This is a genomic window from Modestobacter sp. DSM 44400 (genome assembly GCF_900107175.1).
Classification (GTDB): domain Bacteria; phylum Actinomycetota; class Actinomycetes; order Mycobacteriales; family Geodermatophilaceae; genus Modestobacter.
On sequence record NZ_FNOZ01000001.1, the window covers coordinates 228,808 to 285,091 of the forward strand.

Consider the following 56,284-nt stretch of genomic DNA (forward strand, 5'->3'; position numbering starts at 1 on the left):
GTGCCATCCGGGGCGGCAGCCAGCTGACCGCCACCCCGGCCGCGGTGGCCGCCGCGGCGGAGTTCTGGGAAGCCGTCGGCATCCTGCCGGTCGAGCTGGTGGTCCCGGAGGGCTCCGGGGTGACGTTGCGCTGCTACGTCGAGGACCGGGCCCGCTTCCTCGGCCGCGACGGCGAGCTCTTCCTCTTCCCCGACCCGGTGGCGCTGGCCCGCTTCTGCGCCGGCGACGAGGCACACGACCTGACCGAGATCGCGTCCTGGGCCGAGGTGGCCGACACGGACACGATGCCGCTGCCGGCCGACCAGGACCGCTACGACCTCAGCGGGCTGGGCGAGGTGCTCGGCGAGGTGGCCGACGGCGCCGGTGGGCTGATCGAGCACCGGGCGCTGCTCCAGCCGGTGGAGGGTGCCCGCGACGTCGCCGAGTACGCCGGGCTGACCCGGGTGGAGCAGCTGCTGACCGGCACCACCCCGCTGGGCCGGGCGATCGCCCGAAGCGAGGCTGAACCCGGCACGACGCTGCGCGCCGAGGACGCTGCCGTCCTGGCCGGCGCCTGGGACGAGGTCGTCACCGAGGTGGGGACGGCGCTGGTCTTCCGCGACTGAGAAAGGACCCCGCTGCCCCCACGCCTCGCGAGCTCGCGGTGGGACCCTGCAGCGGGCCGGCTGCCCCCACCCCCCACGAGCCCCGGTGGGACCCGGCAGCGGGGCCGGACACGCCGAACGGCCACCCCGGGAACGGCCAATGGCCGGCCCCCGCAGTGCGGGAGCCGGCCATTGCCGGTTCAGGCCCCGTCCCGAGTCCCACCCCGGGCTTGCGAGTGGAAGGACCCGCTCCACCCCACTCTCCTCGCAAGCTCGGAGCGGGACCGGGAGCAGGCCTGAGACGGGATCCTTTTCAGTAAGAGCGGGCGGGACGCGCAGGGCGACCGCCGGGGCGGTGCCCTTCGGCCTGGCCCCCGCGATAGCCGCCGGGGCGGCGGTCGCGGGAGTCCCCACCCGGGGTGCGATCCCGGTCGCCGTAGGAGCGCTCACCCTGCGGGCGGCCTCCGTACGAGCGATCGCGGTCGCCGAACGAGCGGTCACCGGCCGGACGATCCCGGTCGCCGTAGGAGCGCTCGCCCGAGGGGCGGTCTCCATACGTGCGATCGCGGTCGCCGGTCGGACGGCGCGGGCCACCGAACCCACCGGGACGGTCGCCGTCCCGGCGGGGACGTCGGCCACCGGGGCCACCTGATGAGGCCGGACGCCGGGACTCGCGCACGGGACGCTCGACCGGCTCGACGTGGACGCCACGGGCGACCAGCTCACCGATCGGGGCGTCACCGGGACGGATCCGGGTGACGGGGGTGTCGATGGCGGCCTGGCGGAACCGGCGCTTGGCCTGTCCCACCTGGTCGGGCAGCAGCAGGGAGACCACCACGCCACCGGCGCCGGCGCGGGCCGTGCGGCCCGAGCGGTGCAGGTAGGTCTTGTGGTCTGCCGGCGGGTCGTAGTGCAGGACCAGCGAGACGTCGTCGACGTGGATACCGCGGGCCGCGACGTCGGTGGCCACGAGCACCGGGCTGCGGGCGTCGGTGAACGCCTCCAGCGCGCGGCGGCGGGCCGCCTGCGGCAGACCGCCGTGGATCGGCTCGGCCTTGATGCCGACGGCCTGCAGGTTGTCGGCCAGCCGGTCGGCGCCGTGCTGGGTGCGCACGAAGATGAGCGTGCGGCCCGGGCGGGCGGCCAGCTGCTCGGTGACCTTCAGCCGGTCCGGGAAGGACACGCTGTAGGCCAGGTGCTCGGCCGGCGGGGCGGAGTCGGCGGCGGTGACCACCGAGTGCCGGGCCGGGTCCTTGAGGTAGCGGCGGACCAGGGAGTCGACCTCGCCGTCCAGCGTGGCCGAGAACAGCAGGCGCTGGCCGTCGGTTCGCGTCTGGTCGAGCAGCTCCTTGACCACCGGCAGGAAGCCGAGGTCGGACATGAAGTCGGCCTCGTCGATGACCGAGAGGCTGACCTCGGCCAGCGAGCACTCCCGCTGGTTGATCAGGTCCTGCAGCCGGCCGGGGGTGGCGATGACGACGTCGACGCCGCGCCGGAGCTGCTGGATCTGGCGGTACATCGAGGCGCCGCCGTAGACGGCGGCCAGCTGGACGCCGATCGACTGGCCGAGGGGGGCCAGGGCGTCGTGCACCTGCTGAGCGAGCTCGCGGGTCGGCACGAGGACCAGTCCGCGGGGGGCGCGGCGGCCGTGCTGCGGCTCGGCACCGAGGCGGGCCAGCAGCGGCAGGCCGAAGGCCAGGGTCTTGCCCGACCCGGTGGCCGCCTTGCCCAGCACGTCACGCCCGGCGAGGGCGTCGGGCAGCGCGACGGTCTGGATGGCGAACGGGTGGCTGATGCCCTTGCGCTCGAGCGCGGTGACCAGTGGCTGGGGCAGGCCCAGCTGGGCGAAGGAGGGGCCGGTCGGTGCTGCTGGCTCCGTGGGCAGCTCCGGAGCTGCGGTCTCCGGTGCGGTGGTCTCCGGGGTGAGAAGCTCCGCGACCGGGGTCTCGGGAGTGGTGTTCGAGGTGGTGCTGACGTCGACAGAGTCGAACGAGAAAGGGTCGATCAAGGGCATGCGGGGAAGATCTCCGATACAGATCGGCGCGCGTCCCGTGGTGATGCTGGTCGCCGGGTGCCCGGCGCCCTCACTGGTGATCGGCGGCGTCTGCAGTGACGCGTGATCTGCACGGATGCGCATGTACCCGGACAGGACCGCCCGGGAGGACGGCCGGCACTCGCCGGCACGATCAGGTTAGCAGCGCCGGGCCCCGATTGATTCCCGAGCCTGGGTGACCTGGCCCGCTCCGCGCTCGTCGGCCACCTCCCGGGGCCCGCCCCGAGCCTGCGAGGGGTGGGAGGAGTGGCTCCCTGCAGGGCCCCACCGCGAGCCTGCGAGCGGCGGGGGGCAGGGGGTCCTTGATCAATCGGCCTCCTCGTCGACGTCCGCCGCGGTGACCGCCAGCACCCCGTCGACGTCGGCCAGCCACGCGGCGAGGTCGGTGGCAGCCCCTCGGCCCTCCACGGTCAGCAGCACCGCCACCTGCCGCGGTCCGGTCGCGGCGTCGTCCTGCCGGCCCCGGTCCTGCTCCGGTGCGGCGGTCGACAGCTGCCGGACGGCGAAGCCCCGGCTGGTGCACACCGACAGCGCCCGGCGCAGCACGCCCTCGCCGTCCCGGTAGGTGAGCTGTACCTGGTGGATGCCCGGCAGCCGCTGCGACAGCCGGCGGGCCAGCGGGGTGAACAGGAACAAGATGACGAAGTGCCCGGCGGTGACCAGACCGGCCAGCAGCGGCAGGCCCGCACCGGCGGCCATGCCGACGGCGGCAGTCAGCCAGACGACCGCGGCGGTGGTCAGCCCGCGCACCGCGTCCCGCCGGACGAAGACCAGGCCACCGCCGATGAAGCCCAGCCCGGACACCACCTGCGCGGCCACCCGGGACGGGTCCTGACTGACGCCCGGGCCGGTCACGTCCGAGAAGCCGTACTTGCTGATCAGCATGAACAGCGCGGAGGCGAAGCCGACGATGGTCAGCGTGCGCAGCCCCGCGGCCTTCTGGCGGATCTCCCGCTCCAGGCCGATGAGGGCGGAGAGCGCGAAGGCCAGACCCAACTCGCCAACCTGGACCCAGCCCTGCCCGTAGGCGCCCGAGCCGAGCAGGTCCATGGCGGTCAGTCCCGCAGCGCGGCGAAGCCGGGGCGGACGACGTCGGCCAGCAGCCGGGCCCGGACGGCGTCCTCGGCGAACGCGCCGGCCAGGGCCCGCTCGGTGACCGTCTGCACGTCGTTCCAGCCCCAGCCGTGGGCAGCGGCGACGGCGGCGAGCTCGCTGGACGCCGACACCCCGCTCATCAGCCGGTTGTCGGTGTTGACGGTGACCGCGAAGCCCAGCCGGTGCAGCCGGCCGACCGGGTGCGCGGCCAGTGACGGGTAGGCGCCGGTCTGCACGTTGGACGACGGGGCGACCTCCAGCGTCACCTGCTCGTCGCGCACCCGTCGGGCGAGGTCGCCCAGCGGACCCTCCGGCGGCACCTCGTCGGCGATCCGGACGCCGTGCCCGAACCGCTCTGCGCGGGCGCCGTCCAGGGCTGCCCGGATCGACGCGATCCCGGCGGCCTCACCCGCGTGGACCGTGCGGTGCGCCCCGGTCCGGTCCAGCACGGCGATGGCCTCCGGGATGCGGTCGGGCGGGAAGCCGTCCTCGGGGCCGGCCAGGTCGAAGCCGACCACCCCGGCGTCGCGGTGCCGGACGACGGCCTCGGCCACCTCGACCCACCGGTCGGCCTGGCGCATGGCGCACAGCAGCGTGCCGACGACGATCGGCCGGCCGGCGGCCGCGGCCTCGGCGCTGCCGGCGGCGAACCCGTCAAGCATCGCCTCGATCGCGGTGTCCAGGGGCATGCTCGTGAGCAGCTCCGGGGCCATCCGGACCTCGGCGTAGACCACCCCGTCGGCCGCCAGGTCCAGCGCCGCCTCCCGGGCGACCCGCTGCACCGCCTCCGGGCGCTGCATCACCGCGACGCTGTGGGCAAAGGTCATCAGGTAACGCTCCAGCGACCCGGAGTCCGCGGCCTCCCGGAACCAGCGGCCGAGCCCGTCGGGGTCGCTGGTAGGCAGCCCCCGGTAGCCGACCTCGTCGGCCAGCTCGAGGACTGTCTGCGGCCGCAGCCCCCCGTCCAGGTGGTCGTGCAACAGCACCTTCGGGGCGCGGGCGAGGGTCTCGCGGGTCAACGGTGCGGCGGGCATTGAGCCATTACATCGCGACGCTCCCCACGGCCGCCCGCCAGGGCGTCCGGGTCCGAATCGCGGGGCCGGAGGCTCCCGACCTGGACCCGGGCAACGGCTCAACGCGTCAGGAGGGCGGCCTGGCCGCGGCGCGGCCCGGAGGGTCGCGATGTCATCGGTTCCCTCTGTCCTGCCAGGTGAACGTGCGCACGCAGAGCGCCAGGCCGACGACGCACCAGATGCCGAGCACCAGTGCCACCCGGCCGAGCTCCCAGCTGCCGGCCGGCTCGGAGGCGGCCAGGGCGTCGGGCAGGAAGACCGAGCGCAGGCCCTGCGCCATCCACTTGAGCGGGAAGATCGAGGCGACCGTCTGCAGCCAGGTCGGCACCTGGCTGAACTGGAAGAAGACCCCGGAGATGAACTGCAGGACCAGGGCCACCGGGGTGACCGTCGCCGACGCCGAGCGGCCGTTGCGGGCCAGGCTGGAGACCGCGATGCCCAGCAGCGTGGAGGCCGCCGAACCGAGCGCGGCCACCCAGGCGAAGGTGAGCCAGTCGGTGCCCGAGGGCAGGTCGATGCCGTAGAAGGCCACCCCGATCACCAGCAGGATCGCCACGAGCGCCACCGTGACGACGAAGACCTGCACGACCTTGCCGACGAAGTAGGCGCTCTTGGGCATCGGCGTGCCGGCCAGCCCCTTGAGGGTGCCGTCACTGCGCTCGGTGGCGATACCGATCGCCATGTTCTGCAGGCTGGCGCCCAGGATGCCGGCGGCGATGACCCCGGCCATGAAGTACTGGGTGAAGGAGACGCCGCTGCCCAGGTCGTAGTCGAGGACCGCGCCGAAGACCAGCAGCAGGATCACCGGGAACATCAGCGTGAAGACCACGGACTCCCGCTGCCGGAAGAACTCCTTGAGCTCCACCCCCGCCCGGGTGCGGCAGACGGCGGCGATCGAGGGCAGCGTCCGCCGGGGAGCGTCCACAACGGTCACCATGACATGCTCCCTCGCTCCGCTCGGCCGTTCGCTCCGCTCCTCGCTCGCCGGCGCTCGCCGGCGCTCGCTGCGATGCTCGCTCACTCCCGTGACTCGCCGATCATCCGCAGGTACACGTCTTCCAGGGTCGGGCGGGCGACCGCCAGGTCGGGCACCTCGCCGGGGAACCGGCCGGCCAGCTCCCGGACGAACGCCGTCGGGGTGGCCGTCTCCGCCGTCCGGCGGACGCCGTCCTCGGTCCACTGGACGACGGCCGGCGCTTGGCCGCGGCCACCGAGCTCTGCCGGGACGGCGACCTCCACCAGTCGGCCGCGGGCGATGACGCCGACCCGGTCGGCCAGCTCCTCGGCCTCGTCGAGGTAGTGGGTGGTCAGCAGCATCGTCGTTCCGAGGTCACGCAGGGAGCGGATCAGCGACCAGAACTGGCGGCGCGCCTCGGGGTCGAAGCCGGTGGTCGGCTCGTCGAGGAACAGCAGCCGGGGGCGGCCGACGATGCCCAGCGCCACGTCGAGGCGGCGGCGCTGGCCACCGGACAGCGTCCGGCCGCGGGACCCGGCCTTCTCGGTCAGCCCGACCAGTTCGAGGACCTCGGCGGGGTCCCGGGGGTCGGGGAAATAGGCGGCCTGGGCGCGCAGCAGCTCCAGGCAGGTCAGCTGGCTGTCGCCGGCGCCGGACTGCAGCACGATGCCCAGGTCGGCCTTCCACTGCCGGCCGCCGGTGGCCGGGTCGACGCCCAGCACCCGGACGTCCCCGCCGTCCCGGTCGCGGTAACCCTCCAGGACCTCCACGGTGGTGGTCTTGCCCGCGCCGTTGGGGCCCAGCAGGGCGAAGATCTCGCCGCGGCGGATGTCCAGGTCGAGGCCGGCGACGGCGGTGCTCTCGCCGTAGCGCTTCACCAGCCCGCGGATCGAGATCGCGGCGTCGGGATCCAGCGGGGTCGCGGGTCGCACGTCTCCGGGCGCGGTCGCGGCGGGCGTTCGGGTCACGGACGGATAGTGTGCTCCATGACCCTGTGACGAGGTGCGAGTGGAGTGCCACGGCGCCAGATGGCCCCCTCCAGGGCGTGCCCGAAGCCCCGATGGCCCCTCCAGGGCGTCCCCGAGCCTGCGAGGGGATCCAGAAGGGCGGCCTTCCTCCAGGAAGGGGTCCTTCCTCAGCCGGTGATGCGGTCCAGCACCAGCGGCAGCGGCGTGTCGCCGGTGTCCACGCCGATCGCCCCCTCCAGCGCCTCCAGGGCGCGCGGGATGCGGCCGGCGTCGTCGGTCTGCAACTCCAGCAGCGGCTGACCGGCGGTGACCTGCTCCCCCACTCCGGCGGTCCACACCACCCCGGCCGCGGCCGACACCGGGTCCTCCTTGCGCGCCCGCCCCGCGCCCAGCCGCCAGGCAGCCACGCCCAGGGCGTAGGCGTCCAGGCGGGTAAGGGTGCCGCTGGCCGGGGCGGTGACCACGTGCCGCTCGGCCGGCTGCGGGAGCGCGGCGTCGGGGTCGCCGCCCTGCGCCGCGATCATGCGCCGCCAGACGTCCATGGCGCGGCCGTCGGCGAGCGCGTCGGCCGGGTCGACGTCCTCGCGCCCGGCGCCGGCGAGCATCTCCCGGGCCAGCGCGAGGGTCAGCTCCACCACGTCGGCGGGCCCCCCGCCGGCGAGCACCTCGACGGACTCGGCGACCTCGACGGCGTTGCCCGCGGCCCGGCCCAGCGGGCGGTCCATGGCGGTGACCAGGGCGACGGTGCGGACGCCGGCCGCCCGGCCGAGACCGACCATGGTGCGGGCCAGGGTGCGGGCGTCGTCCGGGTCGCGCATGAACGCCCCCGACCCGGTCTTGACGTCCAGCACCAGGGCGTCGGCGCCCTCGGCGATCTTCTTGCTCATGATCGAGCTGGCGATCAGCGGGATCGACTCGACGGTGCCGGTGACGTCGCGCAGCGCGTAGAGCGCCTTGTCCGCCGGGGCCAGATCGTTGCCGGCCGCGCAGATGACCGCGCCGACATCCCGCAGCTGCGCCAGGTACTCGGCGTCGGACACGTCGGCCAGCCAGCCGGGGACCGACTCCAGCTTGTCCAGCGTGCCGCCGGTGTGGCCCAGCCCCCGGCCGGACAGCTGCGGGACCGCGACGCCGCAGGCGGCGACCAGCGGCGCGAGCGGCAGCGTGATCTTGTCGCCGACACCGCCGGTAGAGTGCTTGTCGGCGGTCGGCCGGCCCAGCGCCGAGAGGTCCTTACGGACGCCGGAGTCGATCATCGCCTGGGTCCAGACGGCCAGCTCGTCGTCGTCCATGCCGCGGAAGAAGACCGCCATGAGCAGCGCGCTCATCTGCTCGTCGGGCACCACCCGGTCGGTGTATGCGCCGATCACCCAGCGGATCTGGTCGGCGGTCAGCCGGGCGCCGTCCCGCTTGGCCCGGATGACGTCGATCGCGTCGAACCGGCTGCTCATGAGCGGGCCGCCGCGGCGACCAGGTCGTCGGGGCCGAAGGCATCGGGCAGCACCTCGCGCATCGGCACGATGCCCAGCGACACGGTCTCGATCAGCATCTCCGCGCCGCCGTGCTCCCAGAGCAGCTGCCGGCACCGTCCGCAGGGCATCAGCGGCTGGCCGTCACTGCCGACGCAGGCGACCGCGACCAGCCGGCCCCCGCCGCTGCGCACCAGGTCGCTGACCATGCCGCACTCGGCGCACAGAGCCAGCCCGTAGGAGGCGTTCTCCACGTTGCAGCCGGTGACGACCCGGCCGTCGTCCACGAGCCCGGCCACGCCCACCGGGAAATGCGAGTACGGCGCATAGGCGTGCGTCATCGCTTTCCGAGCGGCCGCCCGCAGGGCGTCCCAGTCCAGGTCGGGAACCGGCATCTCAGTGCTCTCCTCGTCGGTACACGAGCCCGTCGGCCTTCGGCATCCGCAACCGCTGGGAGGCCAGCGACAGCACCAGCAGCGTGGTGATGTGCGGGGTGAAGGACACGATGCCGTCGGGCAGTTCGTCGATGGTCAGGAAGCCGGCCAGCGCCGCCGCGGCGAACACCGCGGCCAGCACGGCCTGCAGCTGCTTGCCCTGCAGGCCCTGGACGACCGATACCGCCGCCAGCAGCAACGCCACCAGCAGCAACAGCGCGACGACCGCGGTCTGGCTGCGCAGCTGCAGGGCGTCGGCGTAGCCGAACAGGCCGGCGCCCGCGGCCAGCCCGCCGGGCCGCCAGTTGCCGAAGATCAGCGCCGCCAGGCCGATGAAGCCGCGGCCGTTGGTCTGGCCCTCGCGGTAGATGTTGGCGATGAAGACCAGGAAGACCCCGCCCAGGCCGGCCAGGGCGCCGGAGACGACCACGGCGATGTATTTGAGCCGGTAGACCGGGACGCCGAGGGAGTCCGCCGCCGCCGGGTTCTCCCCGCAGGAACGCAGCCGCAGGCCGAACGCCGTCCGCCACAGCACCAGGTAGGACGCCGGGATCAACAACACCGCCACGACGGTGAGCACGCCGACGTCGCTGGTCACCCCACGCAGCAGTCCGGCCAGGTCCGACAGTAGGAACCAGTGCTTGGCCTCGAGGTCGCCGAGCAGGTCCGGGCCGGAGGACAGCACCGGCAGTGAGAAGCTCGGTGGACTGGAGGACACCGGTGGTGACTGCGTCACCCCACCACCGGCCGGGTTGTCGGCGTACAGCGTCTCGGACAGGAAGCGCACGGCCCCGCCGGCCAGAATGTTGATCGCCACGCCGGAGACCACGTGATCGACGCCGAAGGTGACCGTGGCGATCGCGTGCAGCAGGCCGCCGAGGGCGCCCATGACCAGCCCGCCGACCACCGCACCGACCCAGCCCCACTGGTAGCCGGCCCAGCCCGCGCCCCAGGTGCCCAGGATCATCATCCCGTCCAGGCCGATGTTCACCACGCCTGCGCGCTCGGAGAACAGGCCACCGAGGGCCGCCAGCGCCAGCGGCACGGCCAGCAGCAGCGCCGCCGACAGCGTCGAGGACGACGTCAGCGCCTGCTCACCGCTGACCACCCGGACCACCGAGAACAGCACCACCAGGCCCACGAACAGCCAGGTCAGCCGGCGCGCGCGGCCGCCGCCGGTGAACAACTCGGTGACCGCTCCGCGTCTCGTGCGGGCCGGCGCCGTCTGCGTCGCGGTGCTCATGACTCGACTCCGAACTCGTTCCGCTCCTCGGTCGCTGACGCTGCCTGCGATGCTCGCTCGCCCGTCGCCTTCGCGGTGCTCATGCGGGGGTCCCCCGCCGTTCGTCACTGGGCTCGCCGGCGCCGATGCCGGCGTGCAGCGCCGGGCCGGTGCCGCCGTCACCGGTCGGAGGCGCGGCCACCACCGAACCGCGCTCGGCCTGCCGGCGGGTCAGCCGGCGGGCGACCTCATTGGCGATGACGACGGCGAGCACGATCGTGCCCTGGATGATCGTGACCACCGAGGACGGGATCTGGGCGATCTGCAGCGGCACCGCGGCCCGGTCGAGGAAGGCGAACAGCAGCGCCCCCAGGGCGATGCCGACCGGGGAGTTACGGCCGAGCAACGCCACGGCGATGCCGAGGAACCCCAGCCCCGAGGTGAACTCGGTGCCGTAGCTGTGGTCGCGGCCCAACAGGTCGGGCAGCCCGATGAGGCCGGCTACTGCTCCGGACAGCAGCATCGTCTTGACCACCATGCCCCGGGCGTCGACGCCGCTGGCCGAGGCCGCCGACGGGGACAGGCCGCTGGCGCGCAGGTCGAAGCCGAACCGGGTCCGCTTGAGCAGCACCGAGACCAGCAGGCCGACGACGAGCGCCACGATCAGGAACCCGTAGAGCTGCCGCGGCGGGTTGGCCAGGCCCAGGAGGTCGAAGATCCCGTTCAGCGACGGCATCCAGCCCGACTCCGGGATGTCCGAGGTGGTGATGATCGACGCGCCGGGCTCACTCCCCCGCAGCGGGCCGGTGAGCAGATAGGACGCCGTCCCCAGGGCGATGAAGTTGAGCATGATCGAGCTGATGACCTCGCTCACGCCGCGGGTCACCTTGAGCACCGCCACGATGCCGGCCCACAGCGCGCCCACCGCCATGGCGACCACGACGATGAGCAGCACGTGCAGCGGCCCCGGCAGGACGACCGCGGCGCCCACGCCGGCAGCCAGCACCGTGGCCATCCGGTACTGGCCCTCGACGCCGATGTTGAACAGGCCGGCACGGAAGGCGATGGCCACGGCGATTCCGGCCAGGAACAGCGGCACGGCGCGATCGAGCACGACCACCAGGGCGGTGATCTGCTGGGATGGGCTGTCACCGAAGTCGACCATCACCCGCAGCGCGTCCAGCGGGTTGACCCCGATGGCCAGCATGACCACCGCGGAGATGATCAGCGCGATGACCACCGCGACGACGGGGGCCAGCGCCGACTGCGCGACGCGCCGGGCCACGCTCATGCGGCACCAGCCGGTTGCGCGGCGCCGGTCATGTGGCTGCCGAGCTCCTCCGGGGTCAGCCGAGCCGGGTCCAGTGCGGCGACCACCCGGCCGCGCAGCATGACCCGGAGGGTGTCCGACAGCCCGATCAGCTCGTCCAGGTCCGCCGAGATCAGCACGATCCCCAACCCCCCCGCCCGCGCGTCCTTGAGCAGTTCCCAGATGGCCGACTGGGCGCCGACGTCGACCCCGCGGGTCGGGTGCGCGGCGAGCAGCAGCCGTGGCGACGCGCTCATCTCCCGGCCCACGATCAGCTTCTGCTGGTTGCCGCCGGACAGCGCCACGGCCAGCGTGTCCGGACCCGGGGCACGGACGTCGTACTCCCGCATGATCCGCTCGGTGTCGGCCCGGGCGCCCTTCCGGTCGATGAACGCACCCTTGGCCGACGGCGGGCGCGTCTGGTGCCCCAGGATCCGGTTCTCCCACAGCGGCGCGTCCAGCAGCATCCCCTGGCGGTGCCGGTCCTCGGGGATGAACCCGATGCCGCCGTCGCGGCGCTGTCGGGTGCTCCAGCGCGTCACGTCGTCCGTGCCGAGCACGAGGGTGCCGCCGACCAGCGGGCGCAGCCCCATGATGGCGTCGACGAGCTCGGCCTGACCGTTGCCCTCAACGCCGGCGATGCCCACGACCTCGCCCTCGTGCACCGTGAAGGAAACGTCGTCGACGACCCGGCGGCCGTCCAGCGAGGCGACGGTCACGCCGGTCAGCTGCAGCACTGGGGCCTCGCGCACGGTGGACGTGCGGGTCGCCGGGGTCGGCAGCTCCGCGCCGACCATCATCTCGGCCAGCTGCTTCGCCGTCGTCGTCCGGGGGTCGGCGGTACCGACGGTGGTGCCGCGACGGATGACGGTGATCGAGTCGGCGACCTTGCGCACCTCGTCCAGCTTGTGGGAGATGAAGATGACGGTGAGGCCCTCGCGCTTGAGCTCGGCGAGGTTGCCGAACAGCTCGTCGACCTCCTGCGGCACCAGGACGGCGGTGGGCTCGTCCAGGATCAGCGTCCGTGCGCCGCGGTAGAGCACCTTGGCGATCTCCACCCGCTGACGGTCGCCGACCCCGAGATCCTCGACCAGGGTGTCGGGATCGAGCCCCAGGGCGTAGCTGTCGGAGATCTCCCGGATGCGGCGGCGAGCCTCGGCCCGGTCCAGCCGGACGCCCTTGGTGGGCCCGCTGCCCAGCACGACGTTCTCCAGCACGGTGAAGTTGTCGGCGAGCATGAAGTGCTGGTGGACCATCCCGACCCCGGCGGCGATCGCGTCGGCGGGACTGCGGAAGGTGACCGGCGTGCCGTCGAGCAGGATCTCGCCCTCGTCGGGGCGGTGCATGCCGTACAGGGTCTTCATCAGCGTCGACTTGCCGGCGCCGTTCTCCCCCACGATGGCGTGCACCTCACCCCGGCGGACCCGCAGCTCGATGTCCTTGTTCGCCACCACGCCCGGGAAGCGCTTGGTGATGCCGCGCAGCTCGACCGCCAGGGGTGCGGACTCGTCCATCGGCGTCTCCTCCGGGATGGGTGCGATGGGACGTCCGGACCGCAAGCGCTCCGGTCCGGGTGGCGGACGACGACGTCGTCGTCCGCCGCCGCCGCCGAGACGGTACACACGGAAAACGGCGGGCCCGGGGGCGTGACGTACGCCCGGGCCCGCCGTGTCCAGTGCTGCTCAGGACGGGGGCATCACGGGGTCTCGGGAACCGTGATCTCGCCGTCGATGATCTTCTGCTTGTACTCGTCGACCTGGTCCTGGATGTCGTCGATGAAGCCGCCGGAGGCCGCCAGGCCGACGCCATCGGTGGACAGGTCACTGACGATGTCCGTGCCGCCCTTGACGTTGCCGTCGACGAAGTCGCCGATGAAGGCCTCGACCGCGTTGTCCACGCGCTTGAGCACCGAGGTCATGATCACCGGCTGGAGGGCCGGGTCGCCGACCGTCTGGTACTGGTCGGAGTCCACGCCGATCGCGCGCTTGCCCGACGCCGCGGCAGCCTGGAAGACACCGATGCCCGAGCCGCCGGCGGCGGCGTAGACGATGTCGGCGCCCTTGTCGTACATGCCCTGGGCGACGATCTTGCCCTTCGCCGGGTCGCTGAAGCCGGAGAAGTCACCGGCCGGCGAGATGTAGCTCACGTCGACGACGATGTCGGGGTTGACCGCTTTAGCCCCGGCGACGTAGCCGGCCTCGAAGCTCTGGATCAGCGGGGTCTCGACGCCACCGACGAAGCCGACGTGGTCGGTCTCGGACTTCAGCGCCGCTGCGACGCCCCCCAGAAAGGACCCCTCGTTGGCGGCGAACTGCAGACCGGTGACGTTGCCGGTTCCCAGGTCCACGCCGGTGGAGTCGACGACGGCGAAGGTGGTCTCCGGGTACTGCTTCGCCACGTCGCCGATGACGTCGCCGTAGGCGAAGCCCACCGCGATGATCGGGTTGTAGCCGCCGTCGGCCAGCTGGGTGAGCAGGTCGGCCCGGTTGGAGGCGTCGCTGTTGGGCGAGAGCTCCTGTACCTCGCCGCCGTTGGTCTTGATGGCCGCCTCGACGCCGGCGTAGGCCGAGTCGTTGAACGACTTGTCGCCACGGCCGCCGGTGTCGTAGGCGAGACCGATCTTCAGGTCGCCGGCGCTGGCGCTGCTGCCGCTGCCCCCGGCCGTGCTGTCGGTCTCGTCGCTGGCGCAGGCCGCAAGGGCCATGCTGCCGGCCAGCAGCAGAGCCGCGGCCTTCATCCCACGCACGTGGCGCAAGACGGTCTCCTCTCTCGGAGGGCGCCGGCCGAGGTTGGTCGGCCACGCCCCGGTGGGGTGGATCGAGCTGATCGCATCCGCCTTCCGGCCGGCCACAGGAAGCAGCCTCACCTGGCGACGGCGATCCGGGCACGCTAACCGCGGGGTCGCCTCGCGGACCCCCTCGCGGAGAGGACCGATGCCGGATCGTTGCCAACCGGCACGGTCGGCCATTCCCCTGGGCCACCGTGGGTGAGGCAGGCCACACGCCTGGCGCGGCGGCGCACCGGCTAACGTCGCTGCCCATGCGCTGCCTGCCGTTCGCGGCCACGGTGGGCGGCCGGTTGCCGGGCGCGCTGGCCGGGTTGCTGACGGCCGTGGTGCTGGTGCTGGGCCCCGGCGGCCCAGCCCTGGCAGAGAGTTCCCGGCCCACCGTCGACCCCGTCGCTCCCACCCCGACCTCACCGTCGGCGGGCGCGCCTCCGCAGGGCACCGCCCCGGACGGCAGCACGGTAGGCGGCGAGCTGCTGGACACCCGGGGCCTGGTCACCGTGCCCGGTGCTCCCCCGGTGCCCGAGGGCATCGACGCCCACGGCTGGCTGGTGGCCGACGCCACCACCGGCGCCGTCCTCGGCGCCCGCGACCCGCACGGCCGCTACTACCCCGCCAGCACCCTCAAGACGCTGACCCTGCTGACCCTGTCGCCCCTGCTGGACCCCGCACTCGTCGTGGCGGGCACGGTGGAGGACGAGGCCATCGAGGGCAGTCGGGTGGGACTGGTGCAGGGTGGCCACTACCCGGTCTCGCTGCTGTTCCGCGCCCTGGTGATGCAATCGGGCAACGACGCGGCCAACGCGCTGGCCCGGGCCGCGGGTGGGGTGGCGCCCACGGTCGCGGCGATGAACACCACGGCGGAGCGGATCGGCGCCTACGACACCGTTGCCGGCACGCCCTCGGGCCTGGACGTCGCGGGTCAATCCTCCTCGCCCTACGACCTGGCCCTGATCATGCGGCAGCTGGTCGCCGACCCGGCCATCCTGGCGGTGCTGCAGACCCGCACCGCCCAGATGCCCGCCGTCGCGGGGCGGAGTCCCGGGTACGAGATCCAGACGCAGGACACCCTGCTCGCCGACTACCCGGGCGCCCTCGGTGGCAAGACCGGCTTCACCGACGCCGCCCGTCACACGTTCGTGGCCGCCGCCGAGCGCGACGGCCGCCGACTGGTGGTCAGCCTCATGCAGGCCGAGCGACGCCCGGTGCACGAGCTCGAGCAGGCCGAGCGCCTGCTGGACTGGGGCTTCACCACCGCACCCGGGACCGGCGGGGTGGGCCGGCTGGTCGATCCGGGCGAGGCCACCGCAGCCCCGGTCGCGATGACGTCCGCCGCCGCGGCCAGCCCGGCTCCGATGACGACTGCGACCACCACGGCCGCCGCGCCGGGCACCCGGGCGTCCTCGTCGGGACGACCGGCCGGGGAGTCACCACTGCTACCCCTCGGCCTCGGCGCCGGGGCGGTGGCCATCGTGGCGGCCACGGTGGTGGGCCGGCGACGCGCCGTCCGCCCGGTGGCCTTCCCGGGCGAGGGCGGCGTGCCGGCGGTCAGCGAGCGGAGCCGGTGAGCGGGTACTCGCGGGCGACGGCCCAGGCGCCGCCGGGCAGCTGCTCGAACTCGGTGAAGGAGTCGACCCGGAACTCGGCCTGCAGCTCGGCCAGGCCGGTGTAGGCGGTGTCGAGCATGTCGGTGGGCACGTCGTGGGCGACGGTGACGTGCGGGTGGTACGGGAAGCTCAGCGGCCGGGCCAGCGGACCGGTGCACACGTCGGTGGCGATCAGCTCGCAGTCGGCGATGCCCCGGGCGACGGCCACGAAGACCACCTCGGAGATGGGGCGGAACGTGCCGGTGCCCGACAGGTGCACGTCGAAGGGGGGATGCCGGCGGGCAATCTCCGCCAGGTGGCCGCTGATCGCCGGCCGGTCGGCCGCGGCGACCTCGGTGGGCGGCAGCAGCGTCACGTGCGGCGGCACCAGGGCGGCCTGCGGGTCGCCCACCTTGCCGCGCCACTCGACCAGCAGCTGGGCCCAGGGCTCGGGCACCGAGACGACCACGCCCAGCACCGTGGTGTCCCGCTGGGTGCGGACCGGGGTGCGGCGGAAGGCGAAGGTGTCCTCGTTCGTCCGCCGGGGTGCCTCGGTCATGGGGCCGCCGGGGACAGGAAACCGACCCGGTCGTACACGGTGGACAGCGTCCGGCCGGCGACCTCCCGGGCGCGCGCGGCACCGTCGGTGAGCACCCGCTGCAGCTCCGCCGGGTCGACGAGCAGCTCCGCCGTCCGCTGCTGGACCGGGGCCAGCGCGTCGGTGACGACCTCGGCGAGCTCCTTCTTCAGGTCGCCGTAGCCACGCCCGGCGAAGTGCTCCTCGAGCTGGGCCACCGTCTGCCCGGACAACGCCGAGTGGATGGCCAGCAGGTTCGTCACCCCGGGTTTGGCGACCGGGTCGGCGACCACCTCGCGGCCTGTGTCGGTGACCGCCGAACGGATCTTCTTGGCGGTCACCGTGGGGTCGTCGAGCAGGTTGATGCATCCAGCCGGCGGCAGGCTCTTGCTCATCTTCTTGTCCGGGGACTGCAGGTCGAGCACCTTGGCAGCCCCCGGCGGGATGAAGGCCTCCGGAACGGTGAACGTGTCGCCGTACCGGCCGTTGAACCGGGTCGCCAGGTCGCGGGTGAGCTCCAGGTGCTGCCGTTGGTCCTCGCCGACCGGCACCCGGTGCGCCTGGTAGAGCAGGATGTCGGCGGCCTGCAGCACCGGGTAGGTGAACAGCCCGACCGACGTCGTCCCGGCGCCCTCGCGGCTGCTCTTGTCCTTGAACTGGGTCATCCGGCCGGCCTCGCCGAACCCGGTGAGGCACTGCAGCACCCAGGCCAGCTGGGCGTGCTCGGGCACGTGGCTCTGCACGAACAGCGTGCTGCGGGCCGGGTCGACGCCGAGGGCGAGCAGCTGAGCGGCGGAGACCAGGGTGCGCCGCCGGAGCACCTCGGGGTCGGGCTGCTCGACGGTGATGGCGTGCAGGTCGACGACGCAGTAGAAGGCGTCGTGGTCGTCCTGCAGGCTCACCCACTGCCGCAGCGCACCCAGGAGGTTGCCGAGGTGGAAGGAGTCCGCCGTCGGCTGGATGCCGGACAGCACGCGGGGAGCAGGCACGCCCATCATCGAACCACGCGCCTCAGGAGTCCACGCTCAGGCTCCCGGGCCGCCCGGAGCCGCGCTGGTCAGGACGGCGTTCAGCGCGGCGCAGCCGCTCCGCTCCTACACCGCAGGTGCGTTGGTCAGCTCGGTGTCCCGCACGTCGTCGAGCGCGGTGATGAAGACGTCGTCCTCCTCGGGGGTGCCCACGGTGACCCGCAGCCCCTCCCCGGCGAACGGTCGGGTGATGACCGCCCGCGCCTCCAGGGCCGCGGCGGTCGCGGCGGTCGCCTCGCCCAGCGGCAGCCAGAGGAAGTTGGCCTGGCTGTCGGCCACCGCGCGGCCGCGCTCGCGCAGGGCCGCGGTGAGCCGGGTGCGCTCGACGACGACGGCGGCGCAGCGCTCCCGCACCTCGTCCTCGCTGGCCAGCGCGGCGACCGCGGCCGCCTGGGCGAGGGTGGAGACGCTGAACGGGACGTGGGTCTTGCGCACCGCCTCAGCCACCGCCGGGTCCTCCGCGAGGAGATAGCCGACCCGGAGCCCGGCCAGGCCCCACGCCTTGGAGAACGTCCGCAGCACGGCCACGTTGGCCCGGCCCCGCATCAGCTCCACGCCGTCGGGTACCTCCGGGTCGGTGACGAACTCGCGGTAGGCCTCGTCGAGCACCACGAGGGTCTCGGCGGGCACCGCGTCCAGGAAGCGTTCGAGCTCGGCCCGGCGCACCGCCGTCCCGGTGGGGTTGTTCGGGTTGCAGACGAAGACCAGCCGGGTGGTCTCGTCGGCCGCGGCCAGCAGGCCGTCCAGGTCGTGGGTGTCGGCCGGCCCGCCAGGCGTGCCGGGCACGAGCGGCACCCGGACGGCGCGGGCACCGGCGACCTCGGCCAGCAGCGGGTACATCTCGAAGGACCGCCAGGCGAAGACGATGCTGGTGCCCGGGTCGTTGAACGCCTGGGCCAACTGCTGGCAGACCGTCACCGCGCCGCAGCCGGTGGCCACCTGCGCGGGCTCCACGCCGTACCGCTCGGCCAGGGCGGCAGTCAGGACCGTCGCCCCGTTGTCGGGGTACCGGTTGGTCTCCCCCGCGGTCGCGGCGATCGCCTGCACGACCGCCGGCAGCGGGGGGAACGCCACCTCGTTGCTGGCCAGCTTCACCGCCCGCTCGACGCCGATCTCGCGGGCGAGGTCGGCGGGGTTGCGGCCGGGCCGGTAGGCCGGCAGGGCGGCGACCGCGGGACGTGCGCTGACCACGACTGTTCCTCCTGCACCTGCCGCCCCGGGGCACGCACCGTTGTGCGACCCCGGGCCGGCGACGTCTCTAGGGTGGGCCCATGCGCGTACTCGTCGCCGGCGGTGCCGGCTACATCGGCAGCGTAGTCACCGCGGCCCTGCTGGAGTCCGGTCACGAGGTGACCGTGCTCGACGACCTGTCCACCGGGCACGCCGACGCGGTCCCGGAGGGCGCGACGCTGGTCCGCGCCTCGCTGCACGACTCGGCCCCGGTGCTGGCCGACGTGCGACCCGAGGCGGTGCTGCATTTCGCGGCCAAGAGCCTGGTAGGGGCCAGCCAGGTGACACCGGAGGACTACTGGCACACCAACGTCGGTGGCTCCCTGGCGCTGCTCGAGGCGATGCGCGCGGCCGACTGCCGGCGGATCGTGTTCTCCTCGACCGCGGCCACCTACGGCGAGCCCGATGTGGTCCCCATCCCCGAGGACGCGCCCACCCGCCCGACCAACACCTACGGGGCCAGCAAGCTGGCGGTCGACCACATGCTGACCTCGTACGCGGTGGCGCACTCCTTCGCCGCGGTCAGCCTCCGGTACTTCAACGTCGGGGGCGCCGCCTACGGGTGCGGTGAGCGGCACGCCACCGAGACCCACCTTATCCCGATCGCCCTGCAGGTTGCCGCGGGCACCCGCGACGCGCTCACCGTCTTCGGCGAGGACTACCCCACACCCGACGGCACCTGCATCCGTGACTACGTGCACGTCACGGACCTGGCCGCCGCGCACCTGCTGGCGCTGCCGGCGCCGGCGCCGGCTGAGCACCGCATCTACAACCTGGGCAGCGGCACCGGCTTCTCGGTCCAGCAGATGGTCGACGCGGTCCGCACCGTCACCGGGCACCCGGTGCCGGTGGTCGTGGGGGCCCGGCGGACCGGCGACCCGGCCCGGCTGGTGGCCAGCTCCGCGCGCATCCACCGGGACCTCGGCTGGGCGCCCGAGTACACCGAACTCACCGAGATCGTCGCTGACGCCTGGGAGTTCGCGCAGCAGCGCACCGCCTGAAAGAGCACCCGGCCCCTCTGCAGGGTCCCGCTCGCGAGCCTGCGAGCGGCGGCGGGCAGGGGGTCCTTTCTCAGCCGGAGGCCGGCTCCGCGGAGACGCCGTCGGCGCCGGCCTCGGGCTGGGGCGCCGGGGACACCGAGATCCGGGCGATGCGCCGGCCGTCGAGCTCCTGCACGGTCAGCCCCCGACCCTCGACGCTCACCGAGTCGCCGATCACCGGCAGGCGACCGAGGTCGGCCAGCACGTAGCCGGCCACGGTCTCGTAGGGGCCGTCGGGCAGCTGGAGGCCGGTGGCGACGGCGAAGTCGTCGAGGTTGAGCAGCCCGTCGACCTCGTGCGGACCGCCCGCCGGGTCGTCGGTCTGCGGGGCGACCTCCTCGTCGTACTCGTCGTAGATCTCCCCGATGACCTCCTCGATGAGGTCCTCGAGGGTGACGATGCCGTCGGTGCCGCCGTACTCGTCCACGACGATCGCGAAGTGCCGGTTCTCCTTGCGCATCTCCGACAGGGCAGTGAGGACGCCGGCGGTGCCGGGCAGCTGTTTCACCTCGCGGGCCAGGTCACCGACGGTCGCCGCACGCCCGGCCGGGTGGTTGGGCAGGAACAGGTCCCGGACGTGCACGAAGCCCACGACGTCGTCCTCGCTGCGCCCGACGACGGGGTAGCGCGACCAACTGGAGTCGGCGACCTGCTTGGCCGCGCGGCTGGCGGTCATCGACGCGTCGAGGAAGTCGACCTCGGTGCGCGGGGTCATCACCTCGCGCACCTCGCGGTCACCGGCCCGGAAGACGTCGTCGATCAGCCGGCGCTCGTCGCTGGTCAGCGACTCGTGGGCGGCGACCAGGTCGCGCAGTTCCTCCTGGCCGATCGCCTCGCCGCTGGCCCTGGGGTCACCGCCGAGCAGCCGGACCAGCAGGTCGGTCGAGCGGGACAGCAGCCAGATGATCGGGCGGAAGACCACGGCGATGCCGTTGAGCGGGGCGGCGACCAGCAGTGAGAAGCCCTCGGCGCGCTGCAGCGCCAGCCGCTTGGGGGTCAGCTCGCCGACCACCAGCGACAGGTAGCTGATCGCAATGGTCACCAGCACGAAGGCCAGCGGCTCGGCCAGGCCGGGCTGCACGCCCCGGCCCATCAACCAGTCGCCCAGCGGCCCGGAGAGCGTGCTCGCGCCGAACGCTGCGGAGAAGAAGCCGGCCAGTGTGACGCCGACCTGGACCGCGGCCAGGAACCGGTTGGGCTCCGCGAGCAGCTTGGTCAGCGCCTTGCCGCGGCGGCCGCCGGACTCGCCCAGCGAACGGACCTGGGAGTCCCGCAGCGACACCAGGGCGATCTCGGCGCCGGAGAAGGCGCCTCCGATCAGCACGAAGGCGAAGACCATGACGATGTTGAGCCATACGTCGCTCACCGGCGGCGTGCTCCTCCGGGGATGTCGTGCGCGACGGGGCTGTCCCGCGTCGACCACGGTAGTGGCCGATACCGACCGTGGTGCCGTCCCACGTCGGACTCCGGTCACACCAGCGTTGACCGCAGACCACTTCCCGTGATCGCCTGCTCACGGTTAGTCTTTTGTGATAACAATTCGTGATCTTCGAGGACGTGCCCGTGCGCCACCGCCCCGTTCCACCGCTCTCGCCCAAGGCCCGCGCCCGGCACTCCCGAGCAGCCGGTTCCCGATCACGCCGACACCCCGCCTGGGCTCCGCTCGCTCTCCTCGCCTCGGCGCTCGTCGTCGCGCTGGCCGCCCTGCTGCTCGCTGGTCCGGCCGGTCCACTGCTCGAGGACGCCGCCGGCGGTGCCGCTGCGACCGCAGATCCCGGAGAGGCCGTCGCCGACCAGGCGCGGCCCTCGGCCGGCACGCTGCCGTCCGCCCGACCACCGGCACTCCTACCGTCCGTGGTGGCCGACGCACCCGCAACGGCGACGACCGTCCCGCCGTCCACCAGTCCGGTCGGGGACGAGCCGGTCGCGCCCACACCCACCACGTCGCCGGCGCCCGCGTCGGAGTCCGATCCCGATCCCGATCCCGATCCCGATCCCGATCCCGATCCTGGGGCCAAGCCCGTGCCCGAGCCGGTGGCGGCAGCCGTTCCGGCGCCGGATCCGGTCCCCGCCGTAGCGGACACCCCCGCTGGCACGGAGCCCGTCCTGGCCCTGGTCAACCAGCTGCGTACCGCCGCCGGCTGCGCAGCGGTGACCCCGGACGACGGGCTGGCCGGCGTCGCCCGGGCGCACAGCGCGGACATGCGCGACCGGACGTACTTCAGCCACACCGATCCGGACGGGCTCTCGCCGTTCGACCGGGCAGACCGGGCCGGGGTGACCAACGCCCGCGCGGAGAACATCGCCCGCGGCCAGGCGGACGCCGCCGCAGTGATGGACGCTTGGATGAACAGTGCCGGGCACCGGCGGAACATCCTGGACTGTTCGTACCGCACGATGGGCCTGGGGATCGCCAGCGGCACCGGTGGTCCCTGGTGGACCCAGATGTTCGGCGTCTGAACCAGCGGTCCGAGCCCCGTCCCCCTGACACGCGACGGCCCCCTCGACCGCAGGGGGTCGAAGGGGCCGTCGTCGGGCAACGCGCGAGATCAGGCCATGGCCTTCTGCAGGTTGGTGTCGATGGCCGCCAGGAAGTCCTGGGTGGTCAGCCACGGGCTGTCCTTGGAGATCAGCAGCGCGAGGTCCTTGGTCATCTGGCCGCTCTCGACGGTGTCGATGCAGACCTTCTCCAGCGTCTCGGCGAACCGGGTGACCTCCGGGGTGCCGTCGAGCTTGCCTCGGTGGGCCAGGCCCCGGGTCCAGGCGAAGATCGACGCGATCGGGTTCGTCGAGGTCTCCTTGCCCTGCTGGTGCTGGCGGTAGTGGCGGGTGACCGTGCCGTGGGCGGCCTCGGCCTCGACCGTGCGGCCGTCCGGCGTCGAGAGCACCGAGGTCATCAGGCCCAGCGAGCCGAAGCCCTGCGCGACTGTGTCGGACTGCACGTCACCGTCGTAGTTCTTGCAGGCCCAGACGTAGCCGCCCTCCCACTTGAGCGAGGCGGCGACCATGTCGTCGATGAGCCGGTGCTCGTAAGTGATGCCGGCGGCCTTGAACTGGTCGGCGAACTCGGTGTGGAAGACCTCTTCGAAGATGTCCTTGAAGCGGCCGTCGTAGACCTTGAGGATCGTGTTCTTCGTCGACAGGTACACCGGGTACTTGCGCGCCAGGCCGTAGTTCAGCGACGCGCGGGCGAAGTCCCGGATCGAGTCGTCGAGGTTGTACATCGACAGCGAGATGCCCGCGCCCGGCGCCTGGAAGACCTCGTGCTCGATCGGCTCGGAGCCGTCCGACGGTGTGAAGGTGACCGTCAGGGTCCCGGCGGAGGGGAACCGGAAGTCGGTCGCCCGGTACTGGTCGCCGTAGGCGTGGCGGCCGATGATGATCGGCTTGGTCCAGCCCGGCACCAGGCGCGGGACGTTCGCCATGATGATCGGCTCGCGGAAGATGACGCCACCGAGGATGTTGCGGATCGTCCCGTTCGGGGACCGCCACATCTTCTTCAGACCGAACTCCTCGACCCGCGCCTCGTCCGGGGTAATGGTGGCGCACTTGACGCCGACCCCGTGCTGCTTGATGGCGTTGGCGGCATCGATCGTGACCTGGTCGTCGGTGGCGTCCCGGTTCTCCATCCCGAGGTCGTAGTACTCGAGGTCGACGTCGAGGTACGGGAGGATGAGCTGGTCCTTGATGAACTGCCAGATGATCCGGGTCATCTCGTCGCCGTCGAGTTCGACGACCTTGCCCTCGACCTTGATCTTGCTCACGTGGTGGGTTTCCCTCTCTGCGGCTCTGACCAGTGCGGTCAGAGGTCGGCTACGTCGGCCTGCTTGGCGCGCACCGCCTCGGCGGCTTCATGCAGGCCCGCCAGCTCACTGTCGGACAGGTCGCGCTCGACGACCTTCTTCACGCCCTGGCGGCCGATCTCGGCCTCGACCCCCAGGTAGACCCCGGAGATCCCGTACTCGCCGTCGACCCAGGCACACACCGGCATGACCGCACCGGAGTCCTCGATCACCGCGCGCGCCATGCGTGCGGCCGCGGCCGAGGGCGCGAAGTAGGCCGAGCCGGTCTTCAGTAGCGCGACGACCTCGGCCCCGCCGTTGCGGGTGCGGTCGACCAGGTGCTCGATGCGGTCGGCGGCCAGCACGTCGGTCAGCGGCCTGCCGTCGACCGTGCAGCGGGAGGGCACCGGAACCATCGTGTCGCCGTGCGACCCCAGGGTCAGCGTGCGCACCGAGCTCACCGGGACGTCGAGTTCCTCGGCGACGTTGGTGGTGAACCGGGCGGTGTCGAGCATGCCGGCCTGGCCCATCACCTTGTGCTTCGGGAAGCCGGTGGCGAGCTGGGCCAGCGCGGTCATCTCATCCAGCGGGTTGGACACCACGATGAGGACGGCGTTCGGGGAAGTCTTCGCGACGTTCTCGGCGACCTGGCGGACGATTCCAGCGTTGGTCTCGATGAGGTCCATCCGGCTCATGCCGGGCCTGCGGGGCAGGCCCGCGGTGATCACGACCACGTCGGAGCCCTCAGTGCCGGCGTACGAGCCGCCGCCGACGCCCACGACCCGGGTCTCGAAGCCCTCGATCGGGCGCGACTGGTTGATGTCCAGCGCCAGACCCTCGGGCTTGCCCTCGACGATGTCGGTGAGGACGACGGTGTCGAACACGTCGTACTCGGCGAGCCGCAGCGCAGTGGTCGAGCCGTAGAAACCGGCGCCGACGACGGTGACCTTGCCCCTCCGAGCGCGCTCTGCCATGCCCGCCAACCTAGCGCCGACGTGCACCCGGCGCCCGCGCGGGTCCGTCCGCCGCAGGCGGTCCGGTTCCACACCGGAGGTGCGAGGGTCAGTCGAACGGGATGGTCAGCGCGATGACCGCCAGCGCCGCTCCGGCTCCCGCGGTGAGCGTGACGTCGACCGGGCGGCTGCGGACGGCGAGGAAGCCGACCCGCGGCAACGGCAGCAGCAGCCGCAGGAGGGCCGCGAGGACGAGGGCCAGGCCGATGACCACCAGGCCACGGCGCCACTGCTCGACCGCGACCAGCGCCAGACCGGTGCCGGCGGCGACGATCACCAGGAACAGCGGCCACTGCCGGACGAGCCCGGCCAGCAGCGGGCGCCGCAGGTACAGCGGGGCCCGACCGCCTGCCGGGCTGCCGACCGGGCGGCTCATGCCGACAGCGCCTCGGCGCCGACCGCCTGCTCGGCGGCGAGGACGACGTTGGCCAGCAGCATCGCCCGGGTCATCGGGCCGACGCCGCCGGGGTTGGGGGCCACCTGGCCGGCGACCTCGACAACGTCCGCGGCGACGTCCCCGGCGATCTTCCCGTCGACCCGGCTGACCCCCACGTCCAGGACGGCGGCGCCGGGCTTGACCATGTCGGCGGTGATCAGGCCCGGCACGCCGGCTGCGGCCACCACGATGTCGGCGCTGCGGGTGTGCGCGGCCAGGTCGCGGGTGCCGGTGTGGCACAGCGTGACCGTGGCATTCTCGCTGCGCCGGGTGAGCAACAGGCCCAGCGGCCGGCCGACGGTGATCCCGCGGCCGACGACGACGACCTCGGCACCGGCGATAGGGACGTCGTACCGGCGGAGCAGCTCGACGATGCCCTGCGGCGTGCACGGCAGCGGCGCCGGCACTCCGAGCACCAGCCGTCCCAGGTTGACCGGGTGCAGCCCGTCGGCGTCCTTGGCCGGCTCCATCCGCTCCAGGACGACGCTCTCGTCCAGGCCGCGTGGGAGGGGCAGCTGGACGATGTAGCCGGTGCACTCCGGGTCGGCGTTGAGCTCATCGACGATGGCGAGCACGTCGGCCAGGTCGGCGGTGGCAGGCAGCTCGCGCTGGATGCTGGCGATGCCGACCTGCGCGCAGTCCTTGTGCTTGGCCGAGACGTACCAGCGGCTGCCGGGGTCGTCGCCGACCAGGAGGGTGCCCAGGCCCGGACGGCGTCCGGCCGCGGCCAGTGTGGCCACCCGCTCGGTGAGCTCCGCCCGGATCGCCGCCGCCGTCGCCTTGCCGTCCAGAGTCGTCGCCGCCACGTGCCCAGTCTGCCCGACGTCCGCCCCGACAGCCGCCGACCGCACAGGGTCGACTGTTCGACTCCACCGCCGTTCCGTTCCTCGGTCGCTGGCGCTCCCTGCGATGTTCGCGGCCGTGTCGTCCTCACTAGTCTCGACGCACCGACGGCGGCGCAATCCGCACCACCTGTGCGCAGAGGGAGCACCGATGACCGACGCCCACGACCGGGGCACCGACGAGCCCACCCGCGACGTCCGCGACCCCGCGCACGGCAGCTCGGCGTACACCGGCCAGCCGCTGGCCGACCAGCCGACCGAGGTGGTTCCCCTGGACCGCTACGAGGCGCGGGACGACACCCCGCCCGCGGGCCTCCGCCCGCTCGCGGTCCCACCGGTGCCGGACGACGAGCCGTACGCCACGCCCCGCGACGAGGGGCGCCACCGCACCGACGCGCCCGACGACGACCCTCGCGACCGGACGAACCCCGAGTACACGGCCGCTCCGGTGGCGGTCCGCCGAGCGGACTCCGTCGCCGGGCTGCTGCTCGTGCTGGCCGGCATCGCCGCCGGTGTGAGCCTGCTGCTGGTCTGGGTTCGCGGCGGCGACACCGGGCTGGACCTCGTGCGCGGCGGGATCGCCGACGCCGTCGACGGGACCGTCTGGAGCAGCGGTTCGTGGCAGGTCCTGGCGGTGGTGTTCGGCGGCGCCGTCCTCTTCCTGCTCGGGCTGCTCATGTACGTGCCGGCGAAGACCCACCGGTTCCTCGGCGTGCTCGCCCTCCTGGTCTCCCTCGCCGTGGCGGCTGGCGTGCTGGTGCCGCTGGCCGACGCGGACTGGGACATCTCCGGCTTCGACGTCGGGTTCTGGTTCACCGTCGCCGTGGGCGGACTCGGCCTGCTCGGCACACTGAAGGCCCTGTCAACCGGCCAGAAGGTGAGTCGGCGACGCTGAGTCGCTCCGGCGACCGGTTGTCCGGGTCATGACCTGGCCCACCCGTCGGGCGGCCGGCTCAACTTCGAACTGTCAGTCGGCGACGAGCACACCGTGCGCCCGGGCGAACTGCACCGTCTGCACCAGGTCCAGTCGCACGCCGGTCGGGTCGAAGCCGCGCCAGTTGACGCCGTCGGTGTCCGCGCCGCGGAGGTCCGCCCCGCGCAGCAGAGTGGTCTGCAACCGGGCGTGCCGCAGGACGGCGCCGGTCAGGTCGGACTCCCGCAGGTCGGTGTCGGTGAGGTCGGCCTCGACCAGCTTCTGCCCGGACAGGTCGACCCCGGACAGGTCCACACCGCGCAGCGAGGCATAGGACCAGTCGCACTCGGTCGAGGTCATCGGCCGCAGCGTCGCCCCGGGGAACTGCGAGCCGGTGAGCTTGCAGGCCGACCAGATGACGTCGAACAGCTTGGCCCGGTCGAACCGGCAGGACAGGAACGCCGTCCCCTCGTGCCGGGAGCCCGACAGCGCGACCCCGGTGAGCACGCACCGCTCGAAGACGCACCGGCGGGTGACCAGCTCGATCAGCGAGGCGTCGTCGAACCGGCAGTCGAGAAAGGTCACCTGCTCCAGCTCGGCCCAGTCCCAGTCGACCCGGGCGAAGTCCTCGCCCTCCCAGGTCGTGTCGGGCTCGGGCGGACCGACGTGCGGCCGGGTGTTGCGCATCACCTCAAGATATGGCCTCGTCCCGAGGCGGGGCGCCGGGCGGCCCCCCTGCAGGGTCCCGCCGCGAGCCTGGTGACGTGCTGGAACGGCCAGCCTTCAGGGTCCCGCCGCGAGCCTGGTGACGTGCTGGAACGGCCAGCCTTCAGGGTCCCGCGCCGAGCTTGCGAGGCGTGGGGGGAAGGCTGGTCCTTCTTCAGTGCGCAAAGTGCCGGGTGCCGGTGAGGTACAGCGTCGCCCCGGCGGTTTCGGCCGCGGCGATCACCTCCTCGTCGCGCACCGAGCCACCCGGCTGGGCCACCGCCCGCACTCCGGCGTCCAGCAGCACCTGCAGGCCGTCGGCGAAGGGGAAGAACGCGTCGGAGGCGGCCACCGACCCCGCGGCCCGGTCACCGGCCCGCGTGACGGCCAGCCGGGCGGCGTCCACCCGGTTGACCTGGCCCATGCCCACCCCGACGGTCGCCTTGTCGCTGGCCAGCAGGATCGCGTTGCTGCGCACCGCGCGGATGCTGCGCCACGCGAAGACCAGGTCGTCGAGGGCCGCGGCGTCCAGCGGCTCGCCGGTGGCCAGGGTCCAGCTGGTCGGGTCGTCGCCGGGGGCGTCGATCCGGTCTGCGGTCTGCAGCAGCAACCCGCCGCTGACCGCGCGCATCTCCACCGACAGCCGCGGCGCCTCGGGCATGCGCAGCAGCCGGATGTTCTTCTTCGCCGTCAGCACCCCGAGGGCGTCCGCGGTGAACGACGGGGCGACGACGACCTCGGTGAAGACCTCGGAAATCTGTTCGGCCAGCGTCAGGTCGACCTCGCGGTTGGCCGCGATGACCCCGCCGAAGGCCGACACCGGATCGCACGCATGCGCCTTGCGGTGTGCCGCGGCGATGTCGGCGCCGACGGCGATCCCGCACGGGTTGGCGTGCTTGATGATCGCCACGCACGGGTCGGTGTGGTCGTGCGCGGCCCGCCACGCGGCGTCGGTGTCGACGTAGTTGTTGTAGGACATCTGTTTGCCGTGCAGCTGGTCCGCGTCGGCCAGCCCGGGCTGGCCGCTGCGGTACAGCGCAGCGCCCTGGTGCGGGTTCTCCCCGTAGCGCAGCACGTCGGTACGCTCCCAGCTGCCACCGACCCAGGCCGGGAAGCCGCTCTCGTCGTCCGGAGCGAGCACGTTGCCCATCCAGGAGGCGACGGCGACGTCGTAGGCGGCGGTGTGCCGGAACGCCTCCGCGGCCAGCTGCTGTCGCTGGGCGAGGGTGAACCCGCCGCCGGTGACCGCCTCGAGCGCCTCGTCGTAGCAGCCCGGGTCGACGACCACAGCCACCGACGGGTGGTTCTTCGCCGCAGCCCGCACCATGGCCGGGCCGCCGATGTCGATCTGCTCGACGCACTCGTCCGGCGAGGCTCCCGAGGCGACGGTCTCGCTGAACGGGTACAGGTTGACGACCACCAGGTCGAAGGGCGCGATGCCCAGGTCGGCCAGCTGGGCCACGTGCTCGGGCTTGCGCCGGTCGGCCAGGATCCCGGCGTGCACCGACGGGTGCAGCGTCTTCACCCGCCCGTCCAGGCACTCGGGGAAGCCGGTGACCTGCTCGACCGGGGTGACCGGGATGCCGGCGGCGGCAATCCGGGCAGCGGTCGCGCCGGTGCTGATCAGCTCCACCCCGGCCCCGGCCAGCCCGCGGGCGAGCTCCTCGACCCCGGTCTTGTCGTACACGCCCAGCAACGCCCGGCGTACGGGGGTGCGCTCGCTCATCGACTGGTCTCCTCTGTTCCGGCGCTGGTCAGCGGTGCACCGGTGACCAGGACGGCCACCGTCTGCACCAGGAGCTCGCGCTCCACGGTCTTGATTCGCTCGTGCAGGGCCGCCTCGTCGTCCCCGGGCAGCACCGGCACCGGCCGCTGGGCGAGCACCGGCCCGGTGTCCAGGCCGGCGTCCACCAGGTGCACGGTCGCACCGGTGGTCGCCACGCCGGCGGCCAGTGCGTCCTGGACGGCGTGTGCGCCGGGAAACTGCGGCAGCAGGGAGGGGTGGGCGTTGACGACCCGGCCGGCGAACGCAGCCAGGACGGCGGGGCCCAGCAGCTTCATGAACCCTGCGCAGACCACCCAGTCCGGCCGGGCCGCGGTGAGCTCTGCGGCCAGCGACCGGTCCCAGGCGGCCCGGTCTGGGTGGTCGCGAAGCGCGATGACGAATGTGGGAACGCCGGCCGCCCGGGCGGGAGCGAGGCCGGGGGCGTCCGCCCGGTCAGAGCCGACCGCCACCACCTCGACGGGGCTGCCGGGCTCGGCAGCCGCGGTCAGCAGCGCGGCGCACAGCGTGCCGGCGCCCGACAGCAGGACGGCGACGCGGGACCCTGGTGTGGCGGGCACGGCGGCGGGCACGTTTGCCCACCCTAGACGTCGCCGGCACACCCGCTCCCGCCCGCTGTCAGCCCCGGGACCGCCAGCGGGTGAGCGCCGCGGCCAGGGCGGCGGCTATCCCGGCCTGCGCAGCCACCGCCAGCCCCGTGGCCAGCGCCGGAGCGCCCACCTCGGCCAGTCCGGCGTCCCCGAGCCGGCCGCCGGCCACCAGCACGCAGAGACCGGACACCACCCCGACCCCGACGCCGGTGACGACGCCCCACAGCCCCGCGGTCAGGGCGCCGCCGTCGGTGTCCCCCATCCGCCGGCCCAGCGACGTCCCCGCCGCCAGCCCGGCGACGGCCGGCAGCGCCTGGGCCAGGAAGGCCAGCAGCGGCACCGCCTGGGTGTCGGGCAGGGCGGCGACCAGCGGCAGGGCGGGGACACTCCCCAGGGTCACCGCGCCGGCGGAGACGAACGTGCCGGCGCCGACCAGGAACCCGGGGCCGGCGGCGAGGCCGACCACCGCGGCGGTGGCGTTGGGCAGCAGCAGCAGGCTGAGCCCGACCTGCCCGGCGGCACCGGCGCTGGCGCCGCCCAGCCCGGTGGTCAGCGCCGCGACGGCCCTGACATCGTCGGCCAGGGCGACGGCGACCACCGCGGTGCAGCAGGCCGCCAGCCACAGCACTCCGGCGAGCACCGCGCGGGCCAGCGCGGGCCCCGGGCCGGGGAACCGGTCGAGCAGCTCCGACCGCAGGCCCGACTCGCGCAGTACGCCCAGACCGCCGGCCACCAGGGCGAGGACGAGCGCGCCGAGCGCCGGCCGGAGGACGCCGATCGACGCCGCCGACGAACTCAGGACGGCGGCGAGGGCTGCGGTGACGACGGTGTGCACCGCGGCCAGCAGCGCCAGGACACCGCCCACCTCCCGGGCGGTGTGCAGGTTCCGCAGCGCCACGACCGACCGGCCCGCCGCGCTGAGCCCCCCGGCGATGCCGAGGGTGAGCAGCAACGGGGCGATCCGCAGCGGGCCGGAGGGCAGACCGATCTCGGCGCCCTGCGCCAGCAGCCAGAGCTGGCCGGCCAGCTCGGCCGAGGTCGGCAGCGCCAGACCGCCGGCCGGGTCGAGGGTGTGCACGACGGCCAGCGCCATGAGCAGGGCGGCCAGCCCGGTGACGGTCACGGCCAGCGCGGCCACCGCGGCCAGCCAGCCGGTGGCCGGGCCCCAGGGCTCCCCAGGCCGGCGCTGGGCCCTGCCCGGCAGACGGGACAGCAGGAACGTCACCCCCCCACTGTCCCAAGTCCCGCCGGAGCGGGGGCGGCGTACGCGCCGGTCACCACCAAGTCACCCAGCGGGCTGGGCCAGGTCCGGCGGTCCGGCGGCCTCGTCGTCCACCGACCGGAGCGCGGTCAGCGACGCCCGGGCCGTCCAGGCGAGCGCGGCCGTCGCGCAGAGCACGGTCAGCAGGCCGGGGAGGCTGAACCCGACGTCGACGGTGGTCAGCCACTCGGGCACGGTCAGCAGCACACTCACCGCGGCGAGTCCGGTCGTGATCAGCACCCGCGGGAACGGCAGCCGGGTGGCCGTCCACGCCGACGCCACGCTCCACACCGCGGCCAGCACCAGGACGACGGCGGCGCAGCTGAGCATCGCCGAGTCGAACCCGTTGACGGTCGAGTCGAGCGTGCGGGCGCCCGCGCCGAGCTCTCGGCCCTCGAATCGGAACCACGGCAGGGCCGTGCAGACCAGGTACAGCACGGCGCAGGCCACGACGACACCGTCGGTCAGCCCCAGGGCACGCCACCCGCTGCGGGCTCGGCCGGGGTCGGCTGCGGGGGCCGGCGTCGGCTGGCCGACCGCGGCGTCGACGTCCTCGGTCACCCCGGCATCGTCCTGGCCCGTGTCGGCCGGGCGCAACCGCACCGGTCGGAACACACAGCTGCCCGAGCCCTCTCGGACGAGGGACCGGGCAGCAGGTGGTGCAGGGAAGCGCGGCGTCAGCCGCCGAGTCGGATCCGGCGGCGTCAGGCGCCGAGCTCACTGGTCGGCTTCCGCCCCGGCTCCGCTCCTCGGTCGCTGGCGCTCCCGGTGATGCTCACCGGGGCGTCAGCCTCCGACGATCTCCCGCATGAGGCGCGCGGCCTCCGACGGGGTCTTGCCGACCTTCACGCCGGCGGCCTCGAGGGCCTCCTGCTTGGCGGCGGCGGTGCCGGCGGAGCCGGAGACGATGGCGCCGGCGTGGCCCATCGTCTTGCCCTCGGGCGCGGTGAAGCCGGCCACGTAGCCGACGACCGGCTTGGTGACGTTGGACTTGATGAAGTCGGCGGCCCGCTCCTCGGCGTCGCCACCGATCTCACCGATCATCACGATGGCCTCGGTCTCCGGGTCGTCCTGGAAGGCCTGCAGACAGTCGATGTGCGTCGTCCCGATGACCGGGTCGCCGCCGATGCCCACGGCGGTGGAGAAGCCGATGTCGCGCAGCTCGTACATCATCTGGTACGTCAGCGTGCCGGACTTGCTGACCAGCCCGATCTTGCCGGCCTGGGTGATGTCGGCCGGGATGATGCCGGCGTTGGAGCGTCCGGGGCTGATCAGGCCAGGGCAGTTCGGGCCGATGATCCGGGTCGAGCCACCCTGGGCGTGCGCCCAGAAATAGGTCGAGTCGTGCACCGGGATGCCCTCGGTGATGACCACACACAGGCCGATGCCGGCGTCCACGGCCTCGATGACCGCGCCCTTGGCGAACTTCGGCGGCACGAAGACGACGCTGACGTCGGCCCCGGTCTCCTTCATCGCGTCGGCCACGGAGCCGAAGACGGGCACGGAGGCGCCGTCGAAGTCGACGTCCTGGCCGGCCTTGCTGGGGTTGACGCCGCCCACGACGGCGGTGCCGGAGGCGAGCATGCGCTGGGTGTGCTTGCGCCCCTCGGATCCGGTCATGCCCTGGACGATGACCTTGCTGTTCTCGGTGAGGAAGATCGACATCTGTCTGGTGTCCTGTCTCAGAAGATGGAGGCGGCCCCTTCCAGGGGCCCGCCGCGAGCGTGCGAGGGGTGGGGAGGAAGGGGGTCCTTCCTCAGGCCGCCAGCTCGGCGGCCCGGCGGGCGGCAGCGTCCATGGTGTCGACCACGGTCACCAGCGGGTGGGCGGCCTCGGCGAGGATCCTCCGTCCCTCCTCGACGTTGTTGCCGTCGAGCCGGACGACCAGCGGCTTGATGGCCTCGTCGCCGAGCATGTCCAGCGCGGAGACGATGCCGTTGGCGACGGCGTCGCAGGCGGTGATCCCGCCGAAGACGTTGACGAACACGCTCTTGACGGCCGGGTCGGACAGGATGATGCCCAGCCCGTCGGCCATGACCTGCGCGGAGGCGCCGCCACCGATGTCGAGGAAGTTGGCCGGGCGGACGCCGCCGAACTCCTCACCGGCGTAGGCGACGACGTCCAGGGTGCTCATGACCAGCCCGGCACCGTTGCCGATGATGCCGACCGAGCCCTCGAGCTTGACGTAGTTGAGGTTCTTCTCCTTGGCGGCGGCCTCCAGCGGATCGGCCGCGGCGACGTCCTCGAGGGCGTCGTGCTCCGGGTGCCGGAAGCCGGCGTTCTCGTCCAGGGTCACCTTCGCGTCCAACGCGAGCACGGTGCCGTCGGGCGCCTTGGCCAGCGGGTTCACCTCGACCAGGGTGGCGTCCTCCTTGGCGAAGACGTCCCACAGCTGGACGGCGATGGCGATGACCTGGTCGCGCACCTCGGCGGGGAAGCCGGCGGCGTCGACGATCTCGGCGGCCTTCTGCGTGTCCACGCCGACGGTGGCATCGATCGGGATGCGTGCCAGCGCCTCGGGCTTGGTGACCGCGATCTCCTCGATCTCCATGCCGCCCTCGAAGGAGGCCATGGCCAGGAAGGTGCGGTTGGAGCGGTCCAGCAGGTAGGAGAAGTAGTACTCCTCGGCGATGTCGCTGGCCTGGGCGACCATCACGCGGTGCGTGATGTGGCCCTTGATGTCCAGGCCGAGGATGTCCTGGGCGCGGGCCCGGGCGGTCTCGGGGTCGTCGGCCAGCTTCACGCCACCGGCCTTGCCGCGGCCACCGACCTTCACCTGCGCCTTGACGACGACCGGCGCGGCGATCTCACGGGCGATCGCCTCCGCCTGTTCAGGCGTTTCGGCGACGCCACCGGGGAGCACGGGCACACCGTGCGAGGCCAACAGGTCACGGGCCTGGTATTCGAAGAGATCCACGAGCAAGCACCGTAGCCCGCCTGTAACCGCTCCGCCGCACGTGCGTTCCACACCGTGGGGCGCATCACAGCACCAGACACCCGACGCTGCCGTTCTCGGCGACGAGGATCGCCGCACCGTGCGCAGGACCACGACCGCCCTGCTCACCTCGGCGCTCACCGCCGCCGCGGCCCACGCCTCCGCGGCGGGCTACCCGGTGAGCCGGCACCGCACGATGTACCTGTCCGGCGGCGGCCCGGCCGTGGATGACCTGGTGAGCAGCCCGGGCACCGTCGTCTCCGGGACGAGCGCGTACAGCGGCGTGGCCCCGGTCGGGCCGGACTACACCGAGAGGTCCTACCTGGACGAGAACCGGCCGGTCACCGACCCGCCCGGGGCGGCGGTGCGGTTCAGCACGCCGCCGCTGTCCACACCGCTGGACGTCGTCGGCTGGGCGCGGCTGACCGTGAGCTTGGACGCGCCCACGGCGCGGGCCAGCCCGCCGACCGGGCCCGGCGGGCAGCTCGTGGTCTTCGTCAAGCTCTAGATTGTGGTACTGGCTGGCGGCGACCTGGCCTACCGCGGGTCGACACTGCCCCAGCCGGTGACGGTGCGCACGGGGCCGGGCGTGCCCGGCCTGCTGACCCTACCGGTGATCCCTCGGGGTCCGGCGGCGGCCCGGACCCGGTCGACGAGCTGTGCGGTGGGAGCGTCCCCGGCGAGGACGCTGCCGCCAGCCGGCCCTCCAGCCGGCCCGGCCCGGCGCACCGGTTCCAGCTCCGCGTCTGGCGAGGACCCGGACCAGCTGCGCCGCGGTCACGCGGGGGGACCTGCGGCTGTCCGGTGCCAGCGCCAGGCGAGCACGGTCAGCCCGACCGAGGCCAGGCCCAGCACCAGCAGGCCGATCCCGGGCACCGTCCAGTCCAACTCGTCGCTGTGGGCGGCGTCCCGCGCCCCGGACAGCCCGCTGCCGAGCAGCTGGACGGCGACCGCCAGCAGTCCCCCGACCGCGGCGAGCCGGGGACGCAGCGACGGCGCCACGACCGAACAGAGCACCAGGGCACCGGCCAGCAGCAGGCCGCCCAGCAGCGCGAGCCCCGGTCGTTCCAGCAGTGCTTGCGGACCCTCGGCCGTGACCACGGTCTCCAGGCCGGTGGCCGGGTCGGTGACGACCCGGTCGGGGACGTCGGCGGCCGGCAGGGCCAGGCAGAGCACTGCGGCGACGCCCACCAGCACGGCCATGCCGGCGAGCGCCGGGCGCCGCGGGTCCAAGGTGCCGCCGTCCTCCATGACGGTCCGGTTCCAGGCGAGCAGCGCCAGTACCCCGGCCAGGATCGTGACCGACAGCGCGGCAACCCCGAGCGCCCAACCGGCGCCGGTCTGGACCGAGCTGGTGAGGACCCGCTCCCCGGCCAGCACCTCGACGGCGGGCCGGGTCGTGGACCCGTGCCCCTGGTGGAGCTCGATCAGCACCCGCCCGACAGCGAGAGAGCCGGCCACGCCGGCGTAGGCGAGCCCCAGCCGGGGGACGCGGCCGAGCACCAGGACGACGCCGACCACCGCCGTGGCCAGTGGCGCGGCGAGCGCGACGACCGCATCCATCGGGCCGGTGACCAGGGAGATCGCGGTCCCGCCCACGACGAGGTAGGTCGGGAAAGCCGCGGCTGCGGCGAGCAGGCCGGCGAGGATCAGGAGCGCACCGGCCGCCCGCGCGAGCAACGGCACCTCCCCCACCACCAGCACCTCGGACCGGAACGAGGCCTCGTCCCGGTCGCGTCGGCCGGACGCCACGGACGTGCGGCGGGCGGTCCCCGTTGGGGCGCCGCCTCGCCGGGGGGCGGCGGGGGTGCGGTTCCGGGCGGGCACGAGTCCCCTTTCTTCGGGTGGCCGGTCATGTTCAGAGCTGGTGTTGCCGATGTGTGACGGCAGACACACAGGGGCATGAACATCGTGCCAACCAGCACACCAGGTACGTCCGCCGTCCGGTACGGCTGCCGGCGTCCGACGAGAGGCAGGCCTGGTGGACACGAGCGACCTGGTTGCGGCTCCAGGGTGGCACGCCACGCTTCCCACGGCCGGCAGCGACGTCCCCGCGACACCGACCGGCGCCCGTGGCGGGCTGCGGTCGCTGCTGTCGGCCACCCTGGTCACCGGCGGACTCACCGAGCTCGCCTGGGTAGGGGCGCACGCGCTGCTCTACCCGCTCGGAGCCCGCACCGAGCAGCTCCGGCCGGACGGCCGCTACCGGCCCGGCGTACAGCCGCCCGCCGTCCGCGCCCTGTTCGCCGACGACCCGCTCGCCGCCCGCATCCCGGTCGTCCTGGTGCACGGGCTGGTCGACAACCGCTCGGTCTTCACGGTCATGCGCCGCAGCCTGCGCCGCCGCGGCTTCGCACAGGTCTGCACCTGGAACTACAGCCCGCTGCTCCGCGACGTGGAGAGCGCCGCCGCCGCGCTGGGCGCGCACATCGAGGAGATCTGCCAGGAGACCGGCCACGAGCGGGTGCACGTCGTCGGCCATAGCCTCGGCGGCCTGGTGGCCCGGTACTTGGTGCAGCGGCTCGGCGGTGACCGCCGGGTCGAGTCCCTCGTCACGCTCGGGACGCCGCACGGCGGCACGCTCTGGGCGCACATGCTGCCAACCTCCCTGGTGCGCCAGCTCCGGCCCGGCTCCCGGCTGCTGCGTGAGCTGGCCGAGCCGGCGCCCGGCTGCCGCACCCCGGTGACGGCGGTCTACAGCGACATGGACCAGATGCTGGTGCCCTCCCGGGTCGGCCGCTGCGACCACCCCGACCTGCAGGTCCGCAACGTGCTCGTGCGCGGGGTCGGGCACATGTCGCTGCCGATCCACCGCGCCGTCGTCGACGAGGTGGCCGCGACCCTCGCCGGGCGGCGCACCGTGCCCGCCGGGAACCATCCGGCATCAGACAGCACAGCCGTCGCCTGACCAGTTCGCGGGACGCGCGTGGCGGGTGTTGCTGACCCTGCGCACTGATCGCGACACGCCTAGTCAGGTCCTTGGCGCCCTCCAGGAGCCTGCCTAACGTCCGGGACGGCGCCGAGGGAGCAGTCCGAGGGCGCCGCACAGCTGATGTGCACGCACCAGACGCCGTCTCCCACGGTCGGCCGGTGCCCCTCAGGCGCCACGGCTCCCCCCGTGTCGCTGCGCTCGGGAAGGTGCTCCGTTGTCTCGCCTGAACGAACTCGCCGGTCGCTCGTCGGGGCCCACCACCGCCGCTCCGTCGGGGGTCGGACTCGTCATCCGGCCGCGCACCGCGGCCGCGGCCCGCGACACCTACTGGGACACCGACGCTTCCGCCGACTGGCGACTCTCCGAGCCCGACTGGGACCGCAGCTGGGCGAGCACCCGGACCGCCGCAGCGGCTGACGACCTCGCCGACCTGGACGAGGAGTACCTCGACGTCCTCGAGGTCACCGACCCGGACGACGACAGCGACACGAACACCGACACCGACACCGACGAGGCTCAGCCGCGGGCCGCGCGACTGCGCCGTTTCCCGGCCACCCCCCGGCGCCGGCCGGCCATGCTGCTGGCCGCCGCCGTCGCCGGCGCCGTGCTCTCCGGGGCCACGGGCATCGTCGGCCCCGGAGCCAGCACCACGTCCGCCACGGGCCAGGACTACGGCCTGGGCCTGGAGGAGACCGGTTTCGCCGGCGGCTCCGAGGTCGCGGGTGCCCGCGGGGAGATCAGCCAGGCCGAGGCGCAGGCCCGGCTGGACGAGATCGCTGCCTCCCGGGCGGCCCGCGAGCCCAAGTTCGTGCTGCCCACCCAGGGCCGGCTCACCACGTGCTTCTGCACCCGGTGGGGCACCATGCACTGGGGCATCGACCTGGCCGCCCCGCTGGGCACCCCCATCGTGGCCGCCGCGGACGGCGTCGTGCTGCGGGCCGGACCGGCGTCGGGCTACGGCAACGCCGTCTACATCCAGGACGCCGACGGGAACGTCGAGATCTACGGCCACATGCGCTACATATACGTCGAGGCCGGGGACGTCGTGTCCGCCGGCTACACCATCGCCAAGGTGGGCAGCGAGGGCCAGTCCACCGGCCCGCACCTGCACTTCGAGATCCACAAGGGCGGTATGAACGGCAAGCCGACCGACCCCGAGGACTGGCTGGCCGACCGCGGCATCAGCGTCGGCTGAGCGGCGACCGCACCAGCGGTCCGGGCGTTCGAGATCTAGGCGTCCGCCCAGCGCACCGCCCGCCCCTGGACCACCCGCTGGTTCACCTCGTCGACGATCAGCTCGACCAGCGCCCGTACCGGCCCGGTCGCTGCCAGGAGCGACTTCGGGGGCAGGGTGCGTCCTGTCGGCAGCAGTCGCAGGATGCCGGCGAGCGCGGTGAGCGCGGCATCGGCTGCTGTCCACTCCTGGCCCGGTGTGAACGCCATGGCCCGCTCGCCCTGCGCCGTCCGCTCCGCCCGGTGGTCGACGTAGCGCCACGCGATGAATCGTCGCCTCCGGGTTCACGAGCCGCGCCGGAGGTGCTCGGCCGCCAGGTCGTGCTGGTCCACCGGTCCGCGGCCGAGCAGCTCGCTCAGTGACGGGGCGCCACCAGCGAGGAGCTGGTCGGCGGGCGCGAAGCCGCTGGGCCCGACATCGAATTCCACCGCATCGGCGGTCTCGGTGACCCGGCCGCCCAGCGTGAGGTCGACCAGGAGGGCCCCCCGCACGGCCAGCGCCGTGACGAGGTCGTCGGTCAACCGCCCCTTGTCCAGGGCGAGGCAGGCCAGCCGCATCGAGACGGAGTCGTCCCAGTCGATCTCCACGCCCGGGATCATGCTGCTCGATCAGCAACGGCACCGTGTGGCCGTCCGGCGTCAGCTCACGCGCGGTCCCGGGAGTCGCGAGTGAAGACCCCCCTGAGGCACCAGGCCACGAGACCGGCGGGGACCAGCCGGACGACGGGTCGTACGGGATCGAAGGGAGGCGACAGGAACTCGCTCACGACCACGCAGATTGTCAGCCAGGCGAGCACCCCAGTGCGGATGCGACGACGCCGCCTGCGCTCGTCCACTAGAGCTTGACGAGCGGGGCGTACCGCAGCACCAGCCGCTTGGTGCCCCCGGACCCGAAGTCGACCGTCGCCTGCGCCTTGTCGCCAGCGCCGGTCACCTCCACCACGGTGCCCATGCCGAACGCGTCGTGGCTGACCCGGTCGCCCACGTCGACGTTGATCACCGCACGGTTTCCCGCCCCGCCGCGCAGGCCGCCGGTGGACAGCCCGGTCGCCGCCACCCGCGACTGCGCCGAGGCGTACCCGGTCGAGGCCACCGGGGCGGGGTCCATCCGCGCCCAGCGCACCGTGTCGCCCGGCAGCTCGTCGAGGAACCGGGACGGCGGGTTGTAGGCCGGCTGGCCCCAGCTGGTGCGCACCGTCGCCCGGGACAGGAACAGCCGTTGCTGGGCGCGGGTGATCCCGACGTAGGCCAGCCGGCGCTCCTCCTCCAGCTCGCGCGGGTCGCCGAGGGCCCGCAGGTGCGGGAAGACGCCGTCCTCCAGGCCGGTCAGGAAGACCACCGGGAACTCCAGGCCCTTGGCCGTGTGCAGGGTCATCAGCGTGACCACGCCGGCGTCGTCGCCGGTCACCGGGATCTGGTCGGCGTCGGCCACGAGTGACACCTGCTCCAGGAAGTCGGTGACCGTCCCGCCGGGGTTGGCCGCCTCGAACTCCGCGGCCACCGAGATGAGCTCGTTGAGGTTGTCGACCCTGCCCTCATCCTGCGGGTCGGTGCTCACCTCCAGCTCGGTGAGGTATCCGGTCCGGTCCAGGATGCTCTCCAGCAGCGCCGCCGGGCCGGAACCCGTCTCGACCAGCTGCTCGAACTCCTCCAGCAGCGCGACGAACTCCTGGATCGCCTTGAGCGACCGGGTGGCCAACCCCGGCGCCTCCGGTGCGCGGCGCAACGCGGAGGCGAAGGCGATCCGCTCCCGGTCGGCCAGCTGCTCGATGCAGGCCTCGGCCCGCTCGCCGATGCCGCGCTTGGGGCTGTTGAGCACCCGCCGCAGGCTCACCACATCGGCGGGGTTGGCGACCACCTTCAGGTAGGCCAGCGCATCGCGCACCTCGCGTCGCTCGTAGAAGCGGACGCCGCCGACCACCTTGTAGGGCATCCCGACCCGGATGAAGACCTCTTCGAAGACCCGGGATGCGTTGTTGGTGCGGTAGAAGACCGCGATGTCTTTCGGCTGGGCCTTGCCCTCGTCGGTGAGCGCGTCGATCTGCTCGGCGACCCAGGCCGCCTCGTCGTGCTCGTTCTCGGCGACGTAGCCCTCGATCAGCTCCCCGTCACCGGCCTCCGACCACAGGTTCTTCGGCCGGCGCGAGGTGTTGCGGGAGATCACCTGGTTGGCCGCGCGCAGGATGCGCTGCGTGGAGCGGTAGTTCTGCTCCAGCACGATCGTGGTCGCCTCGGGGTAGTCGCGCTCGAACTCGTCGATGTTGCGGATCGTCGCGCCGCGGAAGGCGTAGATCGACTGGTCGGCGTCACCGACCACGCAGAGCTCGGCCGGCGGGACCGGCCCGCCGACCGGGCCGGTCAGCTCGCGGACCAGCACGTACTGGGCGTGGTTGGTGTCCTGGTACTCGTCGACCAGCACGTGGCGGAACCGGCGGCGGTAGTGCTCGGCGACGTCCGGGAATGCCTGGAGCAGGTGCACCGTGGTCATGATCAGGTCGTCGAAGTCCATCGCGTGCGCCTCGCGCAGCCGCCGCTGGTACAGCCGGTAGGCCTCCGCGAGCACCTTCTCCGGCGGCGTCGTCGGGACGAAGGACTCCTCGTCGACCAGCTCGTTCTTCAGGTTCGACACCTGGTTGGCCAGGCTCCGGCCGGGATACCGCTTGCTGTCCAGGTCCAGGTCGCGGGCGACCATCGTCATCAGCCGGACGGAGTCGCCCTGGTCGTAGATGGTGAACGAGCTCTTCATGCCCAGTTTGCCGGCCTCGGCGCGCAGGATGCGCACGCACATCGAGTGGAAGGTCGACACCCACATCGCCCGGGCGCGCGGGCCGATGAGGTTGGCGACGCGCTCCTTCATCTCCCCGGCGGCCTTGTTGGTGAAGGTGATTGCCAGGACCTCGCCGGGCTGGGTGTGCCGGGCGCCGAGCAGGTAGGCGATCCGGTGGGTCAGCACCCGGGTCTTGCCCGACCCCGCGCCGGCCACGATGAGCAGCGGCCCCCCCTCGTGGACAACGGCTGCGCGCTGCGGGCCGTTGAGGCTGGCGAGCATCCGGTCGAGCTCGCGACCGGCCTGACCGGCCGTCGAGCGAGGGAGCGCGGCCGTGCCGGGGAGTGCTTGCTGCGGGCTGCTCATGACCCCGCCACTCTAAGCCGGGGCACCGACGGTCCCGCCGCTGCCGCAGGGCGCACTGGCCACTCCGCACCGACCTGTGGCACACTCGGCCACGTGCTTCGCCACCGCGAGTTTTACTACGGCCTCCGGGTTCCGGTGTCCGTCTCCGCTGGCTGAACAGCCACCGCACACGACGCCCCGGGCCCACGGCCCCGGGGCGTTTTCCGTCTCCTGGGGTCCAACGCCCTCCACCCCTGGAGGACCCCATGAGCACCCGGACGATGGGCACCCCCACCGCCAGCACCGACTCCACCGCCGATCCGGCGGAGCGGATCGGCGAGCTGCGCGGCGAGATCGACGCCTGCGACGCCGCGATCATCGAGCTCGTCCAGCGCCGGCTGGCCATCTCCCAGGAGATCGGCGTGCTGCGCACGACCACCGGCGGCACCCGTCTCTCACTGTCCCGTGAGCAGCAGGTGCTGTTCCGGTTCCGCAACGCGCTCGGCCCGGACGGCGCCTCGCTCGGCATGATGCTGCTCCGCCAGGGCCGCGGCCGGCTCTGACCCCTGCTCCCGGCCGAAGACTGTCGGTGGCCGGGGTGAGGATCGACACGTGGACTCCTCCCCCGCTGCGGTGACCCGGCGGCTGTGGCCGCTGCTGGTGTCGGTGCACGAGGCCTTGCGGGCCGGGGTGGCGGTCAGCGCGGCGGTGCACGCCGCCCACGGCTGGAACCCCACCGCGGACCGGCACCTGGACCACCAGCTCGTCCGTCGGGAGGCGATGGAGCGGCTGCGCCCCTGGGGCGCCGACCTGGACGATGCCGGCTCCGACCCGCTGCTGGAGCAGCAGCTCCGGCCCACCGACGTCGACACCGACAATCTCGGACTGCCGATGAGCGGGCTCATCCTGCGCACCTCGCGCGACGTCGTCCGCATCTGGCACTCGGACGACGGCGAACTGCCCTCGGCCGACACCCACGGCCTGCGCGACTTCTACCGGCAGGAGCCGAGCGCGCAAACCCAATTGGCCTTCGGCGACGTGCCGGGCCGGGCACGCCCTGCGCGGTGCCACGTCGCCCTGCTATGGGCCGACAGCCGCGCCGCCCTCACCCGCCTGGAGCTCGTCCGCCCCTACGGCCACGTCGGCCGGCGCGTCCAGGTCGACTGGCGCATCGACCTCCACGGTCGGTTGCCCGCAGCCGACCCGACACCGGCGACCTAGGCTCGCGCGAGTGACCCCGCCGCTCACCGCCGATCCCGCCGCACACGTCGAGCGGGCCCTGTGCGTCCTGGCCCACCCTGACGACGTCGACTTCGGCAGTGCCGGGACGGTGGCCCTCTGGACGGCGGCCGGCACCGAGGTCACCTACTGCGTTGTCACCGACGGGGACGCCGGCGGGTTCGACGACACCCCCCGCGAGCAGATGGGGCCGCTGCGGCAGGCCGAGCAGCGGGCCGCCGCAGCCACCGTGGGCGTCACCGACGTCCGGTTCCTCGGCTACCCGGACGGACGGCTGGAGCTCAGCCTTGACCTGCGCCGCGACATCAGCCGGATGATCCGGCAGGTGCGCCCGCAGCGGGTGCTGACCAGCTCGCCCGAACGGGTCTGGGACCGCATCGGCGCCAGCCACCCCGACCACATGGCCGTCGGGGAGTCGACCCTGCGTGCGGTCTACCCCGACGCCCGCAATCCCTTCGCGTTCCCCGAGCTGCTGATCGACGAGGGACTCGAGGCGTGGACGGTGCCGGAGGTCTGGCTGGGCGCCAGCCCCCGAGCCGACCACGCGGTCGACGTCACCGACGTGGTGGACCGCAAGTTCGCCGCCCTGAACTCCCACATCACCCAGGTGAGCCACCAGCCCGCTGGGCGGCTGGAGGAATTCGTCGGCGGCTGGATGCGGCAGACCGCCCGCGCCCACGGGCTGCCGGACGGCCGCATGGCCGAGGCGTTCCACGTCGTGCACACCGCCTGACAGCGGCTGGTCACAACAGCCGGTTGGTGGCCACCCACCGGGTGAGCTCGTTGCGGTTGGACAGCTGCAGCTTTCGCAGCACGTTGGAGGCATGTGACTCCACCGTCTTCACCGACATGAACAGCCGCCCGCCGATCTCCCGGAGGTGTACCCGCGGGCCAGTAACTGCATGACCTCGCGCTCGCGCCCCGAGAGCAGGTCCAGGCCCGGGTCCGTCGCGTCGTCCGCGGCGGCGGGCACCGGAGCGACGGGACCGCCGGCGGCGGCGGCGAAGGCGTCGAGCACGAAGCCGGCCAGCCGGGGGCTGAAGACGACGTCGCCCTCGGCCACCCGCTGGACCGCGGCCCGCAGGTCGGGACCGGAGATCGTCCTGGTGACGTAGCCGCGGGCGCCGGCGCGGATGACGCCCTCGGCGGCGTCGGAGACCGACAGTGCGAGCAACCGGGTCGCCGGCAGTTCGGCCCGCAGCGTCTCGAGCACCGCGCGGCCACCGCCGCCGGGCAGGTGCACGTCGAGCAGGACAACGTCCGGCGCGGTGGCCCGGATGCCGGTGACGGCGGTCGGGACGTCGGCGGCCTTGCCGACCACGGCCACGTCCGTGCCGAGCTCGGCCCGCACCCCGGCCCGGACCATGGCGTGGTCGTCGACCAGGAAGACCCGCGTCGCGGACGACGCCGGGTCGACCGGACCGGTGCTCACGCGGTCACCTCGACGCGCTCGCCGCGCGGCAGGCAGAGCTCCACCTCGGTGCCCTCCCCCGGCGCGGGACGCACCGAGGCAGTGCCGCCCGTCCGGGTCCAGCAGCCGACGCCACAGCGGGCGGTGGCCAGCGCGACGCCGACCAGGATGACCAGGGTCGCCGAGAAGCCGTTGCGGGCATTGGCGAGCTGACCGGTGGTCGCCGGCAGGGTTCTTCCCCGGCAGCGGTTCGTCGCCCTGGACCGGCGACGACCGCGCCGAGTTCGAGATCCCCGTCCAGTCCGGAACTCGGCGACGTGACGGTGTCCCGTGGCTGACCGCTACGCCCTGGGCCCCGACGGGACCGCTCGCCAGGACACCGAGATGTCCCCCGATTCCCTCGCCCCGCAGCCGGGCACGGCCGGCCCGGCGAAGCGCTCATCGGACCTGGTGTCCCTGACCCTCGGGCTTCTGTTCAGCGTCCGGGCGGTGCCCGTCCTGGCCGGGGTACACCTCGGCAGGGTCTGGGACGGCGGCGTGGCGTGGCTCCTGCTGATCGGCGGCGGGGTGTCGCTGCTTCTCAGCGAGGTCCGCCGGGTCCGCCGGCGCTGATCCCCTCCCGAGATCCCCCGAGACCCCGAGGACATGACGCGGACCAGGTCCAGGCAGCTCGGCCGGCAGCGACCGCCCGGCCTCGGCGTCCTGACGGCCGGGACGACGTCTCAGGAACGGGTCACTCCCACTCGATGGTGCCCGGGGGCTTGCTGGTCACGTCCAGCACCACCCGGTTGACCTCGGGGACCTCGTTGGTGATCCGGGTCGAGATCCTCGCCAGCACGTCGTAGGGCAGCCGCGTCCAGTCCGCGGTCATCGCGTCCTCGCTGGACACCGGGCGCAGCACCACCGGGTGGCCGTAGGTGCGGCCGTCGCCCTGCACACCGACCGAGCGGACATCGGCGAGCAGCACCACCGGGCACTGCCAGATCTCGGTGTCCAGGTGGGCGGCGGACAGCTCGGCGCGGGCGATCGCATCGGCCTGGCGCAGGATGGCGAGCCGGTCGGCGGTGACCTCCCCCACGATCCGGATGCCCAGCCCCGGCCCCGGGAAGGGCTGCCGCTGCACCAGGGTGTCGGGCAGCCCCAGCTGGCGGCCCACCTCGCGGACCTCGTCCTTGAACAGCGTCCGCAGCGGCTCGACCAGGGTGAAGGTCAGGTCCTCGGGCAGCCCGCCGACGTTGTGGTGGCTCTTGATGTTCGCCGTCCCGGAGCCGCCGCCGGACTCCACGACGTCGGGGTAGAGCGTGCCCTGCACCAGGAAGTCGACGGTCTCACCGTGCTCCTTGGCGTCGGCGACGACATCGAGGGCTGCCTGCTCGAACACCCGGATGAACTCCCGGCCGATGATCTTCCGCTTCTGCTCGGGGTCGCTCACCCCGGCCAGCGCACCCAGGAACTGCTCGCCGGCGTCGACGACGCGCAGGTCGGCCCCGGTGACGGCGACGAAGTCCCGCTCGATCTGCTCGGTCTCGCCCTCGCGCATGAGGCCATGGTCGACGTAGACGCAGGTCAGTTTGTCCCCGATCGCCCGCTGGACCAGGGCGGCCGCAACGGCGGAGTCGACGCCACCGGACAGCCCGCAGATCGCCTGCCGCTCGCCGATCTGCTCGCGGATCACGGCAACCTGTTCCTCGACGACGTTGGCCATCGTCCAGCTGCGCCCGAGGCCGGCGATCTCGAAGAGGAAGTGCTCGAGCACGGTCTGCCCATGCGCGGTGTGCCGGACCTCGGGGTGGAACTGCACCCCGGCGAGCCGGCGGTCGACGTCCTCGAAGGCGGCGACCGGCGCCCCGGTGCTGGTGGCGGTGACGGTGAACCCGGGTGGGGCGGCGCTCACCGCGTCGCCGTGGCTCATCCACACCGACTGTTCCGGCGGGAGACTGCCGAACAGCGACCCGGGGGTGGTCACCGTCAGCGGGGTGCCGCCGTACTCGCGGTCGCCGGTGCGGGCCACGGTGCCCCCGAGGCTGGCGGCCATCGCCTGGAACCCGTAGCAGATGCCGAAGGCGGGGACGCCGGCCTCGAACAGCGCCGGGTCGACCTGCGGGGCGCCCGGCGCGTACACGCTGGACGGACCGCCGGACAGAATGATCGCCGCCGGCTTGCGGGCGAGCACGTCGGCGACGGGCAGGTCACCACGGACGATCTCGGAGTACACGCCGGCCTCGCGGATCCGACGGGCGATCAGCTGGGCGTACTGGGCACCGAAGTCGACGACCAGGACGGTCGGGAAGTCCACCTCAGCCCACCAGGTGACCGGGGCTGGGCGGGGTCTCCCCGCCGCCGCCGATGACCAGGTCGACCCGCTGGAACTCCTTGAGGTCCCGGTAGCCGGTCTTGGCCATGGTGCGGCGCAGCGCCCCGAAGAGGTTGGTGCGACCGTCGGCCTCCGTGGCCGGGCCGAGCAGCACCTCCTCGAGCGTGCCGCGCGGGACGGCCGGCGCCGAGGCGCCGCCGCGCGGCAGCCGCGGGTGCGCCGCGACCGAGTCCCACCACACGCCGCCGCCGGGGGCCTCCTGCGCGCTGCGCAGCGGCTCGCCGAGCTGGACGGCGTCGGCGCCGCAGGCCAGCGCGCGGGCGATGGCGCCGCTGGTCTCGATCCGGCCGTTGGCGATCACGTGCACGTACCGGCCACCGGTCTCGTCGAGGTAGTCGCGGCGGGCCGCGGCAGCGTCGGCGATCGCGCTGGCCAGCGGCACCCGGATGCCCATCACGGCGTCGCTGGTGGACCAGCTATCGGCGCCCACGCCGACGATGACGCCGGCCGCGCCGGTGCGCATCAGGTGCAGCGCCGTCTGATAGTCCGCGGCCCCGCCCACGATCACCGGGACGTCGAGGTCGGCGATGAACTCCTTGAGGTTCAGCGCCTCCCCGGTCGTGGTGACGTGCTCGGCGGAGACGATGGTGCCCTGGATGATCAGCAGGTCGACCCCGGCGGCCAGCACCGCCGGGGCGAGCTGCACCGTGTGCTGCGGGGAGATCCGCACCGCGGTGGTGACACCGGAGTCGACCAGCTCCTTGACCCGGGCGGTGACGAGGTCGGGCTTCACCGGCTCGGCGTAGACCTCCTGCAGCAGCGAGGTCGGCGGGCCGCCGTCGGGCCCGGCGGCCCCGCGCAGCTGGCGGTAGACATCGGTCGGGTCGTCGTAGCGGGTCCACAGACCCTCGGCGTTGAGCACACCCAGGCCGCCGGCAGCGCCGATGGCCACCGCGGTGGCCGGGCTCACCACCGCGTCGCTCGGGCTGCTGATCAGCGGGATCTCGAAGCGGAATGCGTCGATCTGCCAGGCGGTGGAGACGTCGTCGAGGTCCCGGGTCCGCCGGCTGGGCACCAGCGAGACCTCGTCGAGGTCGTAGCCGCGGCGGGCGAACCGGTTGAGGCCGATCTCCACGTTGTCGCGTACGGGCATCAGGTCACCGGGCCCGGTAGTTGGGGGCTTGGGAGTTCTCGCGGATGGCACGGATGCACATGCCGGTCACCTCGTGCGGTAGTTGGGGGCTTCGGTGGTCATTTGAATATCGTGCGGGTGGCTCTCGGTGAGCCCGGCGGAGGTGATCCGGGTCAGCTGGCCACCCTCCTGCAGGTCAGCGATCGTGGCCGCTCCGGCGTAGCCCATCGAGGCCCGCAGGCCCCCGACGAGCTGGTGGGCCACCCCGGCCAGCGGGCCGCGGTAGGGCACCTGGCCCTCGATGCCCTCGGGCACGAGCTTGTCGTCGGAGAGGACGTCGTCGGCGAAGTACCGGTCGCGGCTGAAGGACTGGTTGCCGCCGCGCTTCTGCATCGCGCCCAGCGACCCCATCCCCCGGTAGGACTTGTACTGCTTGCCGTTGGTGAACACCAGCTCGCCGGGTGCCTCCTCGACACCGGCGAACAGGCTCCCGAGCATCACGGTGTCGGCGCCGGCGACGAGGGCCTTGGCGATGTCACCGGAGTACTGGAGGCCGCCGTCGCCGATGACCGGCACGCCGGCCGGCCGGCAGGCGAGGCTGGCCTCGTAGATCGCGGTGACCTGCGGGACGCCGACCCCGGCGACGACGCGGGTGGTGCAGATCGAGCCAGGTCCGACGCCGACCTTCACTGCGTCCGCACCCGCGTCGACGAGCGCCTGGGCGCCGGCCCGGGTGGCCACGTTGCCGCCGATGACCTCGACGGCGAAGTCGCCCCTGACGCGGGCGACCATCTCCAGCACGGCCCGCTGGTGGCCGTGCGCGGTGTCCACCACGAGCACGTCGACGCCGGCGTCGACGAGCAGCCCGGCCCGCTTGTAGGCGTCCTCCCCGACACCCAGGGCGGCGGCGACGAGCAGCCGGCCGTCGGCGTCCTTGGTGGCGGAGGGGTACTGATCGCGCTTGACGTAGTCCTTGACGGTGATCAGTCCACGGAGCCGGCCGGCGTGGTCCACCAGCGGCAGCTTCTCGATCTTGTGCTCGCGGAGCAGGGCCAGGGCGGTCTCCGGGTCGACCCCGACCCGGGCGGTGACCAGCGGCATCGGCGTCATCACCTCGCGGACGAGCCGGCTCTGGTCGTTCTCGAAGCGCATGTCGCGGTTGGTGATGATGCCGACCAGCACGCCCTCGCCGTCGACCACCGGGGCGCCGGAGATGCGGTAGCGGGCCGACAGCGCGTCCACCTCGGCCAGCGTGTTGCCCGGCGCGCAGGTGACCGGGTTGGTGACCATGCCGGCCTCGGACCGCTTGACCAGGTCGACCTGACCGGCCTGGTCCTCGGCGGACAGGTTGCGGTGCAGCACGCCCACGCCACCGGCGCGGGCCATGGCGATCGCCATCCGCGACTCGGTGACGGTGTCCATCGCCGAGGACAGCAGCGGAATGGCCAGCCGGATGCCGCGGGTGAGCCGGCTGCTGGTGTCCACCTCGGCGGGGACGACGTCGGACGCCCCCGGGATGAGCAGGACGTCGTCGTAGGTCAGCCCCAGGGGGGCGAACTTGGCCGGCAGTTCGGGACGGGGCCCATCAAGCTGCTCGTCGGGCTGCATGCTGCCGCCACCCTCTCGGTCGTCGGTGCGCACGCCGGAGAGGCGCACGGGACCCACCGATGGTAGGCGGACACCTGCCGGACACCCGCGCCCCGTTACCGTTGTCCGGTGGGCGTGCGTGCACGCCCGAGCTGCTGGCGACAGCAGGAGGACACGGGGCCGGCACGAGCCGGCGAGGAGGACACGTGGACGCGTGGGACGACGCACTCGGTCCCGAGCCGGACTTCGACGGCGGGGACCGGTCGGAGTTGCCCCCGCTGACCCTGGAAGAACGCGCCGGGGTCCTCGACGACCTCGCTGAGCTGGAGGTCTTCCGCACCCTGCTGGAGCCCACCGGGGTCAAGGGCATCGTCGTGGACTGCCCGGACTGCGAGGAGGAGCACCACGTCGACTGGGCGCTGATGCAGGCCAACCTGCGACAGTTGCTCGACGAGGGGCAGACCGGCCGGCACGAGCCGCCGTTCGACCCCGACCCCGACGACTACGTCAGCTGGGACTACGCCAGCGGCTACGCCGACGGGGTCGCTGCGATGGCCGAGCGCGAGGAGCCCAGTGGCCAGCACGGCTCGACCGGCCGGCACGCCCGGGACGACTAGAACGGCGTCGTCGAGGGGTTGAGCCGTGACACTGCGATCCTCCGGATCACATCACGGCCAGGTTCCGTCCCCCGGCTGCGCTGAGCCGTTTCGTCGCGCCCTCACCGGACCCTCCGGGCCCACCTCGGTCACGACAGCGGTCCTCGGGACCGCGGCACCGTAGAGCGCATCGTCGTCTCCGACGGACCCGCGCCTCGACCGGCGCCACCCCGGCCAGAGGTCGTCATCGACCAGTCGGACGAAGCGCACCCCGACCGCGCGCATCGTGTCCTCGCGCCGTTTCTCGTCGAACAGGACGTCCTCGGGCGAACCTCCGCAGGCCGGCCGCAGGTACTTCACCCGGCCGTCGAACTCCTGCGTGGGACGAACCGGTGCCGCTCGAGGGTGTCCTGCAGGAGTTGCGGCGTCACCAGGCCGCGCAGCAGCGCCGCGTCCGGAGCGGCCACAGCAGGCAGTTCCGGCCACTCACGCGCAGTGTCGACCAGCGTCCGGGCCGGGGTCGTCAGCCGGTGCCGGCCGGGCGGTCACCTCGTCGGCCGGGAGTTCCGCGCGGGTCATCACGTAACCCGGCCCGGTGCGCCAGCGGTGCGGGTCGGTCAGCCGCACCTCAGATGGCAGCCCAGCGGGTATCGACAGATCCCACACCGGGCCGCCGTGCCATGGCTGAGTGCCGCACTGGGCCTGGCCAGCGCCGTGGCCACGGCTGGCGCGTCGAGCTCATGACGCCGTCCGGCCGCTTCGGTCTCGGCGAGGCCGGCCGCGGTGACGAACAGTCCGGGGCGCAGCCGGACCCACGCCCCTGAGCGGACCACGCTGCGGATCTCTCGTTCGGTGACGCCGGCCGCCGTCAGGTCGGCCGGGCGAACAGGCCCGATCGAGCCTGAGCGGCGACGCGGAGCAGGGCAGGCAGCGAGAGGGTCACCGGGCGATGGTCACCGGGCGGGAGACCGCAGAGCCGGCGTCCCCGGCGGATGTGGACGGGCCGTCGTCCAGTGGACGACGGCCCGCACGGTCGTAGCTCGCGCGGTAGAGCCACCCCGGTGACGGCTGAGCCGGGGCATGCCCTGGCTCAGCGGTCGGTCGGGCGGCTCATCCTCCGGAGGAGGAGCTCAGCTCATCATCCCCCGGCGGAAGCCGGTGGCGACCGCCTCGGCGCGGTCCTTGACGCTGAGCTTGCGAAACAGCCGGCGGGCGTGGGTCTTGATGGTGTCCTCGGACAGGTAGAGCTCACGGCCGATCTGGGCGTTGCTCTTGCCCTGGCTCATGCCGGTGAGCACCTGCATCTCCCGCATCGACAGCGCGACCGGCGCCGGGTCGGGCACCGTGGACCGGACCGTGGTGGGCGCGGCGCCGGCCAGCGGGCTGGCGCTCCCCCAGGACGATGGTCCGCCGTTCGGTGCGCCGGCGAGGGCGTGCTGCGGCGTGCGGGATACCGGTGCCAGGGAGCCCAGGGGGCGCTGCGGGTCCGAGCGCATGCCGGTCCGCGACAGGCCAAGCCCCAGCTCCAGCGGGCTGGCGTCCCAGCGCAGGTAGCCGCGGGCGCCGAACGCCACGGCGGAACGCACGCTGTCGGCGTCGTCGGGGGCGCCGAGCACGAGCACCGGCAGGCCGGGGTGTGAGCGCAGCACCTGGGTGGCCACCGACAGGCCGCTGTCGGTGGCGCGCTGCGTGCCCACCAGCAGGACGTCGGGGAGCCGGTTGGCCAGCCGGGCGGCCAGGGCGGCCGGGTCGCCGACGGCCTCGACGCGGCCCACGAACGGCAGGGCGAGCAGTCGGGCCGCGACGTCGTCCCGGACCCGCCGACGTTCGTCGAACACCCACACGACGGCACCGCTGCCGTTGCCCCGCACCCTGTCCTCGATCACCGCTGCTCCTGTCTGCGCCGGCCTGGGGACGGGCCGGCGACATACCGACCGGGCGCCGCCCGACCGGGTGGCCGGGGGCGGGGGTGTCCCCGCCCCGGAGGTGCTCGGTGCCGCCGGTGTCACCGGACGGCGCCGAGAGGTCCCCCACCCGGTGGTCGGCACCCCGTGGCGTCACCTTGATCGTCGGGAGGGCAACCGAACAGCGGCTGTCACCCCGCAGGGTGAGGCCCCCCGGCGCCTCCGCAGGCTCCGCGGTGCTCCAGCGGCGGCTCAGCGGGTTCGCGGACGTGCTGTGTGGTGCCCAACAGACCCGGGCTGGCGCCGGGTATCGCACATGTCCGGCGATTCCGCAGCCGGAAGCGAGAACTGATGTGTTTGCGCACGTTCGGTGCGGGGCATCCGGCCGTCAGTGACCGGGCAGACCCCCCGGTGCACCCGAGCCGAGGAGGTCCCATGGCCGACATCCGTCGACTGCCCATGCCCGTTGCCGAGGTGTGGGACTGGCAGCTGCACGGTTCTTGCCGGGGCGAGAGCACGTCCCTGTTCTTCCACCCCGACGGCGAGCGGGGCCCGGCGCGGGCGCGCCGGCAGGCCGCAGCGAAGGCCGTGTGCGCACGGTGCCCCGTTCTCGAGAGCTGCCTCCAGCACGCGCTGTCGGTCCGCGAGCCCTACGGGGTCTGGGGCGGCATGAGCGAGGAGGAGCGGACCAGACTGATCGCAGCCGAGCCCGCCCCGATCGCTGCAGGGGTCTGACGCCGGCGGGAGACCTCCCCCGCCAGAACGCCGAGAGGGCCGGTCCGACATCTGTCGGACCGGCCCTCTCGGCGTTCTCGGTGCTGCTGCCTCCCGGGAGACCCCGGGCGATCACCGGCGGGTGGTCGTGCCCGACGGCGCGTCGGTCAGCCACCCGCCGATGATCAACGGGAGATCAGCTCAGCTCAGTGGCCGTGCCCGTGCCCACCGTGCGAGTGGCCGTGGGTGTGGTGCGCCCCGTTGCCCTCGAACTCGGCCGGCTTGTCGACGATGGCCGAGTCGGTGGTCAGCACCATCGCCGCGATCGAGGCGGCGTGCGCCAGCGCGGCCTTGGTGACCTTGACCGGGTCGATGACGCCTTGGGCGGCCAGGTCGCCGTACTCGCCGGTCGCGGCGTTGAAGCCCTGGCCGATGCCGAGCTCGCGCACCCGGCCGACGACGACCGGGCCCTCGAAGCCGGCGTTCTCGGCGATGCGGGACAGCGGGGAGTCCACGGCCCGGCGCACCGAGCGGGCCCCGATGAGCTCGTCCCCGGTGAGCGTGAGCTCGTCGATGGCCGCGGCGGCGTGCACCAGCGCGGAACCGCCACCGGGGACGACGCCCTCCTCCACCGCGGCGCGGGTGGCGGCGATGGCGTCCTCGATCCGGTGCTTCTTCTCCTTCATCTCGACCTCGGTGGCCGCACCGACGCGGATCACCGCGACGCCGCCGGACAGCTTGGCCAGCCGCTCCTGCAGCTTCTCGCGGTCCCAGTCGGAGTCGGTGTCCTCGATCTCGCGACGGACCTGCGCGGCCCGGTCGGCGATCGCGCCGGAGGTGCCGCCGCCGTCGACGATCGTGGTGTCGTCCTTGGTGACGGTGACCCGGCGGACGGTGCCGAGCACCTCGAGGCCGACGTTGTCCAGGGACAAGCCGACGTCCTCGCTGACCACCTGCGCGCCGGTGACGACGGCCAGGTCGGTCATGAACGCCTTGCGCCGGTCGCCGAAGTAGGGCGACTTCACCGCGGCGACCTTGATGGTCTTGCGGATGGAGTTCACCACCAGGGTCGACAGCGCCTCGCCCTCGACGTCCTCGGCCACGATGAGCAGCGGCTGGCTGCCCGAGCCGAGAACCTTTTCCAGCAGCGGCAGCAGCGTCGACAGCGCGCTGATCTTGCCACTGACCAGCAGCACGAGGGCGTCCTCCAGGACGGCCTCCATGGACTCGGAGTCGGTGACGAAGTAGGGCGAGAGGTAGCCCTTGTCGAACTGCAGGCCCTCGGTGACCTCGAGGTCGGTGGAGAAGGTGTTGGCCTCCTCGACGGTGATGACGCCGTCCTTGCCGACCCGCTCCATCGCCTCGCCGATCAGCTCGCCGACCTCGGCGTCCTGCGCGGACACGGTGGCCACCCCGGTGATCGCCTTGCGGTCGTCGACCGGGATGGCGACCTTGTCCAGCGCGGCGTGCACGGCGTCGACGGCCGCGCGCATGCCGCGGCCCAGGGCCATCGGATTCGCGCCTGCGGTGACGTTGCGCAGGCCCTCGTGCACCAGCGCCTGGGCCAGCACGGTGGCGGTCGTGGTGCCGTCGCCGGCGACGTCGTTGGTCTTGGTGGCGACGTTCTTGGCGAGCTGAGCACCGAGGTTCTCGTAGGGGTCCTCGAGCTCTATCTCGCGGGCGATGGTGACGCCGTCGTTCGTGATCGTCGGGGCGCCGAAGTTCTTGTTGATCACGACGTTGCGGCCGCGGGGGCCGAGGGTGACCTTGACGGCGTCGGCGAGCTTGTCGACGCCGCGCTCGAGGGCGCGGCGGGCGTCCTCGTCGAACAGGATGATCTTGGCCATGCCAGACCTCTCAGGGTGTCCGGGTGGTGCGGGAGAGAACGGAGGCAGACGCGAACCGCCCCGGGACCCGGTGGTTCGGGTCGCCGGGGCGGTGTCGTCTCACGTGCAGGGTCGTGCTGGTACTAGCGGAGGAGTGAGGTCACTTCTCCACGACGGCGAGCAGGTCACGCGCGGACAGGACGAGGTAGTCCTCGCCGCCGTACCGGATCTCGGTGCCGCCGTACTTCGAGTAGACGACCACGTCACCGACGTTGACGTCGAGCGGGACGCGGTTGCCGTTGTCGTCGATGCGGCCGGGACCCACGGCGACGACGGTGCCCTCCTGGGGCTTCTCCTTCGCCGTTTCCGGAATGACCAGACCGGACGCCGTGGTGGTCTCGGCCTCGTTGGCCTGGACCACGACGCGGTCTTCCAGCGGCTTGATGTTGACCTTGGTAGCGGTCGTCACGATGTGACGCCCCCTTCGTGTCGACGGGCTTGTGAGGTAGTGCAGATGCTGTGGCACGAGGCTGGCGACCTGCCGTCGCGGGGGTCAGGTACCGGCCTGTGTCATTGGCACTCTACCCATGCGAGTGCCAGCCGCTCAACCGGGTCGGCCACCGGCTCACCCCGGAGGTGGGCGACGCTGTCGCGATGCCCCCGGGAAACCAGGACGAGGAGTCCGCCGCACGGTCCGCGGAGACCGTGCGTCAGCTGCAGGACCTGGCGACGCCGGCCGGTGCCGCCGCGTTGACCCGGGCCGCCGAGCTGCTGGCCGGCCGCACCGACGCGGTCACCGCGCTGTCCAGGTTGCGGACCGAGGTGGGTGTGCAGCTGGCCGGTCCGGCCTGGGGCATCGCGCGGCAGCGCGCAAAGGCCCGGCCGGCGTTCGGCGCCGACGCGGACCGGCTGCTGTTCACCGGGGACACCCTCGAGCAGGCCGGCCGGCCGGCGCTCGCCGACCGCCGGGCCGGCCGGCTGCTCACCGGTGGGGTGGCGTCCGTCGCCGACCTCGGGTGCGCAGCCGGCACCGACACCCTCGCCCTGGCCCGGGCGGGCGCCTCGGTGCTCGCCGTCGACCGGGACCCGGTGGCCCGCACGCTCACCGCGGCCAACGCTGCCGCCGTCGGCGTCGCCGACCGGGTGCAGGTGGTCGACGCCGACGTCGTCGACCTGGTCGCGGCCGCCGCCGACGGGCAGGTGGCCGGCTGCGACGCCGCCGTCCTGGACCCGGCGCGCCGGGCCGGTGGACGACGACTGCTGGACCCCGACCGTTGGTCCCCGCCGTGGTCGACGGTCCTCGCCCTGCTCGAGCGGGTGCCCCGCTGCGTGGTCAAGGTGGCGCCGGGGCTGGACCACGACCGCGTGCCGGCCGGGATCGAGGCGGAGTGGGTGTCGATCGGCGGCTCGATCGTGGAGGCGCTGCTGTGGGGCCGCGGCCTGTCGACGACCTGGCGGCGGGCGACCCTGGTGCGCGGCGGGACGATCGCCGAGCTGATCGCCGATGACGACCCCGGGCTGGCACCGGTGGGCCCGGTGCGCGGCTGGCTGCACGAGCCCGACCCGGCGGCGATCCGCTCCGGACTGGTGTCGGTGGTGGCCGCAAACCTGGGCGCGACCCTGGTCGACCCGACGATCGCCTACCTGACCAGCGACTCCCCCACCGGATCGCCGTGGGCCAGCAGCCACCCGGTGACCGACGTCTTGCCGTTCAACCTCAAGAAGCTGAAGGCGCTGCTGCGCAGCCGGGACGTCGGCCGCGTCGTGGTGAAGAAGCGCGGGTCGCCGATCGAGCCGGACGCGCTGGCCCGCCAGCTCCGCGGGCCGGGCAGCGGAACGGCGGTCGTCGTCGTCACCCGGGTGGCCGGCGCCCCCACCGTGCTGGTCTGCGGGCCGCCGTCCGCCTGACCGTAGCTACCGGCTGACGACGTCGATCGGCAGCGAGCTGTCCGCACCCAGGTCGACCGCGGACGGCGCGATGCCGGCCTCGACCAGCCGGGAGCCCAGGGCGGCGACCATCGCCCCGTTGTCGGTGCACAGCCGCGGGCTGGGCGTGCGCAGCACGATCCCGGCCGCGGCGCAGCGCTCAGCGGCGAGCGCGCGCAGCCGCGAGTTCGCCGCCACCCCCCCGCCGATCACCAGGTGGTCGACGCCGGAGTCGCGGCAGGCGCGGACGGCCTTGGCGGTGAGCACGTCGACCACAGCCTCCTGGAACGCCGCGGCGACGTCGGCGACCGGAACCGGCTCACCAGTCCGCTCGCGAGCCTCGACCCAACGCGCGACCGCCGTCTTCAGGCCGGAGAAGGAGAAGTCGTAGGGGGCGTCGCGCGGGCCGGTGAGTCCGCGCGGGAAGCCGATGGACGTCGGGTCTCCCCCGCGGGCGGCCCGGTCGATCGGCGGTCCACCGGGGAACGGCAGACCGAGCACCCGCGCGACCTTGTCGAATGCCTCCCCCGCGGCGTCGTCGATGGTCTGGCCCAGCGGCTGCACGTCCTGGGTGAGGTCGGGGACCAGCAGGAGCGAACTGTGCCCACCGGACACCAGCATCGCGACCGTGGGCTCGGCCAGCCGGCCGTGCTCCAGTTCGTCGACGGCGACGTGCGCGGCGAGGTGGTT

General features: G+C 73.3%; 55 protein-coding genes (2 of these 55 running past the window's edge). 15 read left to right on the forward strand and 40 right to left on the reverse strand.

Features of this window, described 5'->3' with window-relative positions; translation table 11 throughout:
- Positions 1-605 carry the 3' portion of a hypothetical protein gene (locus BLW04_RS01090; protein ID WP_091536239.1) on the forward strand. 877 nt of this gene lie to the left of the window's left edge, so the window shows 605 of its 1,482 coding nt (coding positions 878-1,482); its start codon lies off the left edge, out of view; the stop codon is at positions 603-605.
- A gap of 292 nt (positions 606-897) precedes the next feature.
- Here the strand turns inward: BLW04_RS01090 and BLW04_RS01095 are convergent, their stop codons facing one another.
- The 11 genes from BLW04_RS01095 to BLW04_RS01145 all read right to left on the reverse strand — a co-directional run bounded on the left by BLW04_RS01095 (position 898) and on the right by BLW04_RS01145 (position 13,908).
- A complete protein-coding gene (locus BLW04_RS01095) occupies positions 898-2,598 on the reverse strand; it encodes a DEAD/DEAH box helicase (RefSeq protein ID WP_091536242.1) in 1,701 nt (566 codons plus the stop codon).
- 345 nt (positions 2,599-2,943) lie between these two features.
- A complete protein-coding gene (locus BLW04_RS01100) occupies positions 2,944-3,687 on the reverse strand; it encodes an MgtC/SapB family protein (protein ID WP_091536244.1) in 744 nt (247 codons plus the stop codon).
- 5 nt (positions 3,688-3,692) lie between these two features.
- Positions 3,693-4,766 (reverse strand): adenosine deaminase, encoded by a 1,074-nt coding sequence (locus BLW04_RS01105; RefSeq protein ID WP_091536247.1) that lies wholly within the window; start codon positions 4,764-4,766, stop codon positions 3,693-3,695.
- A 151-nt stretch (positions 4,767-4,917) separates the two neighbouring features.
- Positions 4,918-5,742 (reverse strand): ABC transporter permease, encoded by an 825-nt coding sequence (locus tag BLW04_RS01110; RefSeq protein WP_091536249.1) that lies wholly within the window; start codon positions 5,740-5,742, stop codon positions 4,918-4,920.
- A gap of 80 nt (positions 5,743-5,822) precedes the next feature.
- Positions 5,823-6,728, reverse strand: coding sequence for an ABC transporter ATP-binding protein (locus tag BLW04_RS01115; protein WP_254780928.1), 906 nt, complete (start codon positions 6,726-6,728; stop codon positions 5,823-5,825).
- Between the two features lie 167 nt (positions 6,729-6,895).
- The gene (locus BLW04_RS01120) at positions 6,896-8,179 is read right to left on the reverse strand and encodes a thymidine phosphorylase (RefSeq protein WP_091536251.1); all 1,284 of its coding nucleotides are present in this window, start codon (positions 8,177-8,179) and stop codon (positions 6,896-6,898) included.
- Positions 8,176-8,592, reverse strand: coding sequence for a cytidine deaminase (locus BLW04_RS01125; protein WP_091536253.1), 417 nt, complete (start codon positions 8,590-8,592; stop codon positions 8,176-8,178). The genes BLW04_RS01120 and BLW04_RS01125 overlap by 4 nt, the downstream gene beginning before the upstream one ends.
- A gap of 1 nt (position 8,593) precedes the next feature.
- A complete protein-coding gene (locus BLW04_RS01130) occupies positions 8,594-9,874 on the reverse strand; it encodes an ABC transporter permease (protein WP_091536256.1) in 1,281 nt (426 codons plus the stop codon).
- 79 nt (positions 9,875-9,953) lie between these two features.
- Entirely contained in the window at positions 9,954-11,144 is a 1,191-nt protein-coding gene (locus tag BLW04_RS01135) for an ABC transporter permease (protein WP_091536258.1), read from the reverse strand.
- Positions 11,141-12,676 carry an ABC transporter ATP-binding protein gene (locus BLW04_RS01140; protein ID WP_091536261.1) on the reverse strand — a complete coding sequence of 512 codons (1,536 nt, stop codon included), beginning with the start codon at positions 12,674-12,676 and terminating at the stop codon, positions 11,141-11,143. Before BLW04_RS01140 ends, BLW04_RS01135 begins: the two co-directional genes overlap by 4 nt.
- Before the next feature lie 182 nt (positions 12,677-12,858).
- Positions 12,859-13,908 (reverse strand): BMP family lipoprotein, encoded by a 1,050-nt coding sequence (locus tag BLW04_RS01145; protein ID WP_254780961.1) that lies wholly within the window; start codon positions 13,906-13,908, stop codon positions 12,859-12,861.
- A gap of 293 nt (positions 13,909-14,201) precedes the next feature.
- Here BLW04_RS01145 and BLW04_RS01150 point away from each other — a divergent pair, with 293 nt between their 5' ends.
- Positions 14,202-15,515: a D-alanyl-D-alanine carboxypeptidase family protein gene (locus tag BLW04_RS01150; protein ID WP_091536267.1), complete on the forward strand. Its 1,314-nt coding sequence runs from the start codon at positions 14,202-14,204 to the stop codon at positions 15,513-15,515.
- Here the strand turns inward: BLW04_RS01150 and BLW04_RS01155 are convergent.
- The 3 genes from BLW04_RS01155 to hisC form a co-directional block, all read right to left on the reverse strand.
- Positions 15,496-16,092: a 2'-5' RNA ligase family protein gene (locus tag BLW04_RS01155; RefSeq protein WP_091536270.1), complete on the reverse strand. Its 597-nt coding sequence runs from the start codon at positions 16,090-16,092 to the stop codon at positions 15,496-15,498. The genes BLW04_RS01150 and BLW04_RS01155 overlap by 20 nt on opposite strands.
- A complete protein-coding gene (gene trpS, locus BLW04_RS01160) occupies positions 16,089-17,105 on the reverse strand; it encodes a tryptophan--tRNA ligase (protein ID WP_091536794.1) in 1,017 nt (338 codons plus the stop codon). The genes BLW04_RS01155 and trpS overlap by 4 nt, the downstream gene beginning before the upstream one ends.
- A gap of 99 nt (positions 17,106-17,204) precedes the next feature.
- Complete coding sequence (gene hisC / locus BLW04_RS01165) at positions 17,205-18,329, reverse strand: histidinol-phosphate transaminase (protein WP_091536273.1); 1,125 nt, start codon at positions 18,327-18,329, stop codon at positions 17,205-17,207.
- Positions 18,330-18,409: 80 nt separating this feature from the next.
- Here hisC and galE point away from each other — a divergent pair, with 80 nt between their 5' ends.
- Positions 18,410-19,369 (forward strand): UDP-glucose 4-epimerase GalE, encoded by a 960-nt coding sequence (galE, locus tag BLW04_RS01170; protein ID WP_091536275.1) that lies wholly within the window; start codon positions 18,410-18,412, stop codon positions 19,367-19,369.
- A 70-nt stretch (positions 19,370-19,439) separates the two neighbouring features.
- Here galE and BLW04_RS01175 read toward each other — a convergent pair whose 3' ends face one another.
- A complete protein-coding gene (locus BLW04_RS01175) occupies positions 19,440-20,774 on the reverse strand; it encodes a hemolysin family protein (RefSeq protein WP_091536277.1) in 1,335 nt (444 codons plus the stop codon).
- Positions 20,775-20,950: 176 nt separating this feature from the next.
- On the opposite strand from BLW04_RS01175, the gene BLW04_RS27955 reads away from it, so the two are divergent.
- Positions 20,951-21,868: a CAP domain-containing protein gene (locus BLW04_RS27955; protein ID WP_175483848.1), complete on the forward strand. Its 918-nt coding sequence runs from the start codon at positions 20,951-20,953 to the stop codon at positions 21,866-21,868.
- An 89-nt stretch (positions 21,869-21,957) separates the two neighbouring features.
- On the opposite strand, the gene BLW04_RS01185 is transcribed toward BLW04_RS27955, so the two are convergent.
- The 4 genes from BLW04_RS01185 to BLW04_RS01200 form a co-directional block, all read right to left on the reverse strand.
- A complete protein-coding gene (locus BLW04_RS01185; RefSeq protein ID WP_091536279.1) occupies positions 21,958-23,172 on the reverse strand; it encodes an NADP-dependent isocitrate dehydrogenase in 1,215 nt (404 codons plus the stop codon).
- Between the two features lie 38 nt (positions 23,173-23,210).
- Positions 23,211-24,164 carry a malate dehydrogenase gene (gene mdh / locus BLW04_RS01190; protein ID WP_091536282.1) on the reverse strand — a complete coding sequence of 318 codons (954 nt, stop codon included), beginning with the start codon at positions 24,162-24,164 and terminating at the stop codon, positions 23,211-23,213.
- A gap of 88 nt (positions 24,165-24,252) precedes the next feature.
- Positions 24,253-24,579 carry a DUF3017 domain-containing protein gene (locus BLW04_RS01195; protein WP_091536284.1) on the reverse strand — a complete coding sequence of 109 codons (327 nt, stop codon included), beginning with the start codon at positions 24,577-24,579 and terminating at the stop codon, positions 24,253-24,255.
- Positions 24,576-25,445: a bifunctional methylenetetrahydrofolate dehydrogenase/methenyltetrahydrofolate cyclohydrolase gene (locus BLW04_RS01200; RefSeq protein ID WP_091536799.1), complete on the reverse strand. Its 870-nt coding sequence runs from the start codon at positions 25,443-25,445 to the stop codon at positions 24,576-24,578. Before BLW04_RS01200 ends, BLW04_RS01195 begins: the two co-directional genes overlap by 4 nt.
- Positions 25,446-25,632: 187 nt before the next feature.
- Here BLW04_RS01200 and BLW04_RS27960 point away from each other — a divergent pair, with 187 nt between their 5' ends.
- A complete protein-coding gene (locus BLW04_RS27960; protein WP_254780930.1) occupies positions 25,633-26,376 on the forward strand; it encodes a hypothetical protein in 744 nt (247 codons plus the stop codon).
- Positions 26,377-26,448: 72 nt separating this feature from the next.
- Here the strand turns inward: BLW04_RS27960 and BLW04_RS01210 are convergent, their stop codons facing one another.
- The 7 genes from BLW04_RS01210 to sucC all read right to left on the reverse strand — a co-directional run bounded on the left by BLW04_RS01210 (position 26,449) and on the right by sucC (position 33,650).
- A complete protein-coding gene (locus tag BLW04_RS01210; protein WP_091536804.1) occupies positions 26,449-27,081 on the reverse strand; it encodes a pentapeptide repeat-containing protein in 633 nt (210 codons plus the stop codon).
- A gap of 193 nt (positions 27,082-27,274) precedes the next feature.
- Complete coding sequence (gene purH, locus BLW04_RS01215) at positions 27,275-28,825, reverse strand: bifunctional phosphoribosylaminoimidazolecarboxamide formyltransferase/IMP cyclohydrolase (protein WP_091536287.1); 1,551 nt, start codon at positions 28,823-28,825, stop codon at positions 27,275-27,277.
- Positions 28,822-29,454 carry a phosphoribosylglycinamide formyltransferase gene (gene purN, locus BLW04_RS01220; protein ID WP_254780931.1) on the reverse strand — a complete coding sequence of 211 codons (633 nt, stop codon included), beginning with the start codon at positions 29,452-29,454 and terminating at the stop codon, positions 28,822-28,824. Before purN ends, purH begins: the two co-directional genes overlap by 4 nt.
- 46 nt (positions 29,455-29,500) lie before the next feature.
- Entirely contained in the window at positions 29,501-30,697 is a 1,197-nt protein-coding gene (locus BLW04_RS01225; protein WP_091536290.1) for a cell division protein PerM, read from the reverse strand.
- A gap of 60 nt (positions 30,698-30,757) precedes the next feature.
- Entirely contained in the window at positions 30,758-31,294 is a 537-nt protein-coding gene (locus tag BLW04_RS01230; RefSeq protein WP_139306692.1) for a hypothetical protein, read from the reverse strand.
- A 225-nt stretch (positions 31,295-31,519) separates the two neighbouring features.
- Positions 31,520-32,398, reverse strand: coding sequence for a succinate--CoA ligase subunit alpha (sucD, locus tag BLW04_RS01235; protein ID WP_091536295.1), 879 nt, complete (start codon positions 32,396-32,398; stop codon positions 31,520-31,522).
- Between the two features lie 91 nt (positions 32,399-32,489).
- Positions 32,490-33,650, reverse strand: coding sequence for an ADP-forming succinate--CoA ligase subunit beta (gene sucC / locus BLW04_RS01240; RefSeq protein WP_091536298.1), 1,161 nt, complete (start codon positions 33,648-33,650; stop codon positions 32,490-32,492).
- A gap of 118 nt (positions 33,651-33,768) precedes the next feature.
- Here sucC and BLW04_RS01245 point away from each other — a divergent pair, with 118 nt between their 5' ends.
- Complete coding sequence (locus BLW04_RS01245; protein WP_091536300.1) at positions 33,769-34,176, forward strand: hypothetical protein; 408 nt, start codon at positions 33,769-33,771, stop codon at positions 34,174-34,176.
- A gap of 269 nt (positions 34,177-34,445) precedes the next feature.
- Here the strand turns inward: BLW04_RS01245 and BLW04_RS01250 are convergent, their stop codons facing one another.
- Positions 34,446-35,420: a hypothetical protein gene (locus BLW04_RS01250; RefSeq protein WP_254780932.1), complete on the reverse strand. Its 975-nt coding sequence runs from the start codon at positions 35,418-35,420 to the stop codon at positions 34,446-34,448.
- A gap of 229 nt (positions 35,421-35,649) precedes the next feature.
- Here BLW04_RS01250 and BLW04_RS01255 point away from each other — a divergent pair, with 229 nt between their 5' ends.
- Positions 35,650-36,576 (forward strand): esterase/lipase family protein, encoded by a 927-nt coding sequence (locus BLW04_RS01255; RefSeq protein ID WP_254780933.1) that lies wholly within the window; start codon positions 35,650-35,652, stop codon positions 36,574-36,576.
- 238 nt (positions 36,577-36,814) lie between these two features.
- Positions 36,815-37,795, forward strand: coding sequence for a M23 family metallopeptidase (locus BLW04_RS27965; protein ID WP_254780934.1), 981 nt, complete (start codon positions 36,815-36,817; stop codon positions 37,793-37,795).
- Between the two features lie 35 nt (positions 37,796-37,830).
- Here BLW04_RS27965 and BLW04_RS01265 read toward each other — a convergent pair whose 3' ends face one another.
- From BLW04_RS01265 to pcrA, 3 genes are all read right to left on the reverse strand, one after another.
- Positions 37,831-38,043, reverse strand: coding sequence for a hypothetical protein (locus BLW04_RS01265; RefSeq protein WP_091536305.1), 213 nt, complete (start codon positions 38,041-38,043; stop codon positions 37,831-37,833).
- A 75-nt stretch (positions 38,044-38,118) separates the two neighbouring features.
- Positions 38,119-38,421, reverse strand: coding sequence for a hypothetical protein (locus BLW04_RS01270; protein WP_139306693.1), 303 nt, complete (start codon positions 38,419-38,421; stop codon positions 38,119-38,121).
- A 247-nt stretch (positions 38,422-38,668) separates the two neighbouring features.
- The gene (pcrA, locus tag BLW04_RS01275; RefSeq protein WP_091536311.1) at positions 38,669-40,966 is read right to left on the reverse strand and encodes a DNA helicase PcrA; all 2,298 of its coding nucleotides are present in this window, start codon (positions 40,964-40,966) and stop codon (positions 38,669-38,671) included.
- A 245-nt stretch (positions 40,967-41,211) separates the two neighbouring features.
- On the opposite strand from pcrA, the gene BLW04_RS01280 reads away from it, so the two are divergent.
- From BLW04_RS01280 to BLW04_RS01290, 3 genes are read left to right on the forward strand one after another with little or no spacing between them, the layout of a single operon-like run.
- Positions 41,212-41,508, forward strand: coding sequence for a chorismate mutase (locus tag BLW04_RS01280; protein WP_091536313.1), 297 nt, complete (start codon positions 41,212-41,214; stop codon positions 41,506-41,508).
- A gap of 49 nt (positions 41,509-41,557) precedes the next feature.
- Positions 41,558-42,166: a hypothetical protein gene (locus BLW04_RS01285; protein ID WP_091536315.1), complete on the forward strand. Its 609-nt coding sequence runs from the start codon at positions 41,558-41,560 to the stop codon at positions 42,164-42,166.
- A 10-nt stretch (positions 42,167-42,176) separates the two neighbouring features.
- On the forward strand, positions 42,177-42,917 hold the full coding sequence (locus BLW04_RS01290; RefSeq protein WP_091536317.1) for a PIG-L deacetylase family protein: 741 nt from the start codon (positions 42,177-42,179) through the stop codon (positions 42,915-42,917).
- 10 nt (positions 42,918-42,927) lie between these two features.
- On the opposite strand, the gene BLW04_RS29290 is transcribed toward BLW04_RS01290, so the two are convergent.
- Both BLW04_RS29290 and BLW04_RS01295 read right to left on the reverse strand, forming a co-directional pair.
- On the reverse strand, positions 42,928-43,020 hold the full coding sequence (locus BLW04_RS29290; RefSeq protein WP_305777646.1) for a helix-turn-helix domain-containing protein: 93 nt from the start codon (positions 43,018-43,020) through the stop codon (positions 42,928-42,930).
- A gap of 5 nt (positions 43,021-43,025) precedes the next feature.
- Positions 43,026-43,616: a response regulator transcription factor gene (locus BLW04_RS01295; protein WP_305777647.1), complete on the reverse strand. Its 591-nt coding sequence runs from the start codon at positions 43,614-43,616 to the stop codon at positions 43,026-43,028.
- Between the two features lie 309 nt (positions 43,617-43,925).
- Between BLW04_RS01295 and BLW04_RS01300 the strand changes: the two genes are divergently transcribed.
- Positions 43,926-44,207, forward strand: a complete 282-nt coding sequence (locus BLW04_RS01300; protein WP_091536319.1) for a hypothetical protein — start codon at positions 43,926-43,928, stop codon at positions 44,205-44,207.
- Between the two features lie 121 nt (positions 44,208-44,328).
- On the opposite strand, the gene guaA is transcribed toward BLW04_RS01300, so the two are convergent.
- From guaA to guaB, 3 genes are all read right to left on the reverse strand, one after another.
- A complete protein-coding gene (guaA, locus tag BLW04_RS01305; protein ID WP_091536322.1) occupies positions 44,329-45,891 on the reverse strand; it encodes a glutamine-hydrolyzing GMP synthase in 1,563 nt (520 codons plus the stop codon).
- 1 nt (position 45,892) lies between these two features.
- On the reverse strand, positions 45,893-47,062 hold the full coding sequence (locus BLW04_RS01310) for a GuaB3 family IMP dehydrogenase-related protein (protein ID WP_091536325.1): 1,170 nt from the start codon (positions 47,060-47,062) through the stop codon (positions 45,893-45,895).
- A gap of 66 nt (positions 47,063-47,128) precedes the next feature.
- Positions 47,129-48,649 (reverse strand): IMP dehydrogenase, encoded by a 1,521-nt coding sequence (gene guaB, locus BLW04_RS01315; protein ID WP_091536816.1) that lies wholly within the window; start codon positions 48,647-48,649, stop codon positions 47,129-47,131.
- Between the two features lie 185 nt (positions 48,650-48,834).
- Between guaB and BLW04_RS01320 the strand changes: the two genes are divergently transcribed.
- Positions 48,835-49,245 carry a DUF5319 family protein gene (locus BLW04_RS01320; protein ID WP_091536327.1) on the forward strand — a complete coding sequence of 137 codons (411 nt, stop codon included), beginning with the start codon at positions 48,835-48,837 and terminating at the stop codon, positions 49,243-49,245.
- Between the two features lie 596 nt (positions 49,246-49,841).
- Here BLW04_RS01320 and BLW04_RS29435 read toward each other — a convergent pair.
- Together BLW04_RS29435 and BLW04_RS01330 are read right to left on the reverse strand one after the other, a co-directional pair.
- Entirely contained in the window at positions 49,842-50,120 is a 279-nt protein-coding gene (locus BLW04_RS29435) for a type IV toxin-antitoxin system AbiEi family antitoxin domain-containing protein (RefSeq protein WP_139306702.1), read from the reverse strand.
- A 234-nt stretch (positions 50,121-50,354) separates the two neighbouring features.
- Positions 50,355-51,068 (reverse strand): DNA-binding response regulator, encoded by a 714-nt coding sequence (locus tag BLW04_RS01330; protein WP_371327760.1) that lies wholly within the window; start codon positions 51,066-51,068, stop codon positions 50,355-50,357.
- 495 nt (positions 51,069-51,563) lie between these two features.
- Here BLW04_RS01330 and BLW04_RS01335 point away from each other — a divergent pair, with 495 nt between their 5' ends.
- Positions 51,564-51,863 carry a WhiB family transcriptional regulator gene (locus BLW04_RS01335; protein WP_091536335.1) on the forward strand — a complete coding sequence of 100 codons (300 nt, stop codon included), beginning with the start codon at positions 51,564-51,566 and terminating at the stop codon, positions 51,861-51,863.
- Between the two features lie 185 nt (positions 51,864-52,048).
- Here the strand turns inward: BLW04_RS01335 and groL are convergent, their stop codons facing one another.
- The gene (groL, locus tag BLW04_RS01340) at positions 52,049-53,689 is read right to left on the reverse strand and encodes a chaperonin GroEL (RefSeq protein ID WP_091536337.1); all 1,641 of its coding nucleotides are present in this window, start codon (positions 53,687-53,689) and stop codon (positions 52,049-52,051) included.
- A gap of 139 nt (positions 53,690-53,828) precedes the next feature.
- On the reverse strand, positions 53,829-54,140 hold the full coding sequence (gene groES / locus BLW04_RS01345; RefSeq protein WP_217630795.1) for a co-chaperone GroES: 312 nt from the start codon (positions 54,138-54,140) through the stop codon (positions 53,829-53,831).
- Positions 54,141-54,322: 182 nt separating this feature from the next.
- Here groES and BLW04_RS01350 point away from each other — a divergent pair, with 182 nt between their 5' ends.
- On the forward strand, positions 54,323-55,576 hold the full coding sequence (locus tag BLW04_RS01350; RefSeq protein WP_091536821.1) for a class I SAM-dependent methyltransferase: 1,254 nt from the start codon (positions 54,323-54,325) through the stop codon (positions 55,574-55,576).
- Between the two features lie 6 nt (positions 55,577-55,582).
- On the opposite strand, the gene tsaD is transcribed toward BLW04_RS01350, so the two are convergent.
- Positions 55,583-56,284, reverse strand: the 3' portion of a protein-coding gene (tsaD, locus tag BLW04_RS01355) for a tRNA (adenosine(37)-N6)-threonylcarbamoyltransferase complex transferase subunit TsaD (RefSeq protein ID WP_175483849.1). The gene runs 339 nt beyond the window's last position; only the last 702 of its 1,041 coding nucleotides appear in the window; the start codon falls outside the window, past its right edge — the gene reads right to left on this strand; its stop codon occupies positions 55,583-55,585.

Bases quoted from the DNA above. Each gene is read 5' to 3' on its own strand.
- BLW04_RS01105 (WP_091536247.1), bottom strand. From the start codon at position 4,766: ATGCCCGCCGCACCGTTGACCCGCGAGACCCTCGCCCGCGCCCCGAAG.
- BLW04_RS01125 (WP_091536253.1), bottom strand. From the start codon at position 8,592: ATGCCGGTTCCCGACCTGGACTGGGACGCCCTGCGGGCGGCCGCTCGG.
- purH (WP_091536287.1), bottom strand. From the start codon at position 28,825: ATGAGCGAGCGCACCCCCGTACGCCGGGCGTTGCTGGGCGTGTACGAC.
- BLW04_RS01150 (WP_091536267.1), top strand. From the start codon at position 14,202: ATGCGCTGCCTGCCGTTCGCGGCCACGGTGGGCGGCCGGTTGCCGGGC.
- mdh (WP_091536282.1), bottom strand. From the start codon at position 24,164: ATGGCAGAGCGCGCTCGGAGGGGCAAGGTCACCGTCGTCGGCGCCGGT.
- groL (WP_091536337.1), bottom strand. From the start codon at position 53,689: ATGGCCAAGATCATCCTGTTCGACGAGGACGCCCGCCGCGCCCTCGAG.
- BLW04_RS01120 (WP_091536251.1), bottom strand. From the start codon at position 8,179: ATGAGCAGCCGGTTCGACGCGATCGACGTCATCCGGGCCAAGCGGGAC.
- BLW04_RS01195 (WP_091536284.1), bottom strand. From the start codon at position 24,579: ATGAGCCGCCCGGTCGGCAGCCCGGCAGGCGGTCGGGCCCCGCTGTAC.
- sucD (WP_091536295.1), bottom strand. From the start codon at position 32,398: ATGTCGATCTTCCTCACCGAGAACAGCAAGGTCATCGTCCAGGGCATG.
- BLW04_RS01100 (WP_091536244.1), bottom strand. From the start codon at position 3,687: ATGGACCTGCTCGGCTCGGGCGCCTACGGGCAGGGCTGGGTCCAGGTT.
- BLW04_RS01155 (WP_091536270.1), bottom strand. From the start codon at position 16,092: ATGACCGAGGCACCCCGGCGGACGAACGAGGACACCTTCGCCTTCCGC.
- trpS (WP_091536794.1), bottom strand. From the start codon at position 17,105: ATGGGCGTGCCTGCTCCCCGCGTGCTGTCCGGCATCCAGCCGACGGCG.
- BLW04_RS01130 (WP_091536256.1), bottom strand. From the start codon at position 9,874: ATGAGCACCGCGACGCAGACGGCGCCGGCCCGCACGAGACGCGGAGCG.
- guaB (WP_091536816.1), bottom strand. From the start codon at position 48,649: ATGCAGCCCGACGAGCAGCTTGATGGGCCCCGTCCCGAACTGCCGGCC.
- BLW04_RS01210 (WP_091536804.1), bottom strand. From the start codon at position 27,081: ATGCGCAACACCCGGCCGCACGTCGGTCCGCCCGAGCCCGACACGACC.
- BLW04_RS01265 (WP_091536305.1), bottom strand. From the start codon at position 38,043: ATGGCGTTCACACCGGGCCAGGAGTGGACAGCAGCCGATGCCGCGCTC.
- BLW04_RS01095 (WP_091536242.1), bottom strand. From the start codon at position 2,598: ATGCCCTTGATCGACCCTTTCTCGTTCGACTCTGTCGACGTCAGCACC.
- BLW04_RS01135 (WP_091536258.1), bottom strand. From the start codon at position 11,144: ATGAGCGTGGCCCGGCGCGTCGCGCAGTCGGCGCTGGCCCCCGTCGTC.
- BLW04_RS01140 (WP_091536261.1), bottom strand. From the start codon at position 12,676: ATGGACGAGTCCGCACCCCTGGCGGTCGAGCTGCGCGGCATCACCAAG.
- BLW04_RS01110 (WP_091536249.1), bottom strand. From the start codon at position 5,742: ATGGTGACCGTTGTGGACGCTCCCCGGCGGACGCTGCCCTCGATCGCC.
- BLW04_RS01335 (WP_091536335.1), top strand. From the start codon at position 51,564: ATGGCCGACATCCGTCGACTGCCCATGCCCGTTGCCGAGGTGTGGGAC.
- pcrA (WP_091536311.1), bottom strand. From the start codon at position 40,966: ATGAGCAGCCCGCAGCAAGCACTCCCCGGCACGGCCGCGCTCCCTCGC.
- galE (WP_091536275.1), top strand. From the start codon at position 18,410: ATGCGCGTACTCGTCGCCGGCGGTGCCGGCTACATCGGCAGCGTAGTC.
- BLW04_RS01280 (WP_091536313.1), top strand. From the start codon at position 41,212: ATGAGCACCCGGACGATGGGCACCCCCACCGCCAGCACCGACTCCACC.
- BLW04_RS01350 (WP_091536821.1), top strand. From the start codon at position 54,323: ATGCCCCCGGGAAACCAGGACGAGGAGTCCGCCGCACGGTCCGCGGAG.
- BLW04_RS27960 (WP_254780930.1), top strand. From the start codon at position 25,633: ATGACCGACGCCCACGACCGGGGCACCGACGAGCCCACCCGCGACGTC.
- BLW04_RS01310 (WP_091536325.1), bottom strand. From the start codon at position 47,062: ATGCCCGTACGCGACAACGTGGAGATCGGCCTCAACCGGTTCGCCCGC.